At 57.0% G+C, this 56,353-nt stretch carries 54 protein-coding genes and 1 pseudogene (1 of these 55 cut by a window edge); 16 read left to right on the top strand and 39 right to left on the bottom strand.

Annotated features, from left to right (window positions below; translation table 11 throughout):
- The 3 genes from AC07OE_RS20070 to AC07OE_RS20060 all read right to left on the bottom strand — a co-directional run.
- Window positions 1-1,968, bottom strand: the 5' portion of a protein-coding gene (locus tag AC07OE_RS20070; protein WP_495072325.1) for a type I secretion system permease/ATPase. It extends 252 nt beyond the left edge of the window; the window shows 1,968 of its 2,220 coding nt (coding positions 1-1,968); it begins with the start codon at window positions 1,966-1,968; its stop codon lies off the left edge, out of view.
- A gap of 156 nt (window positions 1,969-2,124) precedes the next feature.
- Window positions 2,125-4,080, bottom strand: a complete 1,956-nt coding sequence (locus AC07OE_RS20065; RefSeq protein WP_495072324.1) for a hypothetical protein — start codon at window positions 4,078-4,080, stop codon at window positions 2,125-2,127.
- Between the two features lie 574 nt (window positions 4,081-4,654).
- A complete protein-coding gene (locus AC07OE_RS20060; RefSeq protein WP_495072323.1) occupies window positions 4,655-6,232 on the bottom strand; it encodes an MORN repeat-containing protein in 1,578 nt (525 codons plus the stop codon).
- A gap of 186 nt (window positions 6,233-6,418) precedes the next feature.
- On the opposite strand from AC07OE_RS20060, the gene AC07OE_RS20055 reads away from it, so the two are divergent.
- The 3 genes from AC07OE_RS20055 to AC07OE_RS20045 all read left to right on the top strand — a co-directional run bounded on the left by AC07OE_RS20055 (window position 6,419) and on the right by AC07OE_RS20045 (window position 9,840).
- A complete protein-coding gene (locus tag AC07OE_RS20055; protein ID WP_495072322.1) occupies window positions 6,419-7,081 on the top strand; it encodes a response regulator in 663 nt (220 codons plus the stop codon).
- A 41-nt stretch (window positions 7,082-7,122) separates the two neighbouring features.
- Window positions 7,123-9,000, top strand: a complete 1,878-nt coding sequence (locus AC07OE_RS20050; protein WP_495072321.1) for a sensor histidine kinase — start codon at window positions 7,123-7,125, stop codon at window positions 8,998-9,000.
- A gap of 174 nt (window positions 9,001-9,174) precedes the next feature.
- Window positions 9,175-9,840, top strand: coding sequence for a hypothetical protein (locus tag AC07OE_RS20045; protein WP_495072320.1), 666 nt, complete (start codon window positions 9,175-9,177; stop codon window positions 9,838-9,840).
- Window positions 9,841-10,079: 239 nt separating this feature from the next.
- Here the strand turns inward: AC07OE_RS20045 and AC07OE_RS20040 are convergent, their stop codons facing one another.
- Window positions 10,080-11,492: an alginate lyase family protein gene (locus AC07OE_RS20040; protein ID WP_495072319.1), complete on the bottom strand. Its 1,413-nt coding sequence runs from the start codon at window positions 11,490-11,492 to the stop codon at window positions 10,080-10,082.
- Window positions 11,493-11,870: 378 nt separating this feature from the next.
- On the opposite strand from AC07OE_RS20040, the gene AC07OE_RS20035 reads away from it, so the two are divergent.
- Complete coding sequence (locus AC07OE_RS20035) at window positions 11,871-13,643, top strand: methyl-accepting chemotaxis protein (RefSeq protein WP_495072330.1); 1,773 nt, start codon at window positions 11,871-11,873, stop codon at window positions 13,641-13,643.
- Between the two features lie 23 nt (window positions 13,644-13,666).
- On the top strand, window positions 13,667-13,894 hold the full coding sequence (locus tag AC07OE_RS20030; RefSeq protein WP_495072318.1) for a hypothetical protein: 228 nt from the start codon (window positions 13,667-13,669) through the stop codon (window positions 13,892-13,894).
- Window positions 13,895-14,104: 210 nt separating this feature from the next.
- Here the strand turns inward: AC07OE_RS20030 and AC07OE_RS20025 are convergent.
- The 7 genes and pseudogenes from AC07OE_RS20025 to AC07OE_RS19995 form a co-directional block, all read right to left on the bottom strand.
- Window positions 14,105-14,446: pseudogene (locus tag AC07OE_RS20025) on the bottom strand (IS30 family transposase); the annotation flags it as partial.
- A 17-nt stretch (window positions 14,447-14,463) separates the two neighbouring features.
- Entirely contained in the window at window positions 14,464-15,225 is a 762-nt protein-coding gene (locus AC07OE_RS20020; RefSeq protein WP_495072317.1) for a substrate-binding periplasmic protein, read from the bottom strand.
- A 601-nt stretch (window positions 15,226-15,826) separates the two neighbouring features.
- A complete protein-coding gene (locus AC07OE_RS20015) occupies window positions 15,827-17,404 on the bottom strand; it encodes a methyl-accepting chemotaxis protein (RefSeq protein ID WP_495072316.1) in 1,578 nt (525 codons plus the stop codon).
- Window positions 17,405-17,492: 88 nt separating this feature from the next.
- Window positions 17,493-18,722, bottom strand: a complete 1,230-nt coding sequence (locus AC07OE_RS20010; RefSeq protein ID WP_495072315.1) for an EAL domain-containing response regulator — start codon at window positions 18,720-18,722, stop codon at window positions 17,493-17,495.
- On the bottom strand, window positions 18,706-21,681 hold the full coding sequence (locus AC07OE_RS20005; RefSeq protein ID WP_495072314.1) for a hybrid sensor histidine kinase/response regulator: 2,976 nt from the start codon (window positions 21,679-21,681) through the stop codon (window positions 18,706-18,708). Before AC07OE_RS20005 ends, AC07OE_RS20010 begins: the two co-directional genes overlap by 17 nt.
- Before the next feature lie 135 nt (window positions 21,682-21,816).
- A complete protein-coding gene (locus AC07OE_RS20000; RefSeq protein ID WP_495072313.1) occupies window positions 21,817-23,409 on the bottom strand; it encodes an ATP-binding protein in 1,593 nt (530 codons plus the stop codon).
- Window positions 23,410-23,528: 119 nt separating this feature from the next.
- Entirely contained in the window at window positions 23,529-24,608 is a 1,080-nt protein-coding gene (locus tag AC07OE_RS19995) for a substrate-binding domain-containing protein (protein ID WP_495072329.1), read from the bottom strand.
- A gap of 386 nt (window positions 24,609-24,994) precedes the next feature.
- Between AC07OE_RS19995 and AC07OE_RS19990 the strand changes: the two genes are divergently transcribed.
- The 4 genes from AC07OE_RS19990 (at window position 24,995) to AC07OE_RS19975 (ending at window position 30,940) form a co-directional block, all read left to right on the top strand.
- Window positions 24,995-26,419, top strand: coding sequence for an ATP-binding protein (locus tag AC07OE_RS19990; RefSeq protein ID WP_495072312.1), 1,425 nt, complete (start codon window positions 24,995-24,997; stop codon window positions 26,417-26,419).
- On the top strand, window positions 26,416-27,720 hold the full coding sequence (gene nosR, locus AC07OE_RS19985; protein WP_495072311.1) for a response regulator c-di-GMP phosphodiesterase, NosR family: 1,305 nt from the start codon (window positions 26,416-26,418) through the stop codon (window positions 27,718-27,720). Before AC07OE_RS19990 ends, nosR begins: the two co-directional genes overlap by 4 nt.
- A 36-nt stretch (window positions 27,721-27,756) precedes the next feature.
- Window positions 27,757-29,880, top strand: coding sequence for an EAL domain-containing protein (locus AC07OE_RS19980; RefSeq protein ID WP_495072310.1), 2,124 nt, complete (start codon window positions 27,757-27,759; stop codon window positions 29,878-29,880).
- 190 nt (window positions 29,881-30,070) lie between these two features.
- Entirely contained in the window at window positions 30,071-30,940 is an 870-nt protein-coding gene (locus tag AC07OE_RS19975; protein WP_495072309.1) for an HDOD domain-containing protein, read from the top strand.
- Window position 30,941: 1 nt separating this feature from the next.
- Here the strand turns inward: AC07OE_RS19975 and AC07OE_RS19970 are convergent, their stop codons facing one another.
- The 3 genes from AC07OE_RS19970 to AC07OE_RS19960 all read right to left on the bottom strand — a co-directional run bounded on the left by AC07OE_RS19970 (window position 30,942) and on the right by AC07OE_RS19960 (window position 33,840).
- Window positions 30,942-31,802, bottom strand: coding sequence for an HDOD domain-containing protein (locus AC07OE_RS19970; protein ID WP_495072308.1), 861 nt, complete (start codon window positions 31,800-31,802; stop codon window positions 30,942-30,944).
- 184 nt (window positions 31,803-31,986) lie between these two features.
- On the bottom strand, window positions 31,987-33,048 hold the full coding sequence (locus AC07OE_RS19965; protein WP_495072307.1) for a branched-chain amino acid ABC transporter permease: 1,062 nt from the start codon (window positions 33,046-33,048) through the stop codon (window positions 31,987-31,989).
- Window positions 33,049-33,192: 144 nt separating this feature from the next.
- Complete coding sequence (locus AC07OE_RS19960) at window positions 33,193-33,840, bottom strand: helix-turn-helix domain-containing protein (RefSeq protein ID WP_495072306.1); 648 nt, start codon at window positions 33,838-33,840, stop codon at window positions 33,193-33,195.
- A 58-nt stretch (window positions 33,841-33,898) separates the two neighbouring features.
- Here AC07OE_RS19960 and AC07OE_RS19955 point away from each other — a divergent pair, with 58 nt between their 5' ends.
- On the top strand, window positions 33,899-34,384 hold the full coding sequence (locus tag AC07OE_RS19955; RefSeq protein WP_495072305.1) for a GNAT family N-acetyltransferase: 486 nt from the start codon (window positions 33,899-33,901) through the stop codon (window positions 34,382-34,384).
- A gap of 391 nt (window positions 34,385-34,775) precedes the next feature.
- Here AC07OE_RS19955 and AC07OE_RS19950 read toward each other — a convergent pair whose 3' ends face one another.
- From AC07OE_RS19950 to AC07OE_RS19930, 5 genes are all read right to left on the bottom strand, one after another.
- Window positions 34,776-35,774, bottom strand: a complete 999-nt coding sequence (locus AC07OE_RS19950) for a TniQ family protein (RefSeq protein WP_495072304.1) — start codon at window positions 35,772-35,774, stop codon at window positions 34,776-34,778.
- 5 nt (window positions 35,775-35,779) lie between these two features.
- Entirely contained in the window at window positions 35,780-36,688 is a 909-nt protein-coding gene (locus AC07OE_RS19945; protein WP_495072303.1) for a TniB family NTP-binding protein, read from the bottom strand.
- The gene (locus AC07OE_RS19940) at window positions 36,675-38,591 is read right to left on the bottom strand and encodes a transposase (RefSeq protein ID WP_495072302.1); all 1,917 of its coding nucleotides are present in this window, start codon (window positions 38,589-38,591) and stop codon (window positions 36,675-36,677) included. Before AC07OE_RS19940 ends, AC07OE_RS19945 begins: the two co-directional genes overlap by 14 nt.
- Window positions 38,588-39,250 (bottom strand): TnsA endonuclease N-terminal domain-containing protein, encoded by a 663-nt coding sequence (locus AC07OE_RS19935; RefSeq protein ID WP_495072301.1) that lies wholly within the window; start codon window positions 39,248-39,250, stop codon window positions 38,588-38,590. Before AC07OE_RS19935 ends, AC07OE_RS19940 begins: the two co-directional genes overlap by 4 nt.
- 213 nt (window positions 39,251-39,463) lie before the next feature.
- Window positions 39,464-39,940: a hypothetical protein gene (locus tag AC07OE_RS19930; protein WP_495072300.1), complete on the bottom strand. Its 477-nt coding sequence runs from the start codon at window positions 39,938-39,940 to the stop codon at window positions 39,464-39,466.
- A gap of 177 nt (window positions 39,941-40,117) precedes the next feature.
- On the opposite strand from AC07OE_RS19930, the gene mgrA reads away from it, so the two are divergent.
- The 3 genes from mgrA to AC07OE_RS19915 all read left to right on the top strand — a co-directional run bounded on the left by mgrA (window position 40,118) and on the right by AC07OE_RS19915 (window position 42,795).
- Entirely contained in the window at window positions 40,118-41,167 is a 1,050-nt protein-coding gene (gene mgrA / locus AC07OE_RS19925; RefSeq protein ID WP_495072299.1) for an L-glyceraldehyde 3-phosphate reductase, read from the top strand.
- Between the two features lie 11 nt (window positions 41,168-41,178).
- Window positions 41,179-41,868: a helix-turn-helix domain-containing protein gene (locus tag AC07OE_RS19920; RefSeq protein ID WP_495072298.1), complete on the top strand. Its 690-nt coding sequence runs from the start codon at window positions 41,179-41,181 to the stop codon at window positions 41,866-41,868.
- A gap of 90 nt (window positions 41,869-41,958) precedes the next feature.
- The gene (locus tag AC07OE_RS19915) at window positions 41,959-42,795 is read left to right on the top strand and encodes a DMT family transporter (RefSeq protein WP_495072297.1); all 837 of its coding nucleotides are present in this window, start codon (window positions 41,959-41,961) and stop codon (window positions 42,793-42,795) included.
- A 59-nt stretch (window positions 42,796-42,854) separates the two neighbouring features.
- Here AC07OE_RS19915 and ptsP read toward each other — a convergent pair whose 3' ends face one another.
- From ptsP to AC07OE_RS19885, 6 genes are read right to left on the bottom strand one after another with little or no spacing between them, the layout of a single operon-like run.
- Entirely contained in the window at window positions 42,855-44,642 is a 1,788-nt protein-coding gene (gene ptsP / locus AC07OE_RS19910) for a phosphoenolpyruvate--protein phosphotransferase (RefSeq protein WP_495072296.1), read from the bottom strand.
- On the bottom strand, window positions 44,639-44,908 hold the full coding sequence (locus AC07OE_RS19905; RefSeq protein WP_310342484.1) for an HPr family phosphocarrier protein: 270 nt from the start codon (window positions 44,906-44,908) through the stop codon (window positions 44,639-44,641). Before AC07OE_RS19905 ends, ptsP begins: the two co-directional genes overlap by 4 nt.
- A complete protein-coding gene (locus AC07OE_RS19900) occupies window positions 44,877-45,323 on the bottom strand; it encodes a PTS sugar transporter subunit IIA (protein ID WP_495072295.1) in 447 nt (148 codons plus the stop codon). The genes AC07OE_RS19905 and AC07OE_RS19900 overlap by 32 nt, the downstream gene beginning before the upstream one ends.
- Window positions 45,324-45,351: 28 nt before the next feature.
- Window positions 45,352-46,575, bottom strand: a complete 1,224-nt coding sequence (locus AC07OE_RS19895) for an MFS transporter (RefSeq protein ID WP_495072294.1) — start codon at window positions 46,573-46,575, stop codon at window positions 45,352-45,354.
- A complete protein-coding gene (locus AC07OE_RS19890) occupies window positions 46,572-47,075 on the bottom strand; it encodes a hypothetical protein (RefSeq protein WP_495072293.1) in 504 nt (167 codons plus the stop codon). Before AC07OE_RS19890 ends, AC07OE_RS19895 begins: the two co-directional genes overlap by 4 nt.
- 5 nt (window positions 47,076-47,080) lie before the next feature.
- The gene (locus AC07OE_RS19885; RefSeq protein WP_495072292.1) at window positions 47,081-47,785 is read right to left on the bottom strand and encodes a DUF4197 domain-containing protein; all 705 of its coding nucleotides are present in this window, start codon (window positions 47,783-47,785) and stop codon (window positions 47,081-47,083) included.
- Between the two features lie 17 nt (window positions 47,786-47,802).
- Here AC07OE_RS19885 and AC07OE_RS19880 point away from each other — a divergent pair, with 17 nt between their 5' ends.
- Window positions 47,803-48,300 carry a TlpA disulfide reductase family protein gene (locus AC07OE_RS19880; RefSeq protein WP_495072291.1) on the top strand — a complete coding sequence of 166 codons (498 nt, stop codon included), beginning with the start codon at window positions 47,803-47,805 and terminating at the stop codon, window positions 48,298-48,300.
- A 33-nt stretch (window positions 48,301-48,333) separates the two neighbouring features.
- Here AC07OE_RS19880 and AC07OE_RS19875 read toward each other — a convergent pair whose 3' ends face one another.
- A complete protein-coding gene (locus AC07OE_RS19875; protein WP_495072290.1) occupies window positions 48,334-48,783 on the bottom strand; it encodes a c-type cytochrome in 450 nt (149 codons plus the stop codon).
- Between the two features lie 177 nt (window positions 48,784-48,960).
- On the opposite strand from AC07OE_RS19875, the gene AC07OE_RS19870 reads away from it, so the two are divergent.
- Both AC07OE_RS19870 and AC07OE_RS19865 read left to right on the top strand, forming a co-directional pair.
- Window positions 48,961-49,617, top strand: coding sequence for a cytochrome b/b6 domain-containing protein (locus tag AC07OE_RS19870; protein ID WP_495072289.1), 657 nt, complete (start codon window positions 48,961-48,963; stop codon window positions 49,615-49,617).
- Entirely contained in the window at window positions 49,614-50,123 is a 510-nt protein-coding gene (locus tag AC07OE_RS19865; RefSeq protein WP_495072288.1) for a GNAT family N-acetyltransferase, read from the top strand. Before AC07OE_RS19870 ends, AC07OE_RS19865 begins: the two co-directional genes overlap by 4 nt.
- A gap of 55 nt (window positions 50,124-50,178) precedes the next feature.
- Here AC07OE_RS19865 and AC07OE_RS19860 read toward each other — a convergent pair whose 3' ends face one another.
- The 13 genes from AC07OE_RS19860 to AC07OE_RS19800 all read right to left on the bottom strand — a co-directional run.
- Window positions 50,179-50,685, bottom strand: coding sequence for a peroxiredoxin (locus AC07OE_RS19860; protein WP_495072287.1), 507 nt, complete (start codon window positions 50,683-50,685; stop codon window positions 50,179-50,181).
- A gap of 101 nt (window positions 50,686-50,786) precedes the next feature.
- Entirely contained in the window at window positions 50,787-51,056 is a 270-nt protein-coding gene (rpsQ, locus tag AC07OE_RS19855; protein WP_105261715.1) for a 30S ribosomal protein S17, read from the bottom strand.
- A 10-nt stretch (window positions 51,057-51,066) separates the two neighbouring features.
- Window positions 51,067-51,276: a 50S ribosomal protein L29 gene (gene rpmC, locus AC07OE_RS19850; protein ID WP_495072286.1), complete on the bottom strand. Its 210-nt coding sequence runs from the start codon at window positions 51,274-51,276 to the stop codon at window positions 51,067-51,069.
- Window positions 51,277-51,292: 16 nt separating this feature from the next.
- Window positions 51,293-51,709, bottom strand: coding sequence for a 50S ribosomal protein L16 (gene rplP / locus AC07OE_RS19845; protein ID WP_029708121.1), 417 nt, complete (start codon window positions 51,707-51,709; stop codon window positions 51,293-51,295).
- A gap of 2 nt (window positions 51,710-51,711) precedes the next feature.
- The gene (rpsC, locus tag AC07OE_RS19840) at window positions 51,712-52,605 is read right to left on the bottom strand and encodes a 30S ribosomal protein S3 (protein WP_495072285.1); all 894 of its coding nucleotides are present in this window, start codon (window positions 52,603-52,605) and stop codon (window positions 51,712-51,714) included.
- 16 nt (window positions 52,606-52,621) lie between these two features.
- Window positions 52,622-52,951: a 50S ribosomal protein L22 gene (rplV, locus tag AC07OE_RS19835; RefSeq protein WP_075585605.1), complete on the bottom strand. Its 330-nt coding sequence runs from the start codon at window positions 52,949-52,951 to the stop codon at window positions 52,622-52,624.
- Between the two features lie 9 nt (window positions 52,952-52,960).
- The gene (gene rpsS / locus AC07OE_RS19830) at window positions 52,961-53,239 is read right to left on the bottom strand and encodes a 30S ribosomal protein S19 (RefSeq protein ID WP_495072284.1); all 279 of its coding nucleotides are present in this window, start codon (window positions 53,237-53,239) and stop codon (window positions 52,961-52,963) included.
- Window positions 53,240-53,250: 11 nt separating this feature from the next.
- Window positions 53,251-54,075 carry a 50S ribosomal protein L2 gene (gene rplB / locus AC07OE_RS19825; protein ID WP_105261718.1) on the bottom strand — a complete coding sequence of 275 codons (825 nt, stop codon included), beginning with the start codon at window positions 54,073-54,075 and terminating at the stop codon, window positions 53,251-53,253.
- 2 nt (window positions 54,076-54,077) lie between these two features.
- Window positions 54,078-54,401, bottom strand: coding sequence for a 50S ribosomal protein L23 (rplW, locus tag AC07OE_RS19820; protein WP_094476423.1), 324 nt, complete (start codon window positions 54,399-54,401; stop codon window positions 54,078-54,080).
- A gap of 8 nt (window positions 54,402-54,409) precedes the next feature.
- Window positions 54,410-55,030, bottom strand: a complete 621-nt coding sequence (gene rplD, locus AC07OE_RS19815) for a 50S ribosomal protein L4 (protein WP_094476239.1) — start codon at window positions 55,028-55,030, stop codon at window positions 54,410-54,412.
- Window positions 55,030-55,704, bottom strand: a complete 675-nt coding sequence (rplC, locus tag AC07OE_RS19810; RefSeq protein WP_495072283.1) for a 50S ribosomal protein L3 — start codon at window positions 55,702-55,704, stop codon at window positions 55,030-55,032. The genes rplD and rplC overlap by 1 nt, the downstream gene beginning before the upstream one ends.
- Before the next feature lie 200 nt (window positions 55,705-55,904).
- Window positions 55,905-56,219, bottom strand: coding sequence for a 30S ribosomal protein S10 (rpsJ, locus tag AC07OE_RS19805; protein WP_068674876.1), 315 nt, complete (start codon window positions 56,217-56,219; stop codon window positions 55,905-55,907).
- 23 nt (window positions 56,220-56,242) lie between these two features.
- The coding region (locus tag AC07OE_RS19800) for an EF-Tu C-terminal domain-related protein (protein ID WP_495072202.1) at window positions 56,243-56,353 on the bottom strand (111 nt) is incomplete at its 5' end.

The raw sequence follows: 56,353 nt of genomic DNA, 5'->3' as shown, positions 1-56,353 counted from the left end.
CAACGCACTGGTGGCTTCGTCCAGGATCAGGATGCGAGGATTGGTAAACAGAGCCCGGGCGATGGCCACGCGTTGGCGTTGGCCACCTGAGAGGCTGCCGCCTTGTTCCCCCACCACGGTGTCATAGCCTTCGGGCAGTTCGCTGATGAAGTCGTGGGCACCGGCGAGTTGGGCCACGCGCATCACGGCTTCGATGGGCGCTGCCGGGTCGGCAATGGCGATGTTTTCTCGGATGGAGCGGTTGAAGAGCAGGTTTTCTTGGAGGACTACGCCGACTTGTCTGCGGAGTTGGGCGGCGTCGATCAGGCTGATGTCGATGCCGTCCACCAGCAAGCGACCTCCTTCGGGGCTGTACAGGCGCTGGACCAGCTTGGTCAGGGTGCTTTTACCGGAACCGGAGCGGCCGACGATGCCGATGATTTCTCCTGGGCGGATGTCCAGGCTGACGGCGTTCAACACGGGGGTAGCTTCTGGGCGGTAGCGGAAGACGACCTTGTCCAGGGTGATGCGGCCCTTCAATGCGGGGAGCTGGGCGGTGCTGCTGGGCGGGACTTCGGTGCGGGTGTTGAGGATGTCACCCAGGCGGGCCACCGAGATACCGGTCTGCTGGAAGTCGGTCCAGAGCTGGGCCATGCGCATGATGGGCTGGGAGACGCGACCGGCAAACATGTTGAAGGCGACGAACTGGCCCACGGTGAGCTGGTTGTCCATCACCAGCTGGGCACCCCACCACAGGGTGGCGGCATTGACGAGCTTGCCAATGAGGTTGACGCCCTCATGGGCCACGCTGGCCAGATTCTGGGTTTTGAAGGAGGCGGAGACGTAGGCGGCGAGTTGGTTGTCCCAGCGTTTGGCGAAGCTGGGTTCGAGTGCGGTGGCCTTCACCGTCTGGATACCGGTGACGGTTTCCACCAGCATGGCCTGGTTTTCTGCACCGCGGGCGAACTTGACGTCCAGACGGGCACGCAGGATGGGTACCACGGCCAAGGAGAGACCAAAGTACAGCGGCAGGCTGACCAGGACGATGAGGGTCAGGGGCACGCTGTAGAACAGCATGACGGCAATGAAGACGACCGAGAAGACCACGTCCAGCAAGACGGTCATGGCATTGCCGGTGAGGAAGCTGCGGATGTTCTCCAGCTCACGGACACGGGCAATGGAGTCCCCGACTCGGCGGGCCTGGAAGTAAGACAAAGGGAGCTGGATCAGGTGACGGAATAGTCGGGCACCCAGTTCCACATCAATACGGCTGGTGGTGTGGCTGAAGACATAGGCGCGCAAGGCATTCAAGACCGACTCGAACACCACCACGATCACCAGACCGATGACCAGAACATCCAGGGTGGTCATGCCCTTGTGGACCAGGACCTTGTCCATGACCACCTGGAAGAACAAGGGAGAGACCAGGCCAAAGATCTGCAGCATGAACGAAATCAGCAGGACTTCACCCAGGAGCTTGCGGTACTTGATGAGGCTGGGGATGAACCAGGTGAAGTCGAACTTGGCCAGGGCACCGGTCAAGGAGGCGCGGCTGGTGATCAGAATCAGCTCTCCGGTCCACTGGGTGGCAAAGACTTCTGCGGATTCGATGGTAGGACCGGTGGAAGCCCCAGGGACCGCTGATTTGGAGACGTCCTGAAACAGGACGCGCTTGCCGTCACTCTGAGCCAGGATGACGACGCGCAGCGAGCCGTCTTCGGTGTGCATGACTGCCAGGGCTGGCAGAGGTACCAGACCCAAGCGAGCGACGGTGGAGCGGCTGAGTTTGGCTTTAAGGCCCAGGTGTTGGGCGCCGCGTAGCAAATCAGAGGTGGTGACGGGATCGGTGCTGGCGATGCCCAGCTGGTGGGCCAGGGTGGCGGGGTCGCAGGCTACCTGGTGGAAACGGGCTACGGCGCAGAGGGCAACTAGGGCACCAGACATTTCTGGGCCTTGCGTGGCCGGGTCAGCATTCTCAACGAGCGACATCAGCACACACCACTAACAATCCAACGACCACGACGCACAGCTACATATCCTTACTTGTTCGAGAGCAACCGATGCTACTGAGCTTGTCCCTTTTGCGGTATCCCCAATATTGGGGACAAGGCCGCAAATAATCCGTGAAGGACCTAAAGGGACAAGCTAGTTGCGCCCCGTATGGGCGACGTACTGTTGCAGCTCGATACTGCGGTCCGTGATCTGCCGTGTTCCCACGGTGCGCGAATTGGTGGTGGCACTGAACGAAGGCAAAGTGCTTTGGGCACAGGTACCGCCCACACCGTCTTTTTGGGTGGCAGCGGTCACCACCTGCGACGTGGCGGCAAAGGGCGATACAGCGCTGTCCATGGACATCCGTGCCGAGGGTGTAGACCCGGAAATATAGGCTGACGTCACGACGGGAGCCCCAGTAGGCAAGGTCCATGAGTTGGTACCCTGGGTAAGCACCGCCGCCTTGGCTGCAATCGCAGGATTGGCGTATTCCTTGGCATCGGCCGTCAGTTCTGCCCACAGCATCTTGCTGCCAAACGACGCTGGCAAGGGCCGTGCCACCACCCGCGTGGAAAAGGTATCCGCCACAGCGGTGCCACTGGCGACCTTGAAGACCTCCCAATCGTATTTGGCGAAGGATGGGATGGTGGACACGTCCACGGGCGTGGATGCAATGCTGTTGGTAGTGCTGGTGGACGGCGCGCCCGTGTTGGTGAAGCCGCGGTATTGATCGTAAAAGTGGTGGCCCGTATAGTCCGCACCATACTGCACCACGTCAAGGCGCCAGCCATTGAAGGTTGTGGTGGACGGCATGGTGGACACGGAGGCCGTGGGCAGCGATCCATCATTGCTGTAGAACGCAAGGTGCTTGTCCGAACCACAGGCTGTGGAGCGCGCATACACCAGCCCACTCGCGGGTAGTCCGGGGCCTTTGACTCGCACGGCATACACATCGGCGGAGCTGGGCGCCGATTGGTCGAAGCTGAAGAACAGCACGCTTTCATAGGCACTGAAACGCCCGACGTTGACGTTGTGATCGACGTAGCTCGTATTGGCTGACGTCAACACCGTATAGCCGTTGGTGCTGACGTCCTTGTAGCGGCCCAGACCGACGGTGACGCCCGCGGCGTAGTTGCGCTGATTTCCATCAATTTTCCAGGAACCACTGATTTTTCGGATGGTCTCGATATAGGAGCCGCCCCCAAGATTCGATTTGTACGCCAAGCGCACCAGCGCGATGTCGTCGTTGGTCGCATTCTTTTCGAACAGCAGAATTTCTGGCAGCAGCAAGGTGGCGCCTTGCGGGATGTAGGCCAGTCGTGGTCCCCATATTTGCGCGAGGGTGTAGCTATTGCGTTTGTAGGTATTGGAAAATCCACTGACGCTTGCGCAGTCTGCCAGCAAGGTGTAGTTGCCCGCGCCATCGACAGAGACACGATTGGCAGGGGCCAAGGCCAAGCAGGCGTTCACCTCGGCCATCCAACCATCCAAACCACGGAACTCTGCAGACGCGACGGTGGGAGCTGGCAAGGTAGACGGAGGGGTCAAGGTGGACCCCGTCAAGGTGACGGTCGCGGTACTACCACTGTCCGTGGTGCTCACCACAACACGGATGTTGTTAAGCTCCACCCCCCCGTTGGTTGTCGACACTTTGATGGTATCCAACAACACGTCGGCGGCACTTGATCGATCGGCGACAAAAGCTGTTTTAACGGGGTCAAAGTTGGCAGACAAACCAGCATTCGTGAGCACGGTCGCGAGCACGCCTTGCAAATTTCCCAGTGCGCGGTGCAGTTTGACCGCATCCAGATTTTGCAATTTGGTACGGTCGTTCTCAAACTCCTCTGGGCTCAGCCCATCGCTGGAAGCCAAGGTGGCCAGCGCATGGGTCAAAGGTGTCACGTTGACAACCGCGGAGTTGCCCACAGCTGGCACTGTTTCCAGCAGCGCCACATAGTGCTTGCTGGCCTCACCCGAGGCACTGGTGGCTGAAACCATCAATGGGGCGGTAAAGCCTGTCACGTTGGCCGTGTAGCTACCGTTCGCATCGGCCGTCGCCGAAACGGTCTTCCCATTCACATCCATGACAACGATTGTGGCGCTCGCCATCGGGGCTCCATATGCCGCCGTTCCCGTGAGGGTGGAATTGGAAGAACTAGAACTTCCGCCACCACCACCGCCACCACACGCAACCAAAACCACTAGTGCAATAGCGCAGACTGCAAAAGCTCCAATACCTTGCGAAATTCTCGTTGTAGTCACTGTTGATCCCTTGAATATCTTTTCATCGGAGAGAACGGCGAACCCAGTGCAAAGGGCTTATGCCGTCGGAGTGGCCTGGATGCTAATGACATAGCGTCTTTCTGGGTATCCCCAATATTGGGGACAACATCAAACATGGCAGAGAATGCCAAGCCGGATTGCACGCTTTCTGTGTCACGGGTACCAAAACCAAGAATGGGGAGCATCCGCAGGATGCTCCGGCTTAATTTGCACGCCACTACGGAAAAGCTCCGCAGCACACGATGGAACTACACGAAAGGGCAATAGTGCTTTACCTAGTGGGTAATTCCACCAGGGCTTAGAGAAAGATTGCTCTGATCGAATCAACGCCGCGTCACGCCGACTTCGATCCCGGTTTTCTCGATGCGTGGCAATCCAAAATTGAGATGACGGTAATTGGCTAATTGCCCGCTGCTGGTTGGATGAATATGCCACTCTCCCAAACCCCGGATTTCAGGACCGCTCCGTCAGCCGCGTATTTGACGCCTTGCCCGTGCTCTTTACCCTCTTTGAGCTCGCCAACGTACTTCTCTCCGTTTTCCCAGATGTAGGTCCCCTTACCACTGCGCTTGTCATCATGGTACTCGCCGATGTACTTGTCACCCTTAGACAAAACTAAGGTGCCATAGCCCTCTCTCTTGTTATTCTGAAACTGTCCCTCATAGCTATCGCCATTGGCCCACAGGAAAGTGCCCTTACCTGTTCTGGCACTGTCTTTCCACTCACCCGTGTATTTGTTGCCATTGGAGTAGGTGACACTGCCCATTCCCTCACGCTTCCCGTTTTTAAAATCGCCCTCGTATTTCTCACCGTTAGATAACGTCAAACTGCCGCGCCCGTCGTAGACATTGTCTTTAAACTCACCCTCATACTTGTAGCCATCTGCTCTCGTTGAAGTACCTGGACCATTCATTTTTCCGCCCTTCCACACACCGGACAGTACGGTGCCGGTTGCCGTGGTCAGAACACCGTTCCCCTCAAATGCGCCGGCCCGAAACTCACCTACGTATTTAGAGTTGCCTTCGACTTCAAATGTGCCTTTGCCATTCAATCTGGAGCTGGAATCAAACTCTCCAGAGAACGTTCCGACCCCCGGGATCTTCTGCGAACCTTTGACCAATTGACCGTCTCGGAACTCGCCGCTGAGGACAATCCCGTTCCCCAATGTCGTCGTTCCTGGGCCTGTCAGTTTTGGAGTCGCTGCAGCCTTAGAACTTGAAACGAGTAGTTGGGTAAAACTAGGAACCAGACTGAATGCATCTTGGGGCTTCGAATAGTCCATCAGCTTGGCAGCGCCATCCTGAAGTTTTTCTGCCCATGGGAGGATCTTTTCGATGATCTGCTTCTTGAGCGAGTCTTCTTGAACGCTCTTTGCTGTCCAATCACCGACCGCAGTGCCTGGTAGACCCAAACGATCAAGCGGGATCGCAAAATCGATCACGTAGTAGCGTCCGGATGTAGTGGACTCTGTGATCTTGACTTCCAGCCAAGTCACTACAGCAGTCCCGTTGGACAACGACAGCGGATCGATGGTCATGCAGTCATCGTTGCGTCCCTTGCCTTTCGCCCGCACGATCATGTGCTCTGATGAACACGGTGCACCGGTCCAGTACGTGCCGCTGTTGGTCTGCAAATTCGCGGTCACATTCTGCACTGCAGAAATACCGTCTTGACCGAAATACGCGAATTGCAAGCTGGCCATTGCGATCGAATCCGCTCTGCCTCCCGTCGCCCCGATGCTTCCACTTGCATATCTCCAACCGGCAACACCTTGGTAAATCGGATACCCACCGAAGGAATCATCCAAACTCAGCTTTTCACCCACTGCCGCTGGGCTGAGTTTTGCGTTCTCCGCCCACTCTTTGGAGAAAGCTCCCTGGTGAGCCATAGTTACCATCAAGAGGACACTCAGAATCCACCTATTCATCCTGCAAATCTCCGCGCTTCTTGTCAGAAAAATTTCAGACTCGTGGTACATCCGAACACCATATTCCGAAGAGGCAATGCGCCCTTCTAACCACGTCTCCGGCTTTAATTGGACGCGATGCTATCGGGCTTAGACAGACTTGGGTATCCCCAATATTGGGGACAGCGCCACACTTTTGTTGCACCTGAGAGGTTTGAAGCTATGCTCTGCGCCAATCCAACTGGGGGAGCAGTGGCCATGTGGCGAGTATTGGTGGTTGAGGATGATCCCCTCATGCGGGAGTTTTTTGAGGCCAGCGTCGCCCAGTGCGCAGGGTTGGAGCTCGCCGCCAGTTTCGGCAACGCCACCGACGCCAAGACTTGGTTGGACCACCACGCCGAACGCCTGCATGTACTGCTGACTGATCTGGGGCTGCCAGATGGGTCAGGATTGGACGTGATTCGGCATGCGCGTCGCCTCAATCCGGATTGCGAACCTCTGGTGATTTCCATGTTCGGCGACGAAGACAATGTGCTGGCCAGCATCGAGGCCGGAGCCCTGGGCTACATCCACAAGGACAGCACACCCAGTGACGTGGCACAAACCATCCTGGAAATGCGGGCGGGAGGGTCGCCGATCTCCCCCATGATCGCCAGGCGGGTACTGGCCAAGTACGCCCTGGGTCGCGCGACGCCGCCCGCCGCGACCTTGCCCGGCGCGCAGCTTCCTGCAATGCTTTCCCCGCGCGAGCAGGAAGTACTCGAACTGATTTCTCAAGGGCACACCTATGCGGAAATCGCGGTACTCCAGCAACTGAGCACACACACGGTGCAGACGCATATCAAGCGGCTGTATTCCAAGCTCAGCGTCCACACCCGCGGTGAGGCCGTGTTTGAGGCCACACGCATGGGGTTGCTGTGAAGCCTCGTGCCCGCGCGCGCGGTGTAGTACAAGCCGCTCTCTTGGGACTGCTGCTGTGTTGGTGCTTCAGTGCCCAAGCAGTCGTTCAGGAACTCAAGACCGCAAGAGCTTTTCTGCAAGTAGCGTCAGAAGATCCCGATGGAGCACCTGCGGAGGAGGTGCGCGACACCACCTCGCTGCCGTTCCATTGGGATCGGAATTTCCCCGGGAAGCGAGGAGACGCTAGCTTTGACATCCCGTTTTCGCTGGAGTTGCGCCCTGCCTATCCTTACGCCCTGTACATCCCGAGAATCGGAAACGCGTATGCCATCTGGATCAATGACGTGCTGGTGGAGAGTGACGGCGATCTTGTCGAAGGCAATGGAGACGACTTCGCCAAGCTGCCGGTCTTTGTAACGATTCCGCCCAGCCAGCTTCGCAACGACAACACCATCCATATCCGCATCCGCGTCGACAGGGGGCGCAGAGGTGGTCTTTCCAGTGTCATTCTGGGGCCGCATCACGAGGTATACCCCATCTATCTGAAAGACCATCGACTGCGCGCCTACGGGTCACAAACCGTTGCCACACTGAGCTTGCTGGTGGGGCTCATTGCCCTGGCATTGTGGGCAACACAGGCCAGTTTTCATCGGCACCACCATCCGGTGACGTCCAGTTTGGCCCATGGGCAAGATCCGTTGTACCTCATGGCCGGACTCGCTGAGCTGTGCTGGGCGGTCAGCGTGAGTGACTTCCTGGTCGAGTCACCGCTGGTGCCTTGGCCCTGGTGGGGCGTGCTGATGGTTACCGCCACCACATGTTGGGCAAGCTTTATGGCCCTGTTCTGCGCGGAGGTCGCGCACTGGCGCCAGTACAAAAGCTTTGTCTGGTTTCAGCGCTGGTTGATGGGCTTGGTGGCAGGTTGCGTGGTCGCGCTCATTGCCGCCCTGGAGTTTGGATTTTCGAAGGTATTGACAGTTTGGTATGTGGTGTTTGGAACGACCTTCGTGATTTTTATTGGAATATTTGTGAAGGGTGCGTTCCGGGGAGCCAGCTCCGCGCACAGGTTGGTGGCCTTCTCTGCCGTGATCAATGTGGTCGTGGGAATCTATGACCTGTATGTTCTGCGCTTCAGTGTGGACTATCGAGACAACACCTATTTGCGGTACTCCTCCATCTTGTTCGGAATCACTTTGCTCTACATCGTGATCATGCGGTTTCGCTCTGTGAGCGAACAGGTGCGGGGCCTGATGGACACGCTGGCCCATCGCATTGCGCAGCGCGAAAGTGAGTTGGCGGTAACCTATCAGCGATTGGAGGAGTCCGCCAAAGCCCAGGCCAAGAGTGCTGAGCGCGCGCGGGTGCTGCGGGATTTGCACGACGGAGTGGGATCGCATTTGAGCGTTGCGTTGCGCCAGCTGCAGACGGATACGTACCAGAAATCCGACGTTCTACATACCGTCAGTGACGCCTTGGACCATCTCAAGTTGTCCATTGACGCCATGAACCTGCCCGCGGGGGACATCACTGCGGTATTGGCCAATCTGCGGTACCGCCTGGACCCTCGGCTCAAGGAATCCGGCATCGCCCTGCAGTGGCAAGTAGGCAAATTACCCGTCGTGGAATATCTAAACGAAAAGGCTATGCATCAGCTGCAGTTCATCGTGTTTGGGGCGTTGTCCAATGTGTTGCAACACTCGCATGCCACGGAAATGCGGATTGAAGCCAGCCACTCAACCCATATGATTGCACTGCGCATTGCCGACAATGGCGTTGGCTTCGACACACGCCAGCAACTGCGCAAAGGGCTTCAATCTATGCATGACCGCGCAAAGGCGGTGGGTGCTTCGCTGCGGATTGAAAGCGAACCAGGGCTGACTGTCGTGGAAGTGGAGATTCCGTTGGAGCGCGGGGAATGGGTGATGTCCAGTCAGTACTGACTAAATTCAGAACCTTATCGACCACGGTGTGCCAGACCCTGCTGGCCGGCAAGCTGCCTTGCAAATTGCTCGCTTGCAGTCATTCAAAATGAACATAACAATTGACCCTCAAAGCAAACCAACGGTGCAGTTGGATAAGCGCACCGCCTACCAAGTGATACCTAATAAATTGTTATGAGTACACTGAAAGCTGAACAATGGCCATTGGAGACGACGGTTGAAATCAAGATCTCGCGACTTCTTGCTTTTTCATCCTTCGCATCCGGACTATTGCTGACAATAGTCTTCGGCTTCACAGGACTAGCATTCGGGGCGGGGCTTTCAGCCAATGATCTACGCATGCCAAAGTGGGCAATTGCGGCTTGGCTCACCTTCTCAATCGCAGGATTTTTAATCCTAGCGCGCCTAACGCTGCAGGCTCTGAAAAATCTTGGGAATGCTCAGGAAGCTGTTTTTAAACTCTCGGAGAAAATGTTGACCATTCGCGAGAGCAGCGTTCCATGGTCAACAATAAAAAGCATAGATATACGCACCCTATCGGGAGGAAGGTCGACAGCCACATATGCATGCATCACGCTCACAGACGCCTCCCAAATATCGAGTGGTGATTTGACCGATACTCGGCCTGCATTCTTGTTCAAATACGCACTTAAACGGCTTGCCTTAACACCTGGAACGTTAGTACTTCCTCTCAATGGATTTGATTTCCCACCATCTGAAGTAATGATTTTATTGAGGCGTTTTTGGTGTGCTGCGATAGGTCAAACCTATAGGCCGGAATCCGTAGAGTTACTGCATCCACAGAAAAAGTTTTCCGACTTTCAGAAGCCAAGAATCTGATTGAATTGCCAAGGTCACGCGTTAGATTTTAGATATCAAGCCAATTGGCAAAACCCTCAACTATCCCAAGATAGAACTGCGGCGCCCTGTCAAAGCCTTTGAGCATCTGGCTGTATCGAACAGCTTTTGCTCGCCAGGCGCCTCGCAGTCTTGGCTCCAAATCCATCATCATCCAGCCAATCAGTTGAATCACACGGTGCCGTTCTGCAAGCACCTGAGATTCAAAGGATATCCGCTGACTATCGAATGCCCCCCGCATCCGGCGTATAGAACAGCGTCCCATTCCCCGGCATGTCAGTTCCACCGTCACCCTCCGGGAAAATCGATTCATAGGCGTGCGCTACGGCTCGGAACCGAGGGTCTTGTCGGTCCCACTTTTTGATATAGCGGTAGTAGTTGTAAAGAATTCCTTGCGTCATTTGACGGGGCGGTCCAACAATGACCGCTCCGATTTGCGGGGGAGTTCCTTCGGACATCACAACCGGAATCCAGTCAACGGTCTCGCCGAAGCTGTATCGCGTGATGTAGTCGGCCCCCGCCAGGAGGCGATGGTCCAGGAAGTCAAACACTTCGACCGCGTTGCGGCCTTCACTGGGAACACCGCTGACCGGATCGACCCGGGTACGCTGGTTAAACGCCACCTGTGCAAGCAGCGAAAGAGCGGTCGGATCGATCCACGCGTGGCCCTGGTCACGTGCCATTTCAACGACCTGCACCTGCGGTGTGTCAACGGGTCGGCCAGTGCTGGCGTCCGAGGTGACCAGACGCATCTGCCATTGGATGGAGCCGTTACGTCCCCCTTGTTGGCCGGCCGAGTTGACCGTCGTGCGTTCCACTGCCTGCTGGTAGAGCAATTTGTCGTCCAGAACGACAGCCGTTGCTACCATCCCCATCGTCGCGAACTGATGCTGGTTCATCCAGTAACCGGGGCCTGCGACAAGATTTACCCCCATCTTTACCAAATTTGTAAAACGACTCTGGTCGTTGTCCGTCCATCGGCTGGCTTCGGTATTACCGTCGGTGTGGCGCAAGAGATCCGCTACGAGGCAGAGTTTATAAGCGGCAATCCCCCATCGAATCTGAGAATCCCAATGCGGTTCAACTTTGGTAATGGAGAAGTAGTTCCTGATAACGTTCAGGGCATTGACCCGGTACAGCTCATTACCTGTGACGTACCACATCACGATTTGATGAAACGCCACATCAGCGTCCATCGCCATTCGAACCGTGATGTAGTTGCCAGTCTGATTGGCCGGCCCATGTAATATTTCGGTCCATTCCGATTGATAGTAGACACGGGGACTGGGCGCGCTGCGCGCGTTCTTTGCAAACGCCTCGAAGGCACTGGCCCAGGGCTCGTCCCCGTTGCGCACATGACGCTGCATCGTGTCCAACTGGTTTTTCGTCAAACTCAGGCCTGGATGGAGCAAGCCGGAAACTGGATCCCGGGTTTCATGCGCCTGTGGCCTGAAACCCAAGATGAGCTTAGGGTAGTCGTAAGTAGTCGATGCATTGGCAGTATCTGGACCCGCATGCACCATCGTACATGCAGCCAGAATGACAATCGTGGCGGGATGGCGCAGTACAAGTCTCAATGCGAGCCATATAGTTGATGGATATATTGGCGAGGTTGCATTGGGAGATGGACGCATGTCATTGGAGCCTAAAGTTGCCGTTGGCGCAGTAGATTACCGAGGTAATTAGAACCCATGTGCACAGGGCTTTAACGTCGATTGAACCTTGAGGCTGTTGGCGCCGATTGAACCGCGACAGTGCGGGCCAATCCTTGATTGACAGGGCCATCTGCCCCTAGAAATCAGGCATGGTGTGATTCATGCAGCACAGCAGCGGTATCACTGGTGGCCAGGAACAAGTACTGAAACCTGTCAAGCAGATGCCGGTGGCAACATGCAAAAGGCTCGCATTTTCCGGCAAAACGGCATATCCTTTTCGCCAAACGAACTCAGATTCGTTCAGTGACAAACCCAAGATACGGTTAGCAGCCCATCCAAGGAAACAATATGAACAACATGACGACACGTGCCAAGTTAACTGCGGCGTTTGGACTGTTAACGCTTATGGTTCTATTGATCAGTGGCTTTGCCATCAAATCGCTGGCCGACGCCGACACCCGGTTCAAGGTCTTCGTCAATGGCATCAATGCGCGCGCCTCCATGGGGGAGGCGGTACGAACCGCCGTCAATTTGCGGGGTATTGCTGTGCGCAACATGGTGCTGGTCAGCAGCCCTGCCGATTTGGCGCTGGAAACCCAAAAGGTCACTGCCGCCCACAAGGCTACGACTGAGAACTTGGCCAAGCTGCTGCAAATGGTTCAGGCGCCAGATGAATCAGAAGAGGCGCGCCGTCTGGTGGGTGAAATGGACAAGATTGAACGGGCTTACGCCCCAGTGGCGCTAGACATTGTTGACAAAGCTCTGCATGACAAACGGGACGAGGCCATTGCCAAGATCGATAAGGAATGCCGTCCCTTGCTGGCCAGCCTGAACAATGCAGCAAGCGACTACGCTGCGTTTGCGCATACTTTGGCCACAAAGCGCGTAGAACAGGCGGAGGCAGACTACGTCGCGCAACGCAACCTGCTGATCGGGGCTTGCGCGCTCGTATCGCTGCTGGCGGTTGTTGCTGGCCTGCTAATCACGCGTAGCCTGACTCGTGCATTGGGCGGGGAGCCTGCTGAATTGAGCGACGCGGCCGGGCGAGTGGCCAACGGTGACTTGACGGTCCACCTTCACGTGCGCAGCGGCGACACGACCAGCGTTCTGGCCGCCATGGAGCGCATGCAAACCTCGCTCACGCGGGTGGTTTCAGCGGTACGCCTGGGGTCTGAGAGCGTGTCTACTGCTTCGGCAGAAATTGCGCAGGGGAACCACGACCTCAGTGCCCGCACCGAAAACCAGGCCAGTGCACTCGAAGAGACAGCGGCTTCGATGGAGGAGCTCAGTTCCACCGTCAAACAAAACGCCGACAACGCCCGCCAAGCCAACCAACTGGCACAAAGCGCCAGCGCAGTGGCGGTCAAAGGGGGTGAAGTGGTGGCCCAAGTTGTAGACACCATGAAGGGCATCAACGACTCCTCCAAAAAAATAGCCGACATCATCAGCGTGATCGACGGTATTGCCTTTCAGACCAATATCCTGGCCTTGAATGCGGCGGTGGAGGCAGCCCGCGCGGGCGAACAGGGTCGGGGCTTTGCCGTGGTGGCCTCAGAGGTGCGCAGTTTGGCCGGACGTAGTGCCGAAGCCGCCAAGGAAATCAAGGGGCTGATTAACGCCAGCGTTGAGCGGGTCGAGCACGGCACTGCGCTTGTGGATCAAGCCGGGACCACCATGACGGAGGTAGTGGGTTCCATTCGCCGCGTGACAGACATCGTGGGGGAGATCAGCGCAGCGAGCTCGGAGCAAAGTGCGGGAGTGACCCAAGTAGGTGAGGCGGTAACGCAGATGGACCAAGCCACCCAGCAAAATGCGGCCCTGGTTGAGCAAATGGCCGCCGCAGCGAGCAGCCTCAAATCGCAGGCGCAAGATTTGGTGGGAACGGTGGCGGTGTTCAAGCTCATGCAGGGTAATGGCGTACTCACACCTGGCAGCCATCCGTCTGCCACGGCAATACACCACAGCGCACCGAAGCAGTTTGCGCCTGCCAAAATGGCCGCTCTAAAGCAGAGTGCCAGTACCAAAACGAATACCTCCAAGCCAGCCGCACCTCGCTTGCCAACGGCAGCCCCTAAGGCGCCAGCAAACGGTGGTGCCAACGGCGAGGATGCCGATTGGACTAGCTTTTAAAACATTTCTTACGGTGGGGCTCTATGACAGACAGCAATATCCCTGACGGGCCGAACAGCCCCGAAACTTCAGTGCAGGACCTTGTCGACATTCTGAACTCCGTGCGTGACATGCTTCTTGATACTGCGCTGGCATTGCGCGACTACCAATTTGAAAAGGACTCTGCGCAGCGAAGCTACGCGAACGAGGCCGCATTGGAGGTGATAAATCGCGTTAACGCAACGGCGACGCGTGGGCACACAAACTCATGACGACCAACTCGCTTCATTCGCCGTTTTTTTGCCGGGGATGGCTTGTTTCGTGCGGTGGTTGATGCTGCGCCGACCGGTATGCTGCTGGTTGGCGCCAATGGCAACTGCTGCATTTCGGCTGTCTATCGGACCCGCTTGGTGAGCCTCCGTTGAATGGCCGTTACTTGGACATGAATCTGGTTTGCCGGAAGACCGCATTGGGTGACGGATTCAACCGGTCGATGCAGCACATTCGCTGAACATCTCAGCAGGCGTTTGGAAGCCGAGCGTTTTGCGCGGCCACCCATTCAATTGCCTCGCAATCGTGTTGAGTTGAACCCGAGAGAAACCCTAGAGGTCCATGCCCTCTGGCATATGCTGTCTCGGCAAGCCATTTGTGTTCGCGTTGCTTCCATGTTGCCATGGGCTTTGCGGATCGCAGAAATAGACTGGGATGTCGGTGGCCATGGTGAACTTCTTGTGTCCCTGCACCCCCGTGCCTCCGCCTTAAGTCAGTAACTTGTAGAGCTTCTGCGGCAGTTTCTGGGCGTTCTTGATGAGCACGTTGGCAACGTGCCCCAGAATATGGGCTATTTTGGAATCTCAGCAAGCATGCGGTCAGTTATTTTTTTGCGCAAGCTGGCTAACTCGCCATTCGACTTCATTTGTCGAATTACAGTTTCGACCCGGGGTACAAGGGCACGATGACGCTCATTGAGAAAATGGTATAGCTCAATATGTTGCAACGCGGGAAAAAGAGGATGGATGGTGTCTTGAAGCCCAAGCCTGCGCAAAACAAGCACCCCACTGAATAGATCGTTGACGGCGACGTCCGTGTGATCCGCATTGAGCATCAGCATCATCTGCTCCATGCTGGTCGTAGGCTCCACCTGCGGCATTCCAGAGGTCCCCCGTTCCGACGAACCCACGCCACGTACGATTCCGATCCTGTAGGCGCGAAGCGAGTCCCATCCGTTCACAACAAAGCTTGCGCGCTTGGTGAACGCCATGGGTTCTATGTAGTTGATGGGCACCGGAACGGCAAGCAAAGTCGGGTATTCGTTCTGCACATCCAGCACACGCTGAATTTCACCATCGAGGCGACCTTCACTCGACTCCACCAGTGAGCGTTTGGCAGGCCCGTCCACGAACTGAAGTTGGATGCCCAACTTGCTATACACAGCCGCAAGAATCTCGGCGCCGACCTGCTGGTCCGGGACATTTTCAATACGGGCAATTCTCAGGACGGATTGAGCGCCACAGAGGCCTGCAAGGGAGACCAAGCTGCCGAACAGAATCGTGCGGCTCCAACGGATGAATCTAAGTTTGCCGCCAACGCGGATGTCGTCCATGAACTGGGTCCTGAGTATTCGACGTTTTTGTGCGCGCGGGGAAACATGGTCTAAATTATGAATCGAGCGGCTATTTTTATTTCCGAATAGTTTACGCAGAATGAAAGAGGCTGGAAGTCAACTCTTTGAACGTGTACTTCCGGTCAGCGGCTGGCGCTGTGCACACAGGCCCAACGCTCCTTCATAGTAGCGTCACCGACACACTTGCGTAACGGGGTTTCGCTTTTTTTGGGCCGGACAGACTATCCATTACCCAACTGAACTGCATTGTTGCCACGCAGTTCCATCCGGCGAATTGGGAAGCAGGGAGATTCTGGTTCGGGCAGACGGGAGGTTCGGGCGCAGGCGCTCAAGACCACAAAAAAACAGCGAAAGTGCAGTGGTTATGGAGCCGAGCTGGAATACGTGGCACTTAATCGACGCTGTGGACTTCATCGCACAGCACCTTGCAAGCAAGAACGGCAACAAAGTGGTCACAAAACAAGACATAAACGTTATGTCGGTTTGCGCCCACTTCTGTTGCAAGCCTTAAAACAACTGGGCAAGCAGCCTCAGTATAAAAAACAAACCAAAGGATTCCGGAGAATTTGGCGTGCCTGGACTAAATCGCAGCGCCTTCCAGCTTGAACCCACTCATCACTTCAGTCAGCTGCACCGCCTGATTGCGCAAACTCTCTGCCGCCGACGCAATCTCCTCCACCAACGCTGCGTTCTGTTGGGTCACGTGATCCAGCTGCTGCACCGAATTTCCTATCTGGTTGATACCTAGCGACTGTTCAGTAGACGCGTTGGAGAGTTCGTTGATCATCTGGCTTACCCGCTGAACCCTGCTCACTATTTCACCAATGGAAGCTCCGGCTCCATCTACTTGCCGCGTACCTGCTTCCACCCTCTCGACACTTGTATTAATCAAACCCTTGATCTCCTTGGCGGCCTCAGCACTGCGCTGTGCCAATGTCCGCACTTCGCCTGCAACAACTGCAAAGCCACGCCCCTGCTCACCGGCACGGGCGGCCTCCACGGCTGCATTCAGTGCAAGGATATTGGTCTGAAAAGCAATTCCATCAATGACGCCAATAATGTCAGAGATCTTCCGCGAAGACTCCGAAATGCCGTTCATGGTACTGACGACATGCACCATCATCTGGCCGCCGTGCTCTGCCGCCGTTGCGGCATCGGCCGCGAGTTGATTCGCTTCGCGCGCAGTTTCCGCGCTCATCTTGACCGTGCCGGACAACTGCTCCATCGAAGCTGCGGTTTGCTGCAAATTGCTGGCCTGCTCCTCAGTACGCTGACTGAGATCCGAATTTCCGGTAGCAATCTGGGTGGAACCCGTCGCAATGCTGTCACTGCTATTGCGCACTTGCGCTACGACGCTTGCGAGACTGTGTTGCATATTGCCCAATGACTGCAGCACGCTTCCTGCGCGTGCGCTGGATACACCCAGCACAGGGCTTAGATCGCCCTCAGCAACGCGCCGAGCCACATTGCCCAGTTGGTGAGGCTCTGCACCAAGGGCCCGCGTCAGACTGCGGACAATCAACGTACCGGCCACGCCCGCAGTCGCAAAGGCCAGCAAACAGGCGGCCAACAGCAAATTACGTTGGAAAGCGTAGTCCGCGGCAGCATGCTCCACCATCTTGGTTGATCGCGCAACAGTGAAGTCACGGTAGCTTTGGGCGGCTTCATTGAGCGCGACCAAGAGTGGCCGGCATTCCGAATTCATCTTGGCGATCGCTTCCTCACGCTTCTCGTTGAGCGCCAGTTCGACAATACCAAGTGCCACGGGTGCGTAGCGGTTTTCAATGTCCGCCATCTTCATCACCATCTTCCGAACCTCTTCAGGAACGCTCGGATCAGAAACCATCTTCAGGAGCTCTGCCATATGCTGCTGCACATCCGCATGCGCTTTGGTGACTTCTATTTTGACGATCTCTCTGTCTTTTGGCGTAGCGGCATTCACAAGATCACGGGCGGCAATGGCACGCCGCTCGACCGCGGTTCGCACTTCATAAGACAGAAGCAGGCGCGCGTTTATTCCCTGAATAAAGTCGGCAAATCGCGCATTGGCATCGCCGAGTGATTTCATCGCAATTCCGGAGACAAGGACCATGATGATGGCCAAGGCTCCAAAGGCCAAAGTCAGTTTCCCACGAACCGTCCAGTTGCGTGTTTTCATGTCGACTCCATGCGGGGATGGCACGCAAGTCTACTGCCAGACCGTCTCTTTGTGCAATTGCTTTCTTGGCGCTTTAAATTGCCCGATTTCATCCACCCGTGCGAGGGCGAAGCTCCCCCGAATTCCACCGATCCTTCCAATCCTCGATCCAGTTTTCCATTTGGCTCGCCGGCATTGGTCGTGCAATGTAATAGCCTTGCGCCAGGCCACAACCAGTTTCCATCAGCATTCTCCAATCAACCTGGTCTTCCACGCCTTCAGCGACGACAGACATACCCAACTCATTGGCTAGTCTCAAACTGGCAAGGAAGATGGCGCGATTTGTTTCGTTGCCGTGGGCACCGTGCACAAAGCTTTGATCTATTTTCAGCTCCTCAAATGGCAGGTCTCGCAGTTGCACAAGTGATGAGTGACCGGTTCCAAAATCGTCAATGGATAGACCAAACCGACGCAGGCGCAGGCGCATCAGGATTTCAAGGGGCGCACGCAAGTCATGCATCAGCTGACTTTCAGTGACCTCCAGCATGATCGACTGCGGAGGAATCCCCGCGGCGATGGCCTTTGTGGACACATACTCGGGGAAATCCAGGGCATTCAAGTTAACCATGGAGATGTTGATCGCCACCTTCAGCCTCAGCCCTTGCCGATTCCAACTGGCCACATCCACCAATGATTGCTCCAAAACATGGTGGGTCAACGCATCGATCAATCCATGCGTCTCGGCAACCCCAATAAACCTATCCGGGAACACCAACCCATCCTGGGGATGCAGCCAGCGTACCAAGGTCTCGACACTGTCCACCTCGCCCGTCTCCACCGAGACTATGGGCTGGTAGTAGTTGACCAGTTCTTTTTCCTTGATGGCCAGACCAAGTCGATCGGCCCCGTACTGCTTCTCGGACACAAGGGGTATTGAGTTCTGAACCGGAACCCATTTGGCCAACAAGTCCGTCAACGTTTGAGGAGAGACTGGTTTGCGAAGACTGCCCAAGATATCAATGTGATGCGCCTGGACCAGTTTGCGCGCCGCCTGCAAGGTACGTTCATCCTCACCGCTGACGAGGATCATGCATCCCGGGTAGCCATGCTCCACAAGCCTTCGGATGAATTCCACACCATCCATTCCCGGCATGTTCAGATCACAGAGGATGAGCTCGGGGCGATTGAGGGCCCGGTCCACCAAAGCCAATCCCGCTTGTCCACTATCGCAACTGGTTACGTTTTTGAAGCCCGCATTCATCAGGAGTTGCACAAGCAACTTGAGCATGAACGGCTCATCGTCCAACACGAGAATATGTGTCTCAAATTTGCTGCCCATGTGTGTCCCCCTTTTCCACCGACAAAATTCGGGTAAGGTACCGATCCACAGTTCGCATCTCAGTCTCTACACGCTCAGCCGCGATGCGCAACGCTTCCACATGCTCAGTGCTTCCTATGTCCTCAATGGATGCGCACATCTCCCCTAGTGCCAGCGCTCCGACGGCGCGAGCCGCAGACTTCAGTTTGTGCGCGGCGGCAACCGCCCCACTTGCGTCCCTGTTGTCACAGGCATGCCTAATATCACGCGCAATTTGCACTGCGTTTTCCTGGAATACCCGTAGAAATTCGGAGATCAACTTAGGGTCGTTGCCAATTTGGGTCCGGAGAACCTGAATATCCAGTGGCACGCTGGAGGACAACTCTCCTCCCATCGAAAAAGGTGAAACAGGAAGCCACTTCTCCAGTAATACTTGCAGATCAGCCAGGGGAGTGGGCTTGCTCATATAGTCATTCATGCCCGCTGAAAGGCAACGCGCGGCTTCACTCTTCAGCGCATTGGCGGTCAGAGCCACAATGGGAATCCGCTCAATGGACTGGTGGGAGGCTTGACGTCCACGTCCGGCCTGGTTGGCCAGTTCTTCCCCGCGTATTGCTAAAGTCAACTGATAACCATCCATCCCTGGCATGTGAAGATCTGTAATGACTAGGGCATAGTCACCGCTGCGCCATCGCAACAGGGCTTGCTGGCCCTCACTTGCAAGATCTGCAGTGAAACCCAGCAACGCGAGTTGTTGCATGATGACTTTCTGATTGATGGCATTGTCCTCAACCACCAAAATCAGTCGCCTCTGTCGACGAGCTTCTTCGCGCGAGAGCGCTGCCGGAATCGGTATTGGCGAGGCGCCGGGGACGTCCAGTTGCTCATCCGCATACTGCGCGCGCCCTGCTGCAATAGCAACGGCCTGTAGTAGGGCACTGCGTGTCAACACATTGCCATCAATCGAGATGCGATCCGCGTCAAACTGCTGCGGGTACCGGTTGTGACCATGACCTACCACCACAAAACGCGTATCCGTGGCAGGGTTTTGACGCGACACTTCGCGCAGCCTCTCTATGGCAACAGGCGTATCGGCAGGCGTGTTGACTATCCATATCCACTGCCCCCCGGGAAGCGACTGCGCCAAGGCACTGGCTTCGTCAAGACTGCGCGCCCGGTGCACCTGAGCGCCAGCGTCCTGGAGATAGGTCATCAGATCGCCAGATTGCGTTTCTCCATTGCCAATGAGCAGGCAGTTCAACCCCTTCACCAATGCATCGGGGCCTTCTTTCCGCTGCTGCGATGGGCACGTAGTAAATGGGAGACGTAGAGTAAATGTTGAGCCTTTGTTCAGGGTACTGGTTACTGAAATGCCCCCGCCCATCAGTTTGGCCAGGTTGCTGGAAATGGACAATCCGAGACCGGTACCACCAAACCGCCTTGTCGTTGACACATCCGCTTGGGTGAAGGCTTCAAACAGGCCACCAACAGTCGCTTCGGTCATACCGATTCCATTGTCAATAACCTGAAATTCAACAAAAACTTGCTCGTTCACGCGTGTCTGCAGTTGCGCCCGGACGATGACACGCCCATTCAACGTGGTGCCGCCCGAGAATTTGATGGCATTGTTGGCAAGGTTGATGAGCACCTGGCGCAAGCGCAGGGCGTCTCCTAGAACCACCTCTGGAATTGCGGGGTCTGTAAAGAGGATCAGTTCCACCTTCTGTTTTTCTGCGAGCCGATTCAGCATGGTGCAGACTTTTTCAACCACATCCGCAATGTCCATGGGTTCACTTTCGATCTCGAGGCGACCGGCTTCAATCTTCGAGAAGTCCAGAATATCGTCAATGATGGAAAGCAACGAATAGGCAGAGTCGCGAATGAGATCGACCATGGCTACTTGATGCGCCTTGAGGCTTGACCTGGCCAGTACATCCACCATGCCAATGACACCGTTCATGGGAGTCCGAATTTCGTGACTCATTGCCGCAAGAAAATCGGATTTCGCTTTTGCTGCCGCATCAGCTGCATTTCGGGCTCGCTCCAGTTCTTCACTGTGCTCCTGTTCACGCGCATTGGCATCGGCCAGGTCAGCATAAAGACGGCTGTTCTCCAGCAGCAACACGATCAACACAAAGGACGATGCAAGAAGGCCGTACACCCGTCCTCCGTAAAAGCCTAGATCAAACCTGCCGCCATTGAGCACCGATGCGAGAGCAATGTCGAATATCCACACGACAAGCGTGACCATCAACCAGAGATCCAGGACACTGTGTGGGCGCCCCCTCCACATGCACACCAGCGCAAGCAGGGATAATGTCCATGTACATGCAGCAACCAGCTGCTTTCCAGTGTCATCTTTGTTTCCGCGCATGATGACAGGCAGAAAATCGTGCCCCACGGTTGTGAGTACTACTAAGCTCGCGCATAAAAGAGCGGCGAATAACAGCGCCAGAACAATGGGTCGATGAGCCGCGACCGATGCCCGCGCCTCATGTGGCGCCTCCCGAAGCGCTCGATTCTTCGTGTAGAGGTATCCCATCACAAAGAGCGGGAATCCGCCGTGCCAAAGAAAGTACAGCCAGGCCGTAGTTTGGGGCCCCGCATTCAAGGCCCCTGTCGCTGAAAAGAGTCCAGGAAAACTGAGGGCGTGGGCCATCGCCATGAAGGCAGAAAACAAATATCCGCTCGCTAACACGAGCAACGCACGGGCACGCAAGAAGCGGTACTGCCCCAGCAGCAAGACGGCGGTGATAAGGTCGTTAGTGATCAGCGCCGACTGGTAGATCGGAATGAATGCAGGAAGTGGTGGCAGCGCAAGGCGGGCAAAGGGAGCCACTGCCAGAAAAACAATAGCAGACGCAATCAGCACCCCGAGGGCTAAACGTACATGTCGAGCATCCGTCGCCAGCGTGTACAAGAATAAGGCCCGGCGGTTGGATGTAAAACGATCCAGTACCAACGCAGTACCTCCCTGCATGGTTTAGGCGCCGCGTATACCTCTATGCGGGTATTGACGTCGCACTGCTGAAAAATTCGTCTCCAACAACCGAGTTCAGCTTACTTGAAGTGCTGCACTCGCGCAAGAAGGCTATTTGTAATGGTTACATGGATTTCAGGTTGACAAGTTGCGAACCCTCTGGCGCGGTAGCAACACCTTAAAAGTCGATCCTTTACCCTGTTCACTTTTCACCTCAATCTTCCCATTATGTCGGCCAATGATGCCGTATGAAATTGAGAGGCCCAGTCCGGTTCCTATGCCAACAGGTTTGGTTGTGAAGAAGGGGTCAAATATCCGGTCTAGATGCTCTGGCGATATGCCGCACCCAGTGTCTTGTATCTCTACCCAGACATGTACGTCATCTGCGCCAGTGCGCAAGGTGATGCGGCCACGCCCCTCAATGGCCTGCCCAGCATTGATGAGAAGATTCATAAACACTTGATTGATTTGGGATGGGATGCACTCAACCTCTGGAATGTCACCGTACTCCTTAACCACCTCGGCCTTGTCCTTAAGCGAGCTTCCCACCACATTCAGAGTGCTGTCGAGGCCAGACTCGAGATTGGCCCATTGTTTGTCAGTTTCGTCCACGTGGGAAAAGTCCCGCAAATCCTGCACGATGCGCTTCACCCGCTGCAAGCCACTCATGGATTCAGCCAAGAGACTGCTCACGTCCTCGCGCAAATAGACAATGTCTATTTGCTGCTTCAGTGCATGCATAGCCTGCTGCGTTGTAGGACTCATTTCCTTCTCGCTCTGTTCGTAAGCGGTCAGGGTTTTGAACAGGTCTTCCACGTAGCCCTGCAAAGTGCCCAGGTTCGAATTGACGAAGGCGACAGGGTTGTTAATTTCGTGCGCCACGCCGGCCGCCAACTGGCCAATCGCGGCTAGCTTCTCCGACTGCAGAAGTTGGCTGTGGGCTTGCGCCAGCTTGCGAATCAGCTCTTCTTGCCGGTCCTTCTCCACCAGCAGAGCAGCATTGGCCAAGGCCAGCAACCGGCGGTCCTCCTGAAACTGCTCGACTGCGCGCGCCATGTAGCCGATCTCGTCCCCCCCCTGGACCGGGACCACAAAATTCCCCGAGGTCATTTTGGTTGCACGCAGACTTTGGCTAACCAATTCCAGACGTGCAAGCACATGTTTACCAAGGAAGCTTTGCGCTACCAGCCAGGCAAGCAATAAGCTTGCTGAGAGCAATGCCAAAACCCAGCGCTGGTTTTTTTGGGATGTCTCCGCCAGCAAGAGCATTGCATCCCGGTAGGCCTGGGTTACACGGTCGGACTGGGCCTGTGTCGTCTCGACCATCAGGCCGGCCTGTTCTCGCAGTTCGGTATGAAACTGTTGGTTTTCCCCAGCATTGGTCTTGGACGGCTTCTGCGTGGAAATTTGCAATTCACTCTCTCGCAACTGCCCGACGATATTCACCGTATTGCGGAACAATTGGCTGGACTGGTGGAGATCCAGTACAGCAAGGTCATCATCGGCAGCAGCCAAGCGATCTATGGTGTGGTCGAACAATTCCAGTTGCTTGAGGACGTCGGAAAAACTTTCGCGCATGGCATCAACAGATGCTGCAGTAGCCAATTGGTAGGCTTCACGCTCGATGAGCAAGGTGCGGCGAACAAGGTCTTGTGCATCCTGCATCTGCACCAGGCGCTTTTCGACCAGGAGCTTGGTGGCATCGGTATTGACGCGAAGGGCGTACACGGCAGTTGCGCCACCAGCCAGGACCAGGAGGGCCAGTGCCGAGAGTGCCAGTATGAACTGGCTGCGCAGAGACCGGGGTAGCCGGAAGTGCATGTTCAACAACAGGGGGCTGCGCGCCTTCAACGTTTCCAGATGCGACGGTAGACGTTGCGGTAATCGTTATCGGGGTCGTATTGACGCAGGGTTCCTCCATCAAAAGCAATGTTTTCGGCGGTAACCAAATGCACAGGAATAACGTAGCCACTGACCGGCTGATGGGCCAGCAAGCGATTCAATTCATCCACCAGTTGCCAGCCATGGAGATTCAATGGTTCGGAAACAGTGCCAGTCTGAAATGTGCCGGCCTGAATGCGCAGGAATGCGGCAGCACTACCATCACCAGCGGAAAGCATGTTGACGCTTTTGCTGGATTTTCCGGAATGGGTCAGCTCTGGTGCGGCATAGTCAAAGTAGATGTCATTGATGGCCAAGGCATGGGTCCATTGCGGACCGTAACGTTTGAGTAGGTCCTGCGTTGCGGCAGGCATAAGTTCGGCACTTCTGGAAATCGCCAAATCTTTGATTTCCAGCAGACGACATCCTTTGCACGCCCGTATGACATCCGCCATGGCATTGGACTTGGCCACAGCGATTTCGAAGTTGCTGTCTGTGAAGATCACTACCCCCGCACGTCCCTCGGACGCGACAACCGCCGCCATCGCTGTAATGCGTGCCACTTCCAGCGGGTTGGTAGACACATTCATGGAAATCGGACTGCCTGCGATCGGGCCGGCGTTAGGACCAACATGCCAACCCACCATCGGTATCTTGCGGGCTTCAAAGGGGGCCAATTGGGCTTGGACTTCCTTCACGTCGACACCCACGAAGATGACGCCATCCGGCTTCGAGGCCAACGCCGCGGCGAGCGCGTTGGCACGACCGGAAGACGTACCGCTGGCATCATAGATTTTGGTTTTCCAACCAATCGCTTTTGCTGCTTCCTGAATACCCTTGCCAACCCCAAGAATGCCGCCGTTGCGCAGGTCTTCGCTGACGATCGCAACAGTGGCGCCGGGCTCCGCTGCAGGGCCTGACACCGGCCCACTCCACGGCGCGCCATGCTTGCTGGCATTAGCAACTACCTGCCGCATTGCATCCAAACTCGTCTCCGCAGGAGCGCCTTGACGAGGCGACGGGGATTGCGCGTGAGCACCGTACATCGTCAAACAAGAAAAGACCAAGATCAAACACATTCGGATGAGATGCGACATCGCTGGATCTCCTGTGAGGTTGTTGTCTCGTCAGCAGACCCCTCATAGTCTCATATTTTTAAGTGGCTGATTGACGATTTGATATCACTGCATGTCTGCTACCGCCCGAACACCATGCGAGAGCGCTTGGCTTTGTGCGGCCAACCCAGGGCCCTTGACTCACCATTTTTTAAGTGATAAACCCTACCCACAGCTCATTGCAATTTCAGGCAAAGTAGGGAGGTCTGGATACAACGTGGCGGCAACCCGACGACACAGGTAAATCGTCCACTAAGCGTCATATTGAATGCTGACCGTTTTTAGTTTTAATTCAAATTAAACGCACGCGCCGGCATATGCACTCTAGACTCAATGATCTGGATCCCTCGAGCTTCTTTGAGGGCAGTCCCATTGCGACGTTCATCATCGACGTCGATCATGTTGTCACCCATTACAACAAGGCGTGCGCTCACCTCTTGGGTGTTCCGGCTAGCGACGTCATTGGACAGCGCGGTCTTGGAAAGATCTTCTACGGGGTCGAACGCCCAGTTATGGCGGATCTGATTGTCGAAGGCGCCATAGTCGACATCATTTCAGATCTGTATCAAAACACATACCGAAGTTCGCTCATCATTCCAGACGCCTACGAAGCGGAAGGTTTTTTTCCACGGCTAGGAACTTCTGGACGTTGGCTATTTTTTACCGCAGCACCACTCAAAGATGCAAGCGGGAAAATCGTGGGAGCCATGGAGACCCTGCAAGACATTACTGAAAGAAAAGTTGCCGAAGGTGCCCTGATGAAATCGCAGTTGGAGGTGGAACAGATCGTTGAGCAACGCACAGCACAACTGGCCGAGGTGAACACCACTCTGCGCAAAGACGTTGAACACCGGGAACAAGTGGAATATGAACTTACCAAACGCAACTCGGAACTCAATCTGCTGAATGCCAAGTTGGTTACGGCACAGGAGCATTTGGTGCAATCCGAAAAACTGGCATCCATTGGGCAATTGGCCGCGGGGGTCGCCCACGAGATCAACAATCCCATTGGTTACATTTTTTCCAATTATGGAATGCTAGAGACCTATCTGGGTAGCCTCTTTGAAATGCTGAATTTCTACGAAAATTCCGAAAAAAGCTATGGGGATCCTAATGTTGTCAAGGAGATGCAGGCCAAGCGCATAGCGCTTGAAGTTGATTTCCTGAAAGAGGACATCCCGGACCTCATGAAGGAATCAAAGGAAGGCATCGTGCGGGTGCGCAAAATTGTTCAGGATTTGAAAGACTTCTCTCACGTGGATGCCAAACCGGAGTGGAGCTTTACCAATCTGAACCAGGGCATTGACTCCACGCTGAATGTGGTCAATAACGAGGTGAAATACAAGGCCGACATCATCAAGGAATATGGTGATATTCCGCCGGTGCAATGCATTCCTTCAGAGATCAACCAGGTGGTCATGAACCTGGTGGTGAACGCAGCGCACGCCATTGGTCCGGAACGCGGAAAAATATGGATTCGTACGGGAATTGAGAATGAAACTGCCTGGATTGAAGTGGCTGACAATGGCAGCGGCATTCCAAAAGATGTGGTGCCGCGAATTTTTGACCCGTTTTACACCACCAAGCCCGTCGGAAAAGGGACGGGATTGGGGCTGTCACTTTCTTATGGAATTGTTCAAAAACACCATGGACAAATCGACGTGCAAACAGAAGTTGGAAAAGGAACCACTTTCCGGTTGGTACTTCCACTGACGCAAACAGAGAAAACGGAATCGCAATGAGTGCGCAACCTGTCGAAGCAAGTCCCAGTCCGCGCACCGTTCTGTGTGTAGACGATGAGGCCAATATTCTCTCTGCATTACGGCGCCTGTTGCGTCCCCACGGATTTCAGGTAATCGTTGCGGAAAGTGGTCAGGCTGGACTAACTGTACTCGAGAGCACCCCTGTGGATCTGGTGATATCCGATATGCGGATGCCCGAGATGGACGGATCCAAGTTTTTGGAACACGTTCGTCAACGGTGGCCGGACACCATGCGTCTTCTGCTGACGGGCTACGCGGATGTGTCTTCCATCATCGAAGCAATAAATCGCGGAGAGATTTACCGCTACATCACCAAGCCATGGGACGACCACGACTTGGTCTTGATCGTGCAGCAGGCTCTTGAGCGCAAGACGTTGGAGCGTGAGAAAAAGAAACTGGAAGACCAGGTATTTCTGCAAAACGAAGAGTTGAAAACTCTCAACTCTGGTCTGGAGGCGAAGGTTCAGGCACGCACACAAGAGCTCCAGGCCGCGAACGGAAAACTCAAAAAGAACTACTTGAACACCATCAAGGTGTTTTCCAATCTGATGGAGTTGCGCGGCGGCAACCTGAGCGGCCATTCGCGCTTGGTAGCCGACTTGGCGCGCCGCACAGCCGTGAGCATGGGCCTACCCGATGCGTTACAACAAGAGCTCTTTGTGGCCGGGTTGCTGCACGATATTGGCCAGATTGGGTTGTCTGACGAAGTGCTGTCAAAACCCGTAGGTCGTCTTTCGGAAAGCGAATTGACCTTGTATCGGCGGCATCCAGTGTGGGGTGAGCAAGCGCTAATGTCACAGGACGATATGTATGGCGTCGCAGCACTCATACGCTCCCACCATGAGCGATATGACGGACTGGGGTTTCCAGACGGCCTTGCCGGTGACGCTCTCTCGATTTCCGCAAGCATTCTGGTCGTCGTCGAAGCTTTTCTGGACCTTCAGGCAGGAAACCTAAGCCAGGCCAAACTGTCCACCAGCGAAGCGCGCTCTATGATCGCTCGGGGGCGGGGCACCCAATTTAACCCAGAGGTGGTAGACGTCTTTCTGCAAGTCACCCTGAATGCGGCCCCTGCCGCAGAGGCGCCCGCCATCATGCTAAAAACAAGTGCGCTGGTGCCGGGCATGGTGATGGCAAGAGACCTCAAAACCCACGACGGCATTGTTTTGTTAAGCGCAGAACATGTACTCACAGAAAAACTCATCCGATTGCTGCAGCAGCGAGAATCCAGAGACGACATCGAAATGGTGTTGCCCATCAAGCCGCCAACAAAACTATAAACGGCACTGAGGCGACACCCTGTTAGGGAGGATTGAATGACAGAGGGTTTGCAAAGCTCCGATCCGGTATCTCAGGAGCACGACATTGACCCTGCAACAGGATTGCCGGGACGTGGCGTGCTCCTGGAAAAACTGAATGCCTTGCCGCGTGACACCGAAGTGGCGCTGCTTTGCATTGATCTGGACCACCTGGCCTCTCTGAATGAAGCCATGGGACTTTCCGCAGGCGACAACGTCTTGGCTGAAACCGCGAGACGGATTGCCGTGCATGCTGAGAAGGGCAACTTTCTGGCCCGCTATGGCGGTGATGAGTTTGCATTGCTGATAGAGAACGTTACAAACTTTGCGCAGGTCAGCCGCATCGCCTCGGCACTGATCGAAGAGTTGATGCACCCCTATCTGGTTGCGGGGAAGGAAGTTTTTGTAGGTGCCAGCATAGGCATTGCCTGCACTCTGCAAGCGACCACTATCGACCAGGCACTGCACCATGCAAAAGCCGCACTGTCTCGGGCCAAAGTTGTCTCAAGGGGTAGCTGGCTCCTATACGAACCGGGCATGACTCCGGTGTTGGGTGCGCGCCTCCATTTGGAGACCGAGCTGGCGGTGGCTGTGGAGCAGGGCCAGTTTCTGGTTTACTACCAACCCAAGGCCTCCTGTCGCAGCGGCGCCGTCACCGGGTTCGAAGCACTTGTTCGCTGGTTGCATCCCACTAGGGGAATCGTTCCTCCGTCCGAATTCATCCCAATCCTGGAGGAAACCGGACTCATCGACCGTGTAGGAACCTGGGTTTTGAGGACCGCCTGCCAACAGCTGGCGGCTTGGGACCGCCTGGGATATGACAGGTTAACCATGGCGGTCAATGTCTCGCTGCGGCAGCTTGTTGATTTGACTTATCCAGATTCGGTCAAAACCATTCTTTCGGAGTCCGGTTTGGCCGCAGAAAGGCTGGAACTTGAATTGACCGAAAGTCTTTTGATGCAGGACGTTCGACATACTGAGGCACTCTTGTTCCGTTTGAAGGCACTGGGAGTGCGGCTGTCCATCGACGACTTTGGCACCGGCTATTCCAGTCTGGCGTACCTGAAACGCCTGCCTATCGACACGGTGAAGATTGACAGAACGTTTGTTCAGGACATCACAACAAACCCCAACGACGCATCCATTACTCGTGCAATCATAGGAATGGCTCGCAGCCTCAACCTGTCGCTTATCGCCGAGGGCGTGGAGACGGAGGCCCAATTGTCAAAGCTGGTCGCAGAGCAGTGCGACACGGTTCAAGGCTACTTCGTCGGCAAACCCATGCCCGCGACCGACGCTGTTGCGCTACTGGCGTCCGGCTGGTGCCTGTCTCCAGAACTGATTGGGCGCCCCACCAGGACACGCACATTGCTGTTAGTCGATGATGAGGAGAGCATTCTTTCCGCTTTGAAACGCCTTCTTCGGCGCGAGGGATATCGCATTCTCACCGCAAACTCAGGCAGCGAAGGACTGGAGCTACTTGCCAAAAATGATGTGGACGTAATCGTCTCCGACCAGCGCATGCCCAACATGACCGGAGAGGAGTTCCTGCGCCTTGCCAAAGAGCTGTACCCAGACACGTTGCGGATGGTGCTTTCTGGCTATGCAGACATGCAATCCATAACGAACGCCATCAACCAAGGCGCCATCTACAAGTTTTTGAGTAAGCCTTGGGACGACCAAAGTTTGAAAGACAATGTTCTGGAGGCCTTCAGGCGTAAGGAGCTGAGCGATGAGAATGGCCGGCTCACGCGCGAAATTGGGTTGATGAACGAAGACCTCAATCGCAGTAACAAGGCGCTCGCCGTGCTTCTCGACGAGCAGGCACGTAGGTCGCTGGTGGGCCAGACGGCACTTTCGGTGGCCCAGCAAACCCTCCACCTTCTTCCCCTCCCGGTGCTGGGCCTGGATCCAAGCGGGATGGTTGTTCTCCGAAATCAAGCATTTGTGGAGCTGCGCATGGAGGAGGACACTATTTCTTCATTCGCTGAGACACTGCCACCCTGGCCGTCCACTCAGATCAGCTATTCAGACCACATTGATTCGGAAGGACGGCAGTGGACTTTGGCGGGACGCAACTTGTCCAGCAGCGGGCAATATTCTGGAATGGTATTTACCTTTGTCCCGAGGATCAGCACATGAGCGACACACCTCCAAGACAGCTAGTTACAGAAACGGTAGCCACGCAACCAAATGTTGCATCTACTGCACACGTTGATTTGGACAATGACGCACTCAAATTGCAGCGCCGCTTTCGCCTTTCTGGAAATGGGCCGGCTAGCAGAGCACTTCGGTCTGCAATATTGGCATTCCTGAAGCAAAAGGAAAATTGATGCGCCCCAGCCTAGAACAGGCTATTGCTGCCGTTCAGCAGTTGCCCAATTTGCCGAGCACCACGCGAGTGGTCTTGGGATACCTGAATGACGATGATGCAGACATCAATCAAGTCGTGCAATCCATTGCACGCGACCAAGGTCTTGTAGCAAGGGTATTGCGAATTGCGAATTCACCTTTCTTTGGTTTACCCAATCAAGTACAAACCATCCACGAAGCCGTAATCGTTCTAGGTTTTTCAAACCTCCGACTGGTCGTTACGGCTGCCATGATGACCGCGCAGAAGTTCCCCGGACTGACGAGCGGGGCTGAGGTACAAAGGCTTTTTCGCCACAGCATCGCGGTAGCCATATGCGCATCGGCAATTGGACGGAGCAACAAACTCAATCCCAACCTTCTGTTTCTGGCAGGCATCTTGCACGACATAGGGAAGCTGGCGTTGATGGCCACCTACCCTGCACTCTATGCGGAGGTACAGTCACTTCGAGAAGCTGGCAATCTATTGACAACCGACGCGGAAGAGCAAGTATTTGGGTTCCATCACGCAACCATTGGTGCAGCTTTGTGTCGGCATTGGCATCTTCCCGAAGCCATTGTGGTCGCGATCGGTGACCACCACAGCTACGGAGGCAATCACGAATCCAATCCCAACGCGAAAGAGTACAGCGCGTTTGCCGAGGTTGTTCATCTCGCCGACGCGGTGGCGCTTGGACTCAACTTGGAGTCTGATCCGTTAGCGACGGTCCCTCCATTGTCAGAGCGGGGGTGGAGCCGCTGGATCGGATCACGCGAAAAGTTGGAGATCAACTTTAAGGAAATAGAGGGGCTGTACCACGAATTGGTTGTCCTGATCGATAGTCACGCATGACTCAAAGCAACGCCACAGTTTGCGCGTCTTCAAACATGGGTCTAATGCTGCTTATAGTCAGTACCAAATCCCCCAGAGTGCCCCCCAGTCTTTGCTGCACAAATATCGGAAATTCTTCTACGAAAGTGTTGCCCGCAAAACCCAGCTCCAATTTCTTGCTGATCTGGTTGGCGGCAAACACACATGTACCTAGGCTGGTATCCAGAAGCTCTGGTCCATGCTGGTGGCGAATGACCTCGATCAGCTGGTGGGAAAACTGCCATTTCTCAACCAGCATTGCGCCCACGGTGGAGTGGTCTACCCCGATGATTTTCCGCAATGCCAGATGGAGCGACTCTCCGTCTTCCTGGCTATTTCGAAGTGCCAAGCGAAATTCCACAGGCTTGAACTGAGCCAACACAATTTTTCCAAAGTCATGCAGTAGTCCCGCGATGAAGCAGTCCACGGGGTCTGCGTCAGGCAATCTGGATGCCAAGTGCTTCGCAATTCCGGCCGTCGACAAGCAATGCTGCAAATACAGTTGCACGTCAAAGCCTGCAGGGTTCTTCTTGGGTAGTGCGCCGATCGCGGCAATAGCCACGGCTAGGTTCTTGATGGTGTTAAAGCCCAAATAAACCACGGCGTGGTCGATAGAGGAGATTTTCTTTGGCAGGCTGTAGTACGACGAATTGACAATCCGCAGAATTCGGACCGTCACCACAGGATCTTTGCCAATCACCTGAACAAGATCCTTCGGTGTGCAATTGATGTCTTGCGTCAATGCCAAAATTTTACGCACGCTCTCGGGAAATGCCGGCATCGCTTCAACAGCCAAAATCAGCTTCTGCGCCAATATAGTGCTCATCGAAACATCAGTTTCCATCGTTATATTCCGAGAATGGGTACATGATACTCATGACGTTCGCATAGTGCAAAGAACCAAGGCATCACACATTTGCGGGTGTTCAAAGATTTTTCGTGATACATCCCAAGATGGGAGGGCGCGGAATTCTTGGACTACTTGTTGGTAGTGTTACCCCCTAACAGGGGAATGAGTGCCGACCATCTCATTTGCCGTGATCCTTCGATGGCCACAGACCACGTGGACGGGCCAGCATCATGGCGATCATTGATACCGCAATCAACAATTGGCGCAGGATCGCCGGATCAAGGCGACCATCGGTCAGGTCGCGCAGCGGGGCCGCCACATAGCGCAAAACCTCAGGCAATGCAGACAGTAGGATCGCCCCCAAAATTACACCTGGCAAGTGTCCAATGCCACCAAGAACGACCATCGCTGCAATCATGACCGACTCCAATAGCGTAAAGGCCTCTGGTGAAACAAAGCCCTGAAATGCACCAAACATGACCCCCGATACCCCGCCAAACGTGGCGCCCGTCCCAAATGCCAGTAATTTCATGTTGCGCGTGTTGATGCCCATTGCCTTGGCGGCGATTTCGTCTTCTCGAATGGCCATCCAAGCTCGCCCAATCCGTGAGTGCTCGATGCGGGAACACACGAATAGGCTGATAGCAGCCAACGTGAGGAACAGGTAGTAGTAGAGCGTTACTGGCGCCACGTTGAATCCGGCAACCGAAATCGACTTACCCAAATTGAGGCCGAACACAGTAATCGGGTCAATGGGACCTAAGCCTCTTGAGCCATTGGTAATGTTGATTGGCGAATCCAGATTAATGACTAGCACTCGAACAATTTCACCAAATCCAAGGGTGACGACCGCCAAATAATCACCACGCAGACGCAAGGTTGGCGCGCCCAGCAAGACCCCCAAACAAGCGGCCAAGCCGCCGGCCAGCGGAATCATGATCCATATTGGCGTGTGCATGCCATCCGGAAACAGCGCTCGGACGGCGGCGAAAGTTTCGATCAAGTGCGGGGATGTCAGCAGTGCGCAACTGTATGCCCCAATCATGTAAAAGGCCACGTATCCCAGATCAAGAAGCCCGGCGTAGCCGACCACTATGTTGAGACCTAAAGCCAGTAACACATAGAGAAGAGCCATGTCGGCGATGCGAACCCATGCGCTGCCAATACTCTGCAAAAGCAGAGGCAGGACCAAAAGGCCAAGCGCGCAAATTATCAAAATGTTGGCCTTGTACCGTTTCATGTTAGCTTTGCCTGCGTGAGATGCGTTAAACGTACCTGGAGAGGATTGCTTTGCCGACACTGCCAACAGGGTTTCGGTTCAAGTTGCGCCTGGCGTTTGCAGCAGCATTCAGGGTGAATGCAAAACATTTCAAAGCCTACTTGGCTAGGTTCTGCTCACCATCACCACACAATAGCGTGTGAAATGGCTTGTTGGGTTGTAGAAGATAGTGGGTTGCTCAAGCGTCATTGCTAAGCAGTCACCAGTCTTGAGGTGCCACGTGACGTCTCCAGTGGTGAGTGTCATCTCACCGTCGAGTATCCAGACCTGTTGATGGAAGTCAGGTGTAGGCGATACGGACTCGAAGGCTACACGGGCACCGGGTGGGAATTCGACATCAACCAACTGAACTGGCGAAGGAAAATTCATGGGAGATACTGCTCGTCGGACGTAACCGGAGCCCGGGTCAGTCCATGCGATTTGTTCGGCACGACGTGCCAATGGTGTGACGGGCGCACCGTTGGCCCCTCCGCTTTGGCTAAACAATTTCCCCAACGTGATACCCAGCCCTGCGGCAATTTTGTCCAGCACGATGGCAGTAGGGCTGCTCTGCCCACGCTCGATTAACGATAACGCTGACCGACTAACACCACTGGCTTGGGCCAAAGACTCCAACGACAGACCTCGCTCGGCCCGCAGGGTGCGCAATGTTTCGGCGATACGCTCATGGAGGGGGGGGCTGTTGGTCATTTCCATTATTATAGATATAAATCCATTTAAATGGAACTTCAAGCGGTCGGCAAAAGTGCCCAAAGGATGAATCTTGCATTTGTATTGCCGCAACCAAAACCGAGACCATGAAAGGAATTCCATGATCGAAATAGTGCGTTACTCAGCTGCGCTTGAGCGCGGTGTGATTGACCTCATTCTTGAAATCCAACGCGCCGAGTTCTATTTGGAGATTGAAGCAGCAGATCAACCGGATCTTCTGGATGTAGCCAACTACTACCAGACGGGCATAGGTAACTTTTGGGTTGCGCTGTCCGGGCATGAAGTAGTTGGAGTCATTGGTCTTCGGGACATCGGAGGCGGCCAGGGCGCACTGCGCAGGCTATATGTGAAAGCACCCTATCGAGGTCGAGAGCACGCAGTCGCGCAGCAATTGCTGGCGCGTCTACTGCAGTCGGCGACGGCAGCCAAAGTGCTAGATCTCTATCTTGCGACAACTGATAAGTTTGCCGCTGCACTTCGTTTCTATGGAAAAAACGGGTTTATCAGTATTGATCCGATGCAGATTCCTGAGGCATTCCCCCGCATACCACAAGAAACACGGTTTTTCCATCGAATGCTAAAGTAGTGCGAGTTTGGGGATGCAGTGGAAATATTGGACTACCAAGAGGTAGTTCATGTACCGGCAGATGATCACTGAGTGGCAACATGAGATGACCTGTTGGGCACGAAAAAACCACGACCCGACACATCGCATACAAGCGCTTGAGATTGAGCTGCAACAGCGGGGTCGGCTCATGGCCGAGTTGCGTTTCCGTTCTGTCGCAGGTGGCTATGCGCGCCTCGCCAAGACCAGTTTGCCGAGCAATTCTATTAAGATGAAATCCGCTGGGCCTAGCAAGCAAAAGACACACAAGCATGAGGAATTTTTGAACGAGTTTTCGAACATCGTCAGTACGTCCCTGGACAAGTAGATGCGAGCGGCGCAACGGCACTTTCGATAAAGATACGAATGCGCTTCATATCGTGCGCCAATTGGCAAACCCCTCAACTATCTCAAGATAGAACTGCGGCGCCCTATCAAAGCCTTTGAGCATCTGGTTGTACCGCACAGCCTTTGCTCGCCAGGCACCTCGCAGTCGGGGCTCCAAATCTGTCATCATCCAGCCGACCAGCTGAATCACATGGTGCCGTTCTGCAAGCGTCCGAGATTCATAGGACATGTGCCCAGGCGCCAACTCCATAGGTGGCAATGCCAATTCACAGCAGACATGGGCATAGAGTTTCACTGAGGAGTACCGAGATAGGAGAAGTAGCGCCATCTGGCGCATCACATTGAGGGTGCCCAGCATGTTGGTGTCGAAAAGCGCCGCCTTTGAAATCTTGGTCAGCCAATCCATTACGATGGGCTCATAGGACTCCACCGAATCCACCAATTCACTAGCCAGACTGGCCCCGCAGGCAAAACAGTCTGCAATCGATTCCCGATGCTGGCCTTGCGGATTGCCCATATCCCCCCGGTGAAAAGCCACCCCAGCACCACATGCCATACATCGATCTCGCAACATGCACTGGTGGCGAGAGCAGGTGGTTACAAATGCCACACGCCACTCTTTGCGAAAATACGGAATCCGATCTTCCAACAAGCACTGCGGGCAGTATTGCATCCCAAAGCCCTGCCGTGTCCGGTGAAACATCTGCAAGGTGGTAACCCATTGAAGGGCTCCGGATGTCCTGAACACTGGGTACAACCGCCCTTCATAGCTGCGCAGCGTGGTGGCGCGGGCAATTACGATTGGGGTGCCAGTCCGCTCGGCAAGCACATCAACGATCCAGTCAGGGCCCAGGCGATCAATATCGCGGTTCCAGACCTGTAGGTTGTTCCCAAAAATCAAATTGCAAAACGTCTGCACCCGCAATCCGTGCCCCCTGGCCAAGCGCACAAGCCAGGAGGACAGAAGCTCATCTGGGAGCGGTTTGTAGCGAATAGGCCATAACGGTGATGTCAGGCCTTGCATGCTGGCTAAAACCGCTGATGCTCTTTGCGCCTGGATGGGGGCAGCCAGCGCAGCGCATTGATTTGTTTGAGAGTGATTTCTTCTGTACCTGTCCGGATGGCATCAATCGCCAGTTCCTTGAACAGATCGCACATATCGCCCAAGGTCCCTTCGCTGCGGTCATGGATGGCCTGCATTTTTTCGGGCGACTTGAGGTCTGAGGCTTTCTTCAACGGTGTGCGTTTCTCTAAGGTAGCAAGCAAAGTCCCAAAGTTTTCATCGGCCCTCCACAAGGGAAGCACTTCGGGAGTAAACCGACTGGACATCTGGGGATCCGTGTTGAACGCGTTGTAAGCATCCTCTATGCCCGCAGCCACGATGACCACCTTGGTTTCATTGCCAAGGCTCTTCAGCGCATTCCTGAAGTCTCTTTGCTTGTTCATGCTCCCGGCGATCAGGTGATGGATTTCATCAATGATCAGCATCTTGACGCCCATCTGCCTGAACAGCAGCTTGACCTGGGAGTTCTTTTCCTGAGGAGAACTCGTCGGCTTATAGGGTGCCATCAATGCATCCAGGATACGGGTGTAGAACGCAGACACATCTGGAGTCGGCGGCGATTCCACCATCACCACTGGACAGGTCGTCACCTCCGCTGTCGCATCCAGGTCAACCGGATGCAGGTCCAGGAAGCGCTCCAAAATGGACGTCTTGCCGTTGAACGAAGGTGCCACCAGCAGCATATTGGGCATGCGCGTTATGCGCGGATATTCCAACAGTTCCTCCAGGCGCGCCAGTATCTCTTTGGCCCTGCCGTAACCCAACCAGGTTCCGGATTGAATCGCCTTGATGCGCACAGCATCAGTGGCGCCTACCAGTGCCCTGGCAGCGTCGTTGAGATGCGGATAGGCTTGCGTCGCGTCAGTCATCGTCATCCAATGCTTGCACCGCATCGGGGTTGTAGCCGCGGACCGCTGGAGGCGGAGTCACAGACTTCGCTGGTGCCGAAACATTTGGCATGGTTTTCTTCTTCTCAGCCCTGGTCTTCTCATGCTCAGTGCGCCGTTGCGCCTCCCGACGCGCCACCTTGGTCTTGCCTGCAGCATCTTCCTCCAGGGCCCGCTGCTCGTTGATGATGGCAAACACCGCCTTTTCGTTCTCTTTTGAAATTCCACGCTTTTCGGCCAGGCCCTGTGCATTGCGCAACTCCCAAATGCTGACCGGCGGCAAACTGCTGTCGCGGTAGGGAATCGTCACGTATCGCTTTGAAAGCTCGTCGTAAAAGTAGAGCTGGCTGATATCGCGCGGATCGCGATGGAATTTGAACTTGCGCTTGTGCTTGGGAAACTCCGGGTCCATCACGCCCATCCAGGCCCGCAACACGTCGTGGTAGTAATGGACGTCATCAATGACTACACCATAGGCCTGAATGGTGCGTTCGATGAAAGGGGTGAAGTTGATTCTCAGCAGCTCTTCGTCAGTGCGTCTGGCGGGCAAGCCACGACCAGGTTTGTCTTTGGTTCCCAGCAACCCTTGCCGCCACTTCTCCAATGGAGGCATGCCAATACCACCATGGTCTTCCAAGTGGTATCGGGCGAAGAACAGCACAAGCCACTTCTCGATCTCCTCCATGGTCATGCAGGCATTGCCCTCAGGGTCGTACTCATAGAGTTCTTCCGGACCCGAAAATGTTGCGCCCCTCAAGGTCTTGAGTCCTTCAGTGACCGTCCCCATGAGGCGCTCTATGTGTGCCCCATAGCGCGGTTTCTTGACCGGGCGTAGATGGATATCGATGTCATAGACCCGGCAAGCCGACTTCAGCATGTCACCTCGAAACTCGCGGGCGTTGTCCATATGGAGAATGCCCATGACACCCCACATGCCCCAGTCCACGCTGACAATGCCCCTTCGGCGCAACCACTCGTCCTTGGGAAGAATCGCGTGGCTGATGCACATGCCGGCAGACATGGCTGATGGCGCTTCCAACGAAAGGTACATGCCCACACACGCCCGACTGAACACATCGATTGCCAGCGTGATCCAAGCCCGTTTAATGGATTTGCGGTGCTTGTCGTCCACAATCATCACCGGCAGCAAGGTGTGATCGATCTGCACAATGCTCAAAGGCCAATCAGCGTCCGGAATCACGCCCTTAATCGGTTGGTGCTTGGCGTGAGCCACGGCGGCGCCATAGCGCAACAATGTCCTTTCTGGCCCGTTGGTCTGATTCAATCTGATGCGTATCGTATTGACCGCAGGCAACTTGAGTTCTGCGTTAGAGCACAAGCGCCGGATCTCTTTGATGGTCGCAGCGATGGACGCATGCTGGTCAGTGTCGTGAAACTCTGCCAAGGTCTTCGCAATGATGGCCTCAACCTCTAGTGCAATACGCGGCTTTGCTTTACCGCCGCGATTGCGGTACATCGGCAGGAGAGACGAGAGCGTGCCGGTAGCGCGATACGCGGTGACCCAGCGGTAAACCGTTGCCCTGCTGACTTGGGCTTCTGCCGCAATCTTGTCATACAGCGCATTGGATCGCTGGTAGCGACTCAGCAACAAGGGCTCAATCCACTGCCTTCTTTTCTGGGCGATGGACCAGTCAAACTCGGTGACGTCAAGTAGCTCGGGTTCCGTAGTTTTTGCCGCAGGCTTCTCCGCTACAAGCATGGGTGGCCCGATATCGCCCATTTTGAGGAGTACTTTATTGCCAGTCTCAACGTCTCTGGCAAGAACCAGATTGACGTCCGCCAGATTCAAGATGACGTACTCACGCCCGCCATTGGTGACTGTTGCTCCTTTGGTAACCCAATATTGGGTTGGCGTAGTGCGGTCCTTCATAGCGCAGATCCTGGCAAGTGCAACTCGACGTCACCGCCAAAAGGAGTATCCAAGTCCGTATGCAAGCGCCGTTGAAACAGCATGCTCCAGATCACCGGCAACCAGTTCAGTCGTTCCTCGTCGGTCAACGCCAGAGTGGCCAGGATGCGCTCGGAGGACGAAACCCCGTGGCTGTCAGCCATTGCTTGCAGCACACGCATGCAATCCGCTTCCAATGGTTCTACGTTGCGGTACTCACGCAAAAACTTGATGTTGGCCAGCCTGGGCAAGCGGATTTCCGTTTCATCGACTGTCCGGAACTCCCACCCGAGGGACTCGGCATAGACCTGCGCTGCAGCGAACTTCGGTGCGTAATCCGCTGCGTGTTTCTTCAAAAAGTCGCTGCGCTTCACTTCTGCGAGTAGCGGCTTCCGGATCTCGCCCCATTCGAAATCAGGTCGGTATTTCACGAGAACGTCGGGAACATACCCCCTCGGGACACCCTTCACTGGAATACGAACGGGTTGCACCTCGAACGATTCCACAGCATCATCAAAGTCGAGAACCAGCAGGTAGTCTTTTTCAAGCAGAGACTCAAAGGGATCCATCACCTCGCTTTTGCGGCTTGAGTAGGCCCCAGTGACGAACAGGTGGTTTTTGGGAATCTTGCGGACGGGCATGCAGTCAGTCTAGCGATTTAGGAGGTTCTTTCAATTCAGTCTCACTAACTTCTGCACTTTTTCTCGTTATCTATAGATGATTTTGACAAAAGTGCGGGCGTTTTTCTCAAAATCGGTCGACAGTTCACAACTGAGCAGCACACCCCTTTGAATTGCTCCTGAATCAGGAGCTGTTTACCGAAGCTCCGCAGGGCCTACAACCCTGTTGGATGCTTACTTCGGCTTGGCAAACCCGCCTTCCGCCCACGCCACGGCGCTGCTGCGGTTGAGCTTGAAGGAGGGCGTTACACGCACTTCGGCCAGCAGGTCGCTGCCCTCGTCCCTGGCGCTCAACACCGCCGAGGGATTCTCCTCATCCGGCTCGATGTCCAAATGCACGGTGACGCGGGCCGCCCCCACTGTGACAGTAATGCTCTGGTGCAGGGAGGCGTGTAACTGCTGCTCGCTGCGGCGCACAAATTCACTGGCGGTTTTCACCAGCGTGCTGAAGGCGCTGCTGTCCAGCGGCTTGGGGTTCTTCTTGTCACGACCCATAGTCCAGGGCCCGACCAGGGCAGGCTCGGCCTGGCCGTCCTTGGTCATGGCCACGGCCCAGCCGTCGTCGTCCTCGTTTTTGATGACCTGGGCGGTCCAGCCGTCGCCGCTCCAGCGGCGGGGTTCCTGGAGGTGGGTGGGGGATACATCAGTCACAAGCGGGCCACAAACATTGAAGAAGGCTGGATTCTGCCCCCTGCGCTGCAACATATCGCGCAGCCGGGTAGCATAGCGGTGGGCAGCGCTATCCCAGCGCTATCTAATCCATAGCTACCCGCGCAATAACAGCGGGGGCCAGAGACAGATTTATCCACCCAATTCCAGCTCAACACCATGCAATACCACGCCAACGCCGCCCGTTACAACGGCACTGTCCCCTACCGCACCTGCGGCAAAAGCGGCCTCAAGCTGCCCGCCGTGTCGCTGGGCCTGTGGCACAACTTCGGTGACGCCACACCCTTCCAGACCCAGCGCGACATGCTGCGCACGGCCTTCGACCTGGGCATTACCCACTTCGACCTGGCCAACAACTACGGCCCGCCCTACGGTAGCGCCGAGACCAACTTTGGCGAACACCTGCGCCGCGACTTCATGCCCTACCGCGATGAGCTGATCATCTCCAGCAAGGCCGGCTACGACATGTGGCCCGGCCCCTACGGCCAGGGTGGCGGCTCGCGCAAGTACGTGCTGGCCAGCCTGGACCAGAGCTTGAAGCGCATGGGCCTAGACTACGTGGACATCTTCTACAGCCACCGCTTTGACCCCGACACCCCGCTGGAAGAAACCATGGGCGCGCTGGCCACGGCAGTGCAGCAGGGCAAGGCGCTGTACGCCGGCATCAGCAGCTACTCGGGCACCAAAACGCGCGAGGCAGTGGCCATCCTCAAGAGCATGGGCGTGCCCATGCTGATCCACCAGCCGTCCTACAGCCTGATGAACCGCTGGATCGAAGAAGACCTGCTGGACGCGCTGGACGAGACCGGCATGGGCTGCATCGCCTTCAGCGCGCTGGCCCAGGGCCTGCTGACCAACAAGTACCTCAACGGCGTGCCCGCAGACGCGCGCATCAACCGCCCCGGTGGCGGCTCCTTCAACAAAGACCACCTGAGCGAGCAGAACATCAAGCATGTGCGTGCGCTCAACGACATTGCCCAGGCCCGCGGCCAGAGCCTGGCCCAGATGGCCACGGCCTGGGTGCTGCGCGACAAGCGCGTGACCTCTGCCCTGATTGGTGCGAGCAAGCCCGAGCAAATCGTGGATCTGGTGGGTGCCATGAGCAACCTGAACTTCAGCGCTGAAGAACTGGCCACCATTGACCAGCATGCCGTGGACGGCGGCATCAACCTCTGGAAGCGCCCCTCCACCGACCAACGTCTGGCGTAGCCGTCCACACCATGCACGCCGCCCATGGCTCCCTGTCGCTGCGCCGGTACGGCCCATCGCCCGGCAGCCATGCGCACGACCACTTTCAGGTGCTGCTGGGCCTGGAAGGCACGCTGGAGCTGGAAGTGCAAGGCCGCGGCCAGCGCATTGCCGCCGGCAACGGCTGCGTGATTGCGCCGGGCGAGCGCCATGACTTTGAGGCCAACGGCAACGCCCACTGCCTGGTGCTGGACACCGCCGAAGCCGGATGGGCCCATGCTGTGGGCATGCCCGTACAGCCCGCCACCGCACTGGCCCTGGCGCGCTACCTGCAGCTGGCCCTGGCCCGGCAGGACAGCCTGGCCCAGCACTACGGCCCGCTGTTGCTGCTGGACTGCTGGCGCGCGCCGCCAACCGGCCCGGTGCGCACCCAGCGCCGTATTGACTGGAACAACCTGCCCCAGTGGTGCGAACGCCAGTTGCACACGCCGCTGACGGTGGCCGACCTGGCGCAGCAGGTGTTTCTGAGCCCCACGCAATTTGCCTTGCGCTGCCAGCAGGAAACCGGCATGCGCCCCATGCAGTGGCTGCGGGACCTGCGCCTGCAGCGCGCCCGCCAGCTGCGCGCCCAGGGCCTGGCCATGGCCGACATCGCCCGCCGCTGCGGCTACCAGTCCGCATCGGCCCTGACTGCCGCGCTGCGCCAGCACACGCGGCACTGAAACTGGCCCCATGGTCCGGCGCTGAAACCGGTGTTGGGCGACAGCAGGCCGTGGTTTTGCGATAACCCCTGCGGCTAAGCTTGTGGCCCTATGCAAGCCTCCCTCCTCGCCCTCGCCGCCATTGCCCTCTGGGGTTCGCTCGCCCCGCTGGGGGTCTCGCTGAGCCATGTGCCGCCATTTTTGCTCACCGGTTGTGCGCTGCTGATTGGCAGCCTCATCGGGCTGGTGCTCTCCAAGGGCCGGCTGCAACAGTGGATGGTGCCGGCCCCCACGCTGGCGCTGGGGGTGTACGGGCTGTTTGGCTTTCACTTCCTGCTGTTCATTGCGCTGCGCCATGCGCCACCGGTACAGGCCAACCTGGTGAACTACCTGTGGCCACTGGGCATCGTGCTGATGGCGCCGCTGTTCCTGCCCGGCATGCGGCTACACGGCCTGCACATTGCGGCGGCGCTCTTGGGCTTTGCCGGAGCCGCGCTGGCCATCGTGGGCGGGCGTGACCTGCAGGGTGGGTTTGCCTGGGGCTACATCCCCGCGTTGGGCTCCGCGTTTATCTGGGCCAGCTACTCGTTGCTCACGCGACGCGTTCCGGCCTTCCCCAGCGCAGCCATTGGTCTGTTCGGGCTGGTGTCAGGCCTGCTCTCGCTGCTGTGCCACACGCTGCTGGAAAGCCCCGTAGACCTGAGCGCCCACGACTGGGCGCTCTTGGCCGCCATGGGCCTGGGGCCGCTGGGTGGTGCGTTTTACCTGTGGGATGCGGCGCTCAAGCGCGGTGACGCGCGGCAGATTGGTGTGCTGTCCTTCCTCACGCCGCTGTTGTCCACGCTGGCCTTGCTGTGGTTGCGGGGCGAGTGGCCCAGCGCATCGGTGGTGCTGGCGGCGGCCATGATCATTGGTGCCGCGGTGCTGGGTTCGCGCGCCGGCAAATAGGCAATTTACAAGAAAAAGGCCTCTAGCCCTCGTCAACAGTGCACGAGCAGCTCCGCTTTTTATAGCGGCATGGGACGGCTGCTGAGTTCCTCGCCGGGCTCTTCGGCGTCGCACACGCCCTGTGCCCAGGCTTCCAGCTTGCCCGCGTCGGCGCGCAGAATCTCCTGCTTCACCGCAAGAATCTGCGCCGGGTGCATGGAGAAGCTGCGCAACCCCAGGCCCAGCAGCAGGCGCGTCATGCTCACGTCGCCAGCCATCTCGCCGCATACGCTCACGTCCTTGCCCTGGGCACGGCACTCGGCAATGGTGTCGGCCACCAGGCGCAGCACGGCGGGGTGCATGGGGTCGTACAGATGCGCCACGGACTCGTCGGCCCGGTCTATCGCCAGCGTGTACTGGATCAGATCGTTGGTTCCGATGGAGAGAAAGTCGAAGTACTTGAGGAACAGACGCAGGCTTAAAGCGGCGGCAGGAATCTCGATCATGGCGCCCAGCTCCACCGGACCGTAGGCCACGCCACGCCGGTCCAGCTGCGCGCGCGCCTTCTCGATGTGGGCCAGGGTCTGGCGAATCTCGCTGGCGTGGGCCAACATGGGAATGAGCAAGCGCACCTTGCCGTGCGCGGCGGCACGCAGAATGGCGCGCAGCTGCGTCAGGAACATGCCGGGGTCGGCCAGGCTCCAGCGGATGGCGCGCAGACCCAGCGCCGGGTTCAGGTGGGCGTCGTCGCGCACCGAGTCGTCCAGCGGCTTGTCGGCGCCCACGTCCACGGTGCGGATAGTCACGGGCAGGCCCTGCATGCCCTCTACGGCCTTGCGGTAGGCCTGGTACTGCTCCTCTTCGTCCGGCAGGCGCCCCTGGCGGCCCATGAACAAAAACTCACTGCGAAACAAGCCCACGCCCAGCGCCCCGGCCTTGAGGGCCACCTGCGCATCCTCGGGCATTTCAATGTTGGCCAGCAACTGCACCTTCTGGTCGTCCATGGTGACGGCGGGCGTGTGCAGCAGGCGCTGCAGGCGGCCACGCTCGAGCTCGCCCTGGCGCTGCTTGAAGCCATATTCGGCCAGGATGATGGGCGAGGGGTCAACGATGACCACGCCGGCATCGCCATCGATGATGACCCAGTCGTCCTGGCGCACCAGCTGGCTGCAGGTGCGCGCGCCCACCACGGCGGGAATGTCCATGCTGCGCGCCACGATGGCAGTGTGCGAGGTCTTGCCGCCCACGTCGGTAATGAAACCGGCAAACACGCTCTGCTTGAACTGCAGCATGTCGGCCGGCGACAGGTCGTGGGCAATCAGCACCAGCGGTACATCCACCGTGTCGTCCAGCAGCAGGTCTTGCTGCGAGGGCTTGCGCGCGCCACGTTTGATCGGCTGCACGATCGGCGACTGCGCGCCCTTCATGGCGCGCAGGATGCGCTCGCAGATCTGCTCCATGTCGCTTTTGCGCTCGCGCAGGTAGGCGTCTTCCATTTCGTCGAAATGGCGGGCAATGATCTCCAGCTGCGTGGTCAGCGCCCACTCGGCGTTGTAGAGCCGGTCGGTGATCCAGTGCTTCACGCCCGACACCAGCTCCTCGTCCTGCAGCAGCATCAGGTGCACATCCAGCAGGGCCGAGAGTTCATGCGGCGCCTCTTTGGGCCCCATGCGGGTGATGCTCTCCTGCAGGCGGGCAATTTCCTCCACCACCGCATCGCGCCCCGCGCGCACCCGGTCTATCTCAGACGCAACCTCCTCGGGTTTGACAAAGTAGTGCGCCACATCCACGCGGCTCGACGCCACCAGCACCGCACGCCCAATGGCAATGCCGCGCGATACCGCCAGACCGTGGATGGAAAATGTCATTCGCCTTCGCCGAACTTGTCGTTGATCAATGCGAGCAAGGCGTCCATGGCTTCCTGCTCGCGCTCGCCACTGGTTTCCAGCAGCACTTCGGAGCCGATGCCGGCGGCCAGCATCATCACGCCCATGATGCTCTTGGCGTTCACACGGCGTTCGCCACGGGCCATCCACACCTCGCAGGGGAAACTGCCAGCCAGCTTGGTGAGCTTGGCCGACGCTCGGGCATGCAATCCCAGTTTATTGACTATGGTCGTGTTGGTGCTGATCATGGGGTTTGCGATGTTGGTTTTGGGGGGCGGTGACCGCCACTTGCATGATGCTCTGGATACCGCCGGCCAGCGCCCGCGTGACCAGCACGTCCAGCACCTCATGGCGGTAATTGACGGTGCGCAGCAGCATGGGCAGATTGGCGCCGGCCACGAGCTTGGTGGTGATGCCGTCCACCACCTTCTGCGCCACGTTGCAGGGCGTGGCGCCGAACACATCGGTCAGCACCAGGGCCTGCGGTGTGCCCAGCTGGGCCAGCAGCGCCTGGGCTGCCATGCGGGTGATGTCGGTACTTTCGTTGGGTGCCACGTCCAACGCCAGCACACCGGCGGCCGCCTCGGGGTACACGTGCAGGGCCGCCGTGCGCAGCGCGCTGGCCAGCGGTGCATGGGCGACGATGAGAATGCCTGTGTTCATGAGGGGGCGCAGAGCGGGTGAAGAGGGATTATGGCGCCTTTGCCCGCAGGAAATGCACATAGGCCGCGACACACGTGAGGCCATACATCGCGAACGCCGCCTGGTAGGCCGCCAACTCGGCCAAGCCCAGCGCCTTGAAGCCGTCCAACAGTAGCCCGATGCCCCACTGCACCGCGAATACGCCCAGGAAGATCACCAGGTTGTAGGCCGACAGCGCACGCCCCGCCAGTGCGGGCGGAAACGCCATGCCCACGGCCGGTTGCGCCAGCGCGCAAACGGTGCAACTCACGGCTATCAATGAAAATAGGGTTGCAGCCCCGGTCGTTATTGCGCTACCAGCTACCAAAAGAATAGCAAGCAACACGAAGTTCAGTGGCAGGCCGAGCGCAATCAGGCGCGTGGCGGTGTGGCCCTGGCGTGCCAGCCAGGGGTTGGCCCAACCCCACAGCAGGTAGGCCAGCAGCATGGACACGTTGAGCCAGAACAGGCCCGTGGCCGCCTGCAGCGGGCTATAGCCCGCCACCTTGACCATCCACGGCCCGGCCCACAGGGTTTGTAAAGCTACCAACCCGCCGTAGTTGAAAAAGCCCAGCGGCGCCATCTTGCGGAAGTAGGGGTGGCGCCAGACCTCTCGGTAGCCGGCCAGCACGCCTTCTTGCACGGAAGCCCGGGGTGTCTCGGCGGACCAGGCGGGCGACTGCCAGGCAATGGCCAGCACCGCCAGGGCCACCAGCGCGGCCAACAGCACAAAGATGCCACGCCAGCCGATGACCGGCATAAGCCATTGCACCGGCAATGTGGATGCCACCATGCCCAGCGCCCCCACCATCAGCATCCACGAACTGGCCCGCATTTGCTGCTCGGGCGCGTACCAGCGGCGGTAGCCGGTCAGTGGGGCCATCAGGCACGCGCTCACACCGGCGCCGCACAACACACGCGCCGCCAACAGCCCCCAAAAACTGCTGGCCAGTGCAAACGCCAGGCACCCTGCCAAGGCCACCGCCAGGAACCCTATTTCCACACGCTTGGGGCCCAGACGGTCCAGCCAGCGGCCCAGCGGCAGTTGTGTGGCAGCAAAGCCCAGAAAGTAGCCCCCGGCCAGCAGCCCCAAGTCCCGCGACTGCAGACCGAACTCCTGCACCAGCGTGGGCGCCAGCGTGGCGGTGATGGCCCGGATGAGGGCCGACAGGAAGTAAGCCAATCCGAAGGCCAGAAAGACGCCCACAGCCCTGCGCGACGACAGCAGCGTCATGGCTGCGGCACCTCCGCAAAGAAGGGATCGGTCATGTCCGGCCCCAAGCGGTCGGCATAGACGGCCCAGTGAACAATCTGGCGGCCGCGCAGGCGCCACAGCAGTTGGGCCTGTACAGCACTGCCATCCGGCCGTAAGCCCTGGGCCTGCACGCCAGTGGCCCCAGCCGTGGGCTGCTCCTGGACCTGGCTGGCGCGCAACGCGGCCAGCGCCTGCATGCGCCAGGCGGCCAACACCTCAGGGGCCGCCACGCCCTCCGGCAGCTCCACGCGGCTCACCGCAAACAGCGCGCCGCCCGCCTCGCAGCCCACCATGTCCATGACCAGGGTGTGGGGTACCAGCGTCACACTGCGCTGCGCCGTGTCAGGTTTGCAGGGCAACATCACCGGGACAGAGGCTACGCTGGCTTGGCGCCAGTTCAGCGCTGGGCTGCAGGCCACCAGGGTCCAACTACCGACGAGCGCCAGCACGGCGGGCCGCAACGCCCGCAGTTGCGCCACACCCCTCACTTCAGCGCGCCAAAGACCTTGGTCAGAATCGAGCTGCCGTAGGCCACCGGGTTTTGGCGGATCTTTTTCTCTTCTTCCGAAATCATGAAAAACAGTCCATCCAGCGCCTTGCCGGTCACGTACTGCTGGATGTTCGCGTCTTCTTTCTTCATTAGCCCCAGGTCAGAGGCCTTGCTGGCGAGCTGGTTGTATTTGTCGGCCAGGCCTACCTTTTCGGTGGCCTTGGTCACGATAGGCAGGAACTTGACGCCCAGCGGAGAGCGGGTTTTCTCTGCAAAGAACTGGGTCACTGCGGTGTCGCCGCCCGTCAGAATGCCTTTGGCGTCGTTCACTGACATGGTTTGCACCGCCTTGACCAGCAGGTCCTTGGCCATGGGCACCGCGGCCTCGGCACCCCGGTTCATGGAGGTGACTAATTCGTCCACCCGGGCGCCCTGGCCGAAGGTGCGCAGCAATTTGGCCGCTTCTTCCAGATAACTGGGCAAAGGAATGCGAACTTTTTCGTTGCCCAGGAATCCATCCGTGGTGCCCAAAATGCTGACGGCCGCCAGTGCGCCTTTTTCCAAGGCGGCTTTCAGGCCCTTGGAGGCGTCGGCATTGGTCAGATCGGCCAGGCTGAGGGCGTAAGCGGGCTGCAAATTGGCCGCTGCCCACAGGGCTGCACTGGTGAGCGAGAAAGAATTAAACTGTCGACGGTCCATGCGGGGTACCTACTAAGATGAAAAAACAAATCGTGATCGCCAGCATCGTAGCGGCTTGTGCCGTGCTTGCTGGCTCTTATTTGCTGGGCAGCGCCAACGCAGCGCCGGCGTCGACCTTCGTCTTACTGGACGGCTCGCAGAAGCAAACCACCGACCTCAAAGGCCGCGTCACCCTGGTGAACTTTTGGGCTACCAGCTGCGTCACCTGCGTGGCGGAAATGCCCAAGGTCATTGCCACCTATGAAAAATACAAAGGCCAGGGCTACGGCACCATGGCCGTGGCCATGTCTTACGACCCTCCCAGCTACGTCGTGAACTATGTGCAGACCCGCAAGCTGCCGTTTGATGTGGCGATTGACAACACGGGCGCCGTGGCCAAAGCCTGGGGTGAAGTGGGCATCACCCCCACCAGTTATCTCGTCAACAAACGCGGCGAGATCGTCAAGCGCTATGTGGGCGAGCCCAATTTCACCGAGCTGCACCAGCTCATCGAAAAACTGCTGCAGGAAACCTGAGCGGTCTCCTGCAAGTCCGCGACGGGCGGATGCCTAGCTGCGGAAGGCGTCGTGGCAAGTTTTGCAGTTGCCGCCCACGGCCCCCACTGCAGCCTTGATGGTGTCCAGGTTGCCGGTTTTGGCCGCGGCATTCAGCTTGGCCATATCTGCTTGCAGCTTCTCCGCGTTTTCATTGAACTTGGCACGGTCGGTCCAGATTTCGGCCTTGGCCTTGGTATCGCCCTTGTCGGAGCCCTCTACAAACGCGCTCCAGGGCAGCTTGCTCATGAACGCAGCCACCTCGGCGCTCTCGGCCGCGACCTTGGCGTCGAACGGCGCTTTGCCTGCCGCCATCGCTGCCACACGGCCAAAGTTCTGCTGCATCACAAACATCACACTTCTGCGGTATTTGATGGCATCTTCCGTTTTCGCGAACTGCGCGGAGGCAGGCGCGGCCAGTGCCAGGGTCGTCACCGCCAGAGCCAGGGAAACAAGTTTTTTCATGGGTCGTCCTCTAAGGGGTGGATGGAAATCTCCGGCAGGTAGAGTAACGCCAATTCGCAAAAGTTCTGGTCGGTACCGTAACCGAGGGTAAGTACCGAGCGCCCTCCGGTAGCTGCCATCGCAGTGCTACATTGCTGCGTAGCGGGGTTCCGCGCCCCCCGTATCGGGAGACAAACTATGCAAACAACCAGGGTGTGGGACTTGCCCACACGAATCTTCCACTGGGCCTTGGCTGCGTGCTTTGTGGCGCTGGTGGTTACCGGGCAAACCGGTGCGTTTGACTGGCATTTCCGGCTGGGCTACTGCGTGTTGACCTTGTTGCTGTTCCGCTTGGCCTGGGGTTTTGTCGGTGGGCACTGGTCGCGCTTTTCCAGTTTTTTTTACGCTCCGTCCGCCATCCTGCGCTACGTGCGTGGCAAGGGGCCAACGCTGCACAACGTGGGGCATACCCCGCTGGGCTTCCTGTCGGTGCTGGCGCTGCTGGGGTTTAGCCTGCTGCAGGTATTCACCGGGCTGTTCAGTGACGACGAAATCGCCTCCTCCGGCCCGTTGACCAAGTTCGTCAGCGGCAAATGGGTCAGTCTTGCGAGCAGCTACCACGCGGACATTGGCAAAGTCATCCTCATCGTGCTGGTGCTGTTGCACATCGCGGCCATCGTGTTTTACCGGTTCAAAAAGGGGCTCAATCTGGTGGCACCCATGCTCCATGGCGACAAACAGCTGGCTGAGCCTGTGCCAGCCTCGCGGGACGATATGGCATCCCGGGTCCTGGCCCTGCTCATACTTTTGGCGTGCGGGGGCTTGGTGACTGCCCTGGTATGGTGGACAGCATGAGTGCAGATTCTGTTGTGCAAGTGCCCGAGAGAGCACGGCTGCTGCAGCCCCAATCCCCCTCCGACCTGGACGACGTGCGCACCCTGTTTCAGGAATATGCCCATAGCCTGGGGGTGGACCTGTGCTTCCAGAATTTTGAGACCGAACTGAGGCAGTTGCCCGGTGAATACGCAGCGCCCCGGGGCACCTTGCTGGTGGCCGTGGTGGGCGATGCATTTGCCGGCTGCTGCGCCCTGCGCCCGCTGGACAGCGTCGACTACCCCAATGCCTCGGAAATGAAACGCCTGTACGTGCGCCCCCAGTTCAGGGGCCTGGGCTTGGGACGCATGTTGGCCGAGGGCATTCTGGACGCTGCGCGGCAGTCGGGCTACAGCTGTGTGCTGCTGGATACCCTGGATGACATGGAGTCCGCCCGTGCGCTCTACGCGGAGTTGGGGTTTGAAGAAGTGCCACCGTTCTACTACAACCCGATTCCCGGCGCGCACTATCTGAAGGCCGCGCTTTAGGCGTAAAAAAGCCCTGCCGCACAAGCAGGCAGCAGGGCTTTGGGCTGAAGGGCTGTTACGCCTTGGCTTGGGCAAGCAACGTGGCTGCGTCGCTCACTTCAAACTTGCCAGGAGCTTCCACGTTCAGCGAAACCACCTTGCCGTCTTTGACCAGCATGGAATAGCGGTTGCTGCGCAAACCCATGCCACGTCCAGTCAAGTCCAGCGTCAAACCGGTGGCCTGGGCAAATGCCGCGCTGCCGTCTGCCAGCATGCGCACCTTGCCGGCGGTCTTCTGGTCACGCGCCCAAGCGCCCATCACGAAAGCATCATTCACGCTGACGCACCAGATTTCGTCCACGCCAGCTGCCTTGAACGCTTCCACGTTTTGCACATAGCCGGGCACGTGTTGTGCCGAGCAGGTGGGCGTGAATGCGCCAGGCAGTGCGAACAGCGCGATGGTTTTACCCGCTGTGGCCTTGGCCACATCGACTGCATTCGGGCCCAGGCTACAGCCTTCGCCTTCAACTTCTGAGTATTCCATCAATGTGGTGGCGGGAAGGGTTTGGCCGACTTGAATCATGTGTGCTCCTGAGAATGAAAGTACGTTTTGAAAGTACCAATGAAAACGGCCCACATTGTGGGCCGTTTTGAAGTCACTTGCAGTGAACGAAGCCGATGGGCTTAGACTGCAGCAGCCTTTTCCACCAAACGGGTCGCAACCCAGTTCTTGGTTTTGGAAATGGGCTTGCTTTCGGTGATTTCGATGACATCACCCAACTTGTACTCGCCCTTTTCGTCATGGGCGTGGTACTTGCTGGTTTTTGCCACGATTTTGCCGTAAAGCTCGTGCTTCACGCGGCGCTCGATCAGTACAGTCACTGTCTTCGAACGCTTGTCGCTGACCACCTTGCCAATCAAGGTGCGCTTGAGGGATTTTTTAGCTTCCGTCATTTATCGCTCCTTATTTGGCGGATTTTGCAGCGCTTTGCTTCTCGACAAGAATAGTCTTGGCGCGAGCAATATCACGGCGCGCAGAGCGCAGCGTTGCAGTGTTGTTGAGTTGTTGCGTGGCTTTTTGCATACGCAGGCCAAAGTGGGCTTTTTGCAGCTCTTTGACTTCCGTAGTCAGTCCGGCGATGTCTTTGGTGCGCAGTTCAGCAGCTTTCGTCATGTCGATATCTCCTGAATTACTGACCAATCATGCGTGCCACGAACGTAGTACGCAGAGGCAGCTTGGCCGCGGCCAAACGGAATGCCTCGCGTGCCAGCTCTTCAGGCACACCGACGATTTCAAAAACGATCTTGCCGGGCTGGATTTCAGCCACGTAGTACTCGGGGTTACCTTTACCGTTACCCATACGCACTTCAGCAGGCTTCTGGGAGATCGGCTTGTCAGGGAACACGCGGATCCAGATACGGCCGCCACGCTTCACGTGACGGGAAATTGCACGACGTGCAGCTTCAATCTGGCGAGCCGTCAGACGGCCGCGGTCAGTACATTTAAGACCGAAGTCACCGAATGCGACCGAGCTGCCTCGGGTCGCAATGCCAGTGTTACGGCCTTTTTGCTCTTTGCGGTATTTCCGGCGAGCGGGTTGCAACATATTTATTCTCCTTTACCGTCTGCTGCTGCAGCAGGCGCGGCGACTTTGCGAACGCGCTTAACGGCGGGTTTAGCGTCAGCACCAAGTGCTTCTGCGGGCTTGTCGCTGCCATCAGCAGGCGCTGCGTTGCCACCCACGGGGCGACGGGCGCCACGGGGAGCGGCGCGGTCAGCACCAGGACGGGCACCACCGCGGTCGTCGCGGCGGGGACCACGTGGGCGACGCTCTTCTTCAGCGCGAGGCTCCACAGCTGCGGGCAGGTCGTTACGGCCCAAGGTATCACCCTTGTAGACCCATACCTTCACACCAATAATGCCGTAGGTGGTCTTGGCTTCGGAAGTTCCGTAGTCAATATCGGCGCGCAGGGTGTGCAATGGCACACGACCTTCGCGGTACCACTCGGTACGGGCAATTTCGATGCCGTTCAGACGACCCGACGACATGATCTTGATACCCAAGGCGCCCAAACGCATGGCGTTTTGCATGGCGCGCTTCATGGCACGGCGGAACATGATGCGTTTTTCGAGCTGCTGGGTGATGCTGTCAGCGATCAGCTTGGCATCGATTTCGGGCTTGCGCACTTCTTCGATGTTCACTGCCACTGGCACGCCCAATTGCTTGCCCAGATCGCGCTTCAGGTTTTCGATGTCTTCGCCCTTCTTGCCGATCACCACGCCCGGACGTGCCGAGAAAATGGTGATGCGTGCGTTCTTTGCAGGACGCTCAATCAGGATGCGAGAGACCGAAGCGTTCTTCAGTTTGGCCTTCAGGTACTCACGCACCTTGATGTCTTCGGCCAGCATGCCCGCGAAGTCGCGGTTGCTGGCGTACCAACGAGAAGACCAATTACGGCTGATCGCCAAGCGAAAGCCGGTTGGGTGGATTTTTTGTCCCATATCTTCCTGGCCTCTTTCAGTTACCAACCGTCACGTACACATGGCACGTGGGCTTGCGGATTTGATTGCCACGGCCCTTGGCACGTGCTGTGAAGCGACGCAGAGAGGCACCTTGCTCAACGTAGATGGTTTTCACCTTCAGTTCGTCGATATCGGCGCCGTCGTTGTGCTCAGCGTTGGCAATGGCGGACTCCAGAACCTTCTTGATGATCACAGCAGCTTTTTTCTGTGTGAATTGCAAAATGTTCAGAGCTTGGTCAACTTTTTTGCCACGGATCAGGTCCGCGACCAGACGACCCTTGTCAACCGACAAGCGGACGCCACGAAGGGTTGCACGAGTTTCCATGGTGCCTCCTTATTTCTTCTGGACTTTTTTGTCCGCAGGATGGCCCTTGAAAGTACGGGTCAGAGCGAACTCACCCAACTTGTGGCCAACCATTTGGTCAGTGATATAGACAGGTACGTGCTGTTTGCCGTTGTGCACAGCAATGGTCAAGCCGATGAAATCGGGCAGGATCATGGAGCGACGCGACCAGGTCTTGATCGGCTTCTTGTCCTTGGTAACAACGGCCTTTTCGGTCTTGGCTACCAGGTGGTGGTCCACAAAGGGACCCTTTTTGAGAGAACGAGTCATTTACCTACCCCTTACTTCTTGCGACGCGACACGATCATGACCTGCGTGCGCTTGTTGTTACGGGTACGGTAGCCCTTGGTCAGATTACCCCAAGGATCGACTGCATGACGGCCTTCACCAGTCTTGCCTTCACCACCACCGTGCGGGTGGTCGACCGGGTTCATCACCACACCGCGAACGGTCGGGCGAATACCCATCCAGCGCTTGACACCGGCTTTACCCAGGCGGCGCAGGCTGTGCTCTTCGTTGGCCACTTGGCCAATGGTCGCACGGCAGTCAATGTGGATCTTGCGAACTTCACCGGAACGCACGCGCACTTGGGCGTAGGTGCCTTCGCGGGCCAGCAGCGTAGCGGAAGTACCGGCAGAACGGATGATCTGCGCGCCCTTGCCCACTTGCAACTCCACGCAGTGGATGATGGAACCCACGGGGATGTTGCGGATAGGCAAAGTGTTGCCCACGCGGATGGGAGCTTCGGAACCATTCATGATGGTTGCGCCGACTTCCAAGCCACGGGGGGCAATGATGTACTTGCGTTCACCGTCGGCGTAGCACACCAGAGCGATGTGCGCAGAGCGGTTGGGATCGTACTCAATGCGTTCCACTTTGGCAGGAATGCCGTCCTTGTTGCGCACAAAGTCGACAACGCGGTAGTGGTGCTTGTGTCCACCGCCCTTGTGACGGGTGGTGATATGGCCGTTGTTGTTACGACCGGCTTGCTGGAATTGAGGCTCCAGCAATGCTGCGTGAGGGGCACCCTTGTACAGGTGGTCACGCGAAATCTTCACCACGCCACGACGGCCTGGAGAAGTAGGTTTCATTTTAATGACAGCCATGATTACGCGGCCTCCCCACCAAGGTTCAGCTCTTGACCAGGCTTGAGCATCACGTAGGCTTTGCGAACATTGTCGCGACGGCCAACAGACTTGCCAAAGCGCTTGGTCTTGCCTTTTGTGTTCACCACAGAAACGCCTTGCACCTCAACCTTAAACATCAATTCCACAGCGGCCTTGATTTCGGGCTTGGTAGCGTCTTGCAATACCTTGAACGTCACAGCATTGGATTTTTCAGCAACCATAGTGGCCTTTTCAGACACGATGGGGGCAACCAGAACCTGCATCAAGCGACCTTCGTCGTACTTGACCTTCGACGTGTTGTTCATACGGGCGCTCATGCGAACATCTCCTTGAGTTTGTCCATGGCGGCCTTGGTCACCAGTACCTTGCGGTAGTGCACCAACGACAGGGGATCCGCATAACGGGGCTCAACCACCAGGATGTTCACCAGGTTGCGAGACGCCAAATACAGGTTTTCATCCACTTCGTCAGCGATCACCAGCACGGACTCAAGGTTCATCGCCTTGAACTTAGCTGCCAAAGGCTTGGTCTTGGGAGAATCCACCTTCAGGGAGTCAACCACTGCCAAACGGCCTTCGCGGGCCAGCTGGGACAGGATGGAAGCCATACCTGCGCGGTACATCTTCTTGTTGATCTTTTGACCGAAGTTTTCGTCGGGCATATTCGGGAAAATGCGGCCGCCTCCGCGCCACAGTGGCGAGGAAGTCATACCGGCACGGGCGCGGCCCGTCCCCTTTTGCTTGAACGGTTTCTTGGTCGAGTGCTTGACCTGCTCGCGATCCTTCTGGGCGCGTGTGCCTTGACGGGCATTGGCCTGGAACGCTACCACCACTTGGTGGACGAGGTCTTCGTTGTATTCACGACCGAACACGGTTTCAGGCGCGTCGTACTTGGACGTCGCTTGACCTTGGTCATTCAGGAGTTCGAGCTGCATCAGTTCGCTCCTTTCGCTGCTTTGGCCTTGACGGCGGGACGGACGGTCACGAAACCACCTGCTGCACCGGGGATTGCACCCTTGATCAGCAGCAGTTGACGCGCTTCGTCAATGCGGATGACATCGAGGTTTTGCGTGGTTTTGGTGACATCGCCCAAATGACCCGTCATGCGCTTACCGGGGAACACGCGACCGGGGTCTTGTGCCATACCGATGGAGCCGGGAACATTGTGCGAACGGCTGTTACCGTGCGAAGCACGTTGCGAGCTCATGTTGTGGCGCTTGATGGTACCGGCGTAGCCTTTACCGATGGAAGTGCCTTGCACGTCCACTTTTTGACCGACAACGAACACATCAGCAACGGGCACAGTGGCGCCAGCGGCGTACTTTGCGGCTGCATCAGCGGTTACGCGGAATTCCTGGATGATTTCACCGGCTTCCACACCTGCCTTGGCAAGGTGGCCAGCGATGGGCTTGGTCACACGCGAAGCTTTGCGTGCACCGAACGTTACCTGCAAGGCAACGTAGCCGTCGTTCTCCTGGGTTTTGACCTGCGTCACGCGGTTGTTAGACACGTCTACCACCGTAACAGGAACTGCATCCCCGTCATCGGTGAATAGGCGCATCATGCCAACCTTGCGACCCAGCAACCCTAAGTGATTGCTAAGACTCATTGTTTTCTCCGTAACTCCCACCGCTGCAACTTCAATTGGCCACAGCGTTTTTGCGTGAGAGACTGTTAATAAAACTCCACCCGCGCACAAAAGCGCGACAAGCAGAGCCAGCGAGTATAGCGCGGGCCTTTGATTAACACAAGCCCCTGCTTTCCCCCGCCAGTCAGAAGCCCCGGATTTGCATCCGGGGCCGCTATTTCTTACTGCAGCTTGATTTCAACATCCACGCCAGCAGGCAGATCGAGCTTCATCAGCGCGTCTACGGTTTTGTCTGTGGGATCAACGATATCCATCAGACGCTGGTGGGTGCGAATTTCAAACTGGTCGCGACTGGCCTTGTTCACGTGGGGTGAACGCAGGATGTCAAAACGCTTCATGCGGGTTGGCAAAGGCACGGGGCCTTTGACAATCGCGCCGGTGCGCTTGGCGGTGTCAACGATTTCAGCAGCCGATTGGTCAATCAGCTTGTAGTCAAACGCCTTCAGGCGGATGCGGATTTTTTGCTTGGCAGCCATCGTAATTCCTCAGTTCTTGCGAATTACGCGATGATTTTCGCAACCACACCGGCGCCGACGGTACGACCACCTTCGCGGATGGCGAAGCGCAGGCCTTCTTCCATGGCGATGGGGTTGATCAGCTTCACAGTGAT

The sequence above is a fragment of the Rhodoferax sp. GW821-FHT09E07 genome (assembly GCF_059416145.1).
This window is presented reverse-complemented; position numbering and strand designations above follow the sequence as displayed.

What these genes read in the sequence shown, in the direction of transcription:
- AC07OE_RS20060 (WP_495072323.1), bottom strand. Translation starts at nt 6,232, where the DNA reads ATGTACCACGAGTCTGAAATTTTTCTGACAAGAAGCGCGGAGATTTGC.
- AC07OE_RS19860 (WP_495072287.1), bottom strand. Translation starts at nt 50,685, where the DNA reads ATGATTCAAGTCGGCCAAACCCTTCCCGCCACCACATTGATGGAATAC.
- rplB (WP_105261718.1), bottom strand. Translation starts at nt 54,075, where the DNA reads ATGGCTGTCATTAAAATGAAACCTACTTCTCCAGGCCGTCGTGGCGTG.
- AC07OE_RS19995 (WP_495072329.1), bottom strand. Translation starts at nt 24,608, where the DNA reads ATGTACGGTGCTCACGCGCAATCCCCGTCGCCTCGTCAAGGCGCTCCT.
- AC07OE_RS20055 (WP_495072322.1), top strand. Translation starts at nt 6,419, where the DNA reads ATGTGGCGAGTATTGGTGGTTGAGGATGATCCCCTCATGCGGGAGTTT.
- AC07OE_RS19920 (WP_495072298.1), top strand. Translation starts at nt 41,179, where the DNA reads ATGCACGCCGCCCATGGCTCCCTGTCGCTGCGCCGGTACGGCCCATCG.
- AC07OE_RS19885 (WP_495072292.1), bottom strand. Translation starts at nt 47,785, where the DNA reads ATGGACCGTCGACAGTTTAATTCTTTCTCGCTCACCAGTGCAGCCCTG.
- AC07OE_RS19980 (WP_495072310.1), top strand. Translation starts at nt 27,757, where the DNA reads ATGACAGAGGGTTTGCAAAGCTCCGATCCGGTATCTCAGGAGCACGAC.
- AC07OE_RS19955 (WP_495072305.1), top strand. Translation starts at nt 33,899, where the DNA reads ATGATCGAAATAGTGCGTTACTCAGCTGCGCTTGAGCGCGGTGTGATT.
- rpsJ (WP_068674876.1), bottom strand. Translation starts at nt 56,219, where the DNA reads ATGGCTGCCAAGCAAAAAATCCGCATCCGCCTGAAGGCGTTTGACTAC.
- AC07OE_RS19905 (WP_310342484.1), bottom strand. Translation starts at nt 44,908, where the DNA reads ATGATCAGCACCAACACGACCATAGTCAATAAACTGGGATTGCATGCC.
- rplD (WP_094476239.1), bottom strand. Translation starts at nt 55,030, where the DNA reads ATGCAGCTCGAACTCCTGAATGACCAAGGTCAAGCGACGTCCAAGTAC.
- rplV (WP_075585605.1), bottom strand. Translation starts at nt 52,951, where the DNA reads ATGGAAACTCGTGCAACCCTTCGTGGCGTCCGCTTGTCGGTTGACAAG.
- AC07OE_RS19900 (WP_495072295.1), bottom strand. Translation starts at nt 45,323, where the DNA reads ATGAACACAGGCATTCTCATCGTCGCCCATGCACCGCTGGCCAGCGCG.
- ptsP (WP_495072296.1), bottom strand. Translation starts at nt 44,642, where the DNA reads ATGACATTTTCCATCCACGGTCTGGCGGTATCGCGCGGCATTGCCATT.
- rplW (WP_094476423.1), bottom strand. Translation starts at nt 54,401, where the DNA reads ATGAACAACACGTCGAAGGTCAAGTACGACGAAGGTCGCTTGATGCAG.
- AC07OE_RS20045 (WP_495072320.1), top strand. Translation starts at nt 9,175, where the DNA reads ATGAGTACACTGAAAGCTGAACAATGGCCATTGGAGACGACGGTTGAA.
- AC07OE_RS19915 (WP_495072297.1), top strand. Translation starts at nt 41,959, where the DNA reads ATGCAAGCCTCCCTCCTCGCCCTCGCCGCCATTGCCCTCTGGGGTTCG.
- AC07OE_RS20030 (WP_495072318.1), top strand. Translation starts at nt 13,667, where the DNA reads ATGACAGACAGCAATATCCCTGACGGGCCGAACAGCCCCGAAACTTCA.
- AC07OE_RS19975 (WP_495072309.1), top strand. Translation starts at nt 30,071, where the DNA reads ATGCGCCCCAGCCTAGAACAGGCTATTGCTGCCGTTCAGCAGTTGCCC.
- rpsS (WP_495072284.1), bottom strand. Translation starts at nt 53,239, where the DNA reads ATGACTCGTTCTCTCAAAAAGGGTCCCTTTGTGGACCACCACCTGGTA.
- rpmC (WP_495072286.1), bottom strand. Translation starts at nt 51,276, where the DNA reads ATGACGAAAGCTGCTGAACTGCGCACCAAAGACATCGCCGGACTGACT.
- AC07OE_RS19970 (WP_495072308.1), bottom strand. Translation starts at nt 31,802, where the DNA reads ATGGAAACTGATGTTTCGATGAGCACTATATTGGCGCAGAAGCTGATT.
- AC07OE_RS19935 (WP_495072301.1), bottom strand. Translation starts at nt 39,250, where the DNA reads ATGCCCGTCCGCAAGATTCCCAAAAACCACCTGTTCGTCACTGGGGCC.
- AC07OE_RS19965 (WP_495072307.1), bottom strand. Translation starts at nt 33,048, where the DNA reads ATGAAACGGTACAAGGCCAACATTTTGATAATTTGCGCGCTTGGCCTT.
- AC07OE_RS20005 (WP_495072314.1), bottom strand. Translation starts at nt 21,681, where the DNA reads ATGCAGGGAGGTACTGCGTTGGTACTGGATCGTTTTACATCCAACCGC.
- AC07OE_RS19870 (WP_495072289.1), top strand. Translation starts at nt 48,961, where the DNA reads ATGCAAACAACCAGGGTGTGGGACTTGCCCACACGAATCTTCCACTGG.
- AC07OE_RS20010 (WP_495072315.1), bottom strand. Translation starts at nt 18,722, where the DNA reads ATGGGCAGCAAATTTGAGACACATATTCTCGTGTTGGACGATGAGCCG.
- AC07OE_RS20020 (WP_495072317.1), bottom strand. Translation starts at nt 15,225, where the DNA reads ATGGACGACATCCGCGTTGGCGGCAAACTTAGATTCATCCGTTGGAGC.
- rplP (WP_029708121.1), bottom strand. Translation starts at nt 51,709, where the DNA reads ATGTTGCAACCCGCTCGCCGGAAATACCGCAAAGAGCAAAAAGGCCGT.
- AC07OE_RS19940 (WP_495072302.1), bottom strand. Translation starts at nt 38,591, where the DNA reads ATGAAGGACCGCACTACGCCAACCCAATATTGGGTTACCAAAGGAGCA.
- AC07OE_RS19950 (WP_495072304.1), bottom strand. Translation starts at nt 35,774, where the DNA reads ATGCAAGGCCTGACATCACCGTTATGGCCTATTCGCTACAAACCGCTC.
- AC07OE_RS19865 (WP_495072288.1), top strand. Translation starts at nt 49,614, where the DNA reads ATGAGTGCAGATTCTGTTGTGCAAGTGCCCGAGAGAGCACGGCTGCTG.
- AC07OE_RS20040 (WP_495072319.1), bottom strand. Translation starts at nt 11,492, where the DNA reads ATGCGTCCATCTCCCAATGCAACCTCGCCAATATATCCATCAACTATA.
- AC07OE_RS19875 (WP_495072290.1), bottom strand. Translation starts at nt 48,783, where the DNA reads ATGAAAAAACTTGTTTCCCTGGCTCTGGCGGTGACGACCCTGGCACTG.
- rplC (WP_495072283.1), bottom strand. Translation starts at nt 55,704, where the DNA reads ATGAGTCTTAGCAATCACTTAGGGTTGCTGGGTCGCAAGGTTGGCATG.
- mgrA (WP_495072299.1), top strand. Translation starts at nt 40,118, where the DNA reads ATGCAATACCACGCCAACGCCGCCCGTTACAACGGCACTGTCCCCTAC.
- AC07OE_RS19880 (WP_495072291.1), top strand. Translation starts at nt 47,803, where the DNA reads ATGAAAAAACAAATCGTGATCGCCAGCATCGTAGCGGCTTGTGCCGTG.
- nosR (WP_495072311.1), top strand. Translation starts at nt 26,416, where the DNA reads ATGAGTGCGCAACCTGTCGAAGCAAGTCCCAGTCCGCGCACCGTTCTG.
- AC07OE_RS20065 (WP_495072324.1), bottom strand. Translation starts at nt 4,080, where the DNA reads ATGGCGAGCGCCACAATCGTTGTCATGGATGTGAATGGGAAGACCGTT.
- AC07OE_RS20015 (WP_495072316.1), bottom strand. Translation starts at nt 17,404, where the DNA reads ATGAAAACACGCAACTGGACGGTTCGTGGGAAACTGACTTTGGCCTTT.
- AC07OE_RS20035 (WP_495072330.1), top strand. Translation starts at nt 11,871, where the DNA reads ATGACGACACGTGCCAAGTTAACTGCGGCGTTTGGACTGTTAACGCTT.
- AC07OE_RS19895 (WP_495072294.1), bottom strand. Translation starts at nt 46,575, where the DNA reads ATGACGCTGCTGTCGTCGCGCAGGGCTGTGGGCGTCTTTCTGGCCTTC.
- rpsC (WP_495072285.1), bottom strand. Translation starts at nt 52,605, where the DNA reads ATGGGACAAAAAATCCACCCAACCGGCTTTCGCTTGGCGATCAGCCGT.
- AC07OE_RS19990 (WP_495072312.1), top strand. Translation starts at nt 24,995, where the DNA reads ATGCACTCTAGACTCAATGATCTGGATCCCTCGAGCTTCTTTGAGGGC.
- rpsQ (WP_105261715.1), bottom strand. Translation starts at nt 51,056, where the DNA reads ATGACGGAAGCTAAAAAATCCCTCAAGCGCACCTTGATTGGCAAGGTG.
- AC07OE_RS19945 (WP_495072303.1), bottom strand. Translation starts at nt 36,688, where the DNA reads ATGACGATGACTGACGCGACGCAAGCCTATCCGCATCTCAACGACGCT.